Consider the following 44,292-nt stretch of genomic DNA (forward strand, 5'->3'; position numbering starts at 1 on the left):
GAAAAATTAAAAGAATATACACATTTTTATAACAATCAAAGATTGATTTCTTCGTTATTGTATATTACAATCAAAGAAAGAATCAAAAATATTATAGCAAGTAAAAGTACAATATCTATGGCTCCATGACATTATAAAAAAACAAAATTATTATCAAGCAATTAGCATAATTATTCTTTTTTCCCTTCAACTTTATCAATTAAACTAATAATTTCAGCTATAATCAATTAAGCAAGTTACTACTCAGATATATAATTCTTTTTTAATATACTATATAGTAGTATATTAAAAAAATGGAGTTTTGTCAAAGTAATCTGCCTTTCATGTCCAAACATAAATCAAGTATGCTAACAGCGAGTGCCGCCTCCACAACAGCAACAGCCCTCACAGCAATACAAGGGTCATGACGTCCTTTTATAGTTAAAATTTCTTCTTCTTTTGTTTCTATGTTTAATGTTAATTGTTCTTTAGATATTGATGGGGTAGGCTTTATTGCTACATTCACAACTATAGGCATACCGTTAGCAATACCTCCCAATATTCCGCCATTATTATTAGTTTTTGTTTCTATAGTTTTTATATTGCTGCTTTCTTTTATGGTGTATGCATCGTTACATTCGCTTGCCTTATAATTTACAAAATCAAAACCAAGTCCAAACTCCACACCCTTTACTGCAGGAACAGCAAACATGGACGAAGCAATTCTGCTCTCTATAGAAGAGTAAAAAGGGTCTCCAAATCCAGCAGGTACATTAAAAGCAACTGCCGTTATAATGCCTCCCACAGAGTCCATATTAAGTTTAGCTTTCTCTATTGTGCTAATCATTTTCTCCATAGCATCATCATCAAACACACTCAATTCTTTATAATAATTTTTTATAAACTCCTCATAACTTGGAAGCTCATTATTAGGATATTTATCTTTTATGTTGTATATTTGTTTTATATGTCCTGCTATATTAATATCAAACTTTTCTTTAAGAGCTAATTTAGCCAAAGCACCTGCAAATACTAAAGGAGCAGTAAGCCTTCCAGAAAAATGCCCTCCTCCTCTTATATCGTTAAAACCTTCATATCTAAGCATAGCAGTATAATCACTATGTGATGGTCTAGGCAAAACTTTTAAATTAGAATAATCGCTACTTCTTTTATTTTCGTTTTTAATAATAGAAGCTATTGGCATACCAGTGCTTATATTATTCAAAACCCCTGATAATATTTCAACTTTATCGCTCTCTTGTCTTGTTGTAGAGAGTTTATTGTTTTTAGCTCTTCTTCTCTCCATCTCGCTTTCTATAAAATTATTATCTATATTTATTCCATAAGGAAACCCGTCTAATACGCATCCTATAGCCTCTCCGTGAGATTCTCCAAATAGGCTTAATTTCAAATTATTACCAAATACACTTCCCATTATTCTATATTCCTGAAAATTAATTTTTTATTAGTAGTATATATTATTTTTTATAAACTTTCTATATAAAAATATTTAATGGCTATATAATAAATTATTCTTAAATAAAATATCAATTTGTTATTGAATTTTGTTATATTATAATTATAATCGTTAGAGTTTAATTTTTTGAGTATAAAAGGATATTATTATAATGGATAAAGTAAATATTTCGCTTATAGGTGTAGGCAGAATGGGCCAATTTCACCTTAATGTTATAAATCAAATAGAGAGTATTAATTTAACAGGCATATATGATGCCGATGAAAATCATCTTAATGAAGTATCTAATAAATATAATATTAATAAATTTAACAGTTTAGATGAGGCTATAGATAATTCAGATGCAGTAATAATAGCAAGCCCAACAAAGTATCATTTTGAAATAGCCAAAAAAGCATTAGAAAAAGGTAAGCATGTATTGGTAGAAAAGCCAATGACAGAAACTTATGCACAAGCTAAAGAATTACAAGAGATAGTAAACAAAAAAAATCTAATACTTCAGGTAGGGCATGTTGAGAGATTTAATGGAGCAGTTCAAGAACTTCATCATATAATAGAAAAAACTTATTTAATAGAAGCAAGAAGATTAGCCCCGTTTACGCCTCGTATTACAGATGTTGGAGTTGTATTTGATATAATGATTCATGATTTGGATATAGTAACTTCTTTAGTAAAAAAGCCTGTTATAAGATTTTCTGCAAGCGGCAAGAGAGTGAGAACAAACAACGAAGATATTGCAAGTGCTTTATTAGAGTTTGAAGATGAAACCATAGCAACAATAAGTGCAAGCAGAATTACACAAGAGAAAATTAGAACTTTGGCTATAAGTACAGAAGATGCTTATTTTATATTAGATTATGCCACTCAAGATATTACAATACATAGACAAGCAAGCAGCGAAAGTAAAATAAAAACTTCTATAGGAATTAATTATACTCAAGAATCTATCATTGAGAGAGTATTTATTCACAGAGATAATCCATTAAAATTAGAAGATGAGCATTTTGCTAATTGTATATTAGGCAAAGATAAAAGGTTTGTTTCTGTAGAAAATGATGTAAATACTATTAAATTAACAGAAGATATACTCAAAAAAATTAAAGAGACTTGGTAATAATCTATACTTGACAATGAAAACATATTTAACTATAATTTAAATTGAGGTATTTATGTTTAGGCGAATATTAATTTTTGTTATTTTATTATTTATATCATCTTCTTTAATATTTACTCAAAATAAAAAAAGCACTATAGGGGTAGCTTTATATAGATTTGATGATAATTATATACAATATTTAAAAAACTATATAGAGAAAAATATTGGAAATAAAGCTTCTCTAACTATAATAGATTCTCATAACAGTCAAATAACACAAAATGACCAAATAGATATATTTTTAAATAAAAATGTTAATCTTATAGCAATTAATTTAGTAAATGAAAATTATGCTCAAACTATAATAAACAAAGTTAGCGTTAGAAATATACCTATTATTTTTTTTAATAGAGAGCCGTCTTTAGAAGTTCTTAATAGTTATAATAATGTTTGGTATATTGGAGGCAGCAGCGAGAATGCAGGCAGAGCACAGGGCAGAGTTATAGCAGATAGTTGGAAGTCTCATTCTAATTGGGATAAAAATGAAGACGGAAAGATTCAATGCGTAATAATAAGAGGAAGAACTAACAGTTTTGAGAGTGAGAATAGAACCCAATATATGAAAGATTATTTAAAAAATAATAATATTAAACTTGATATATTAGCTGAAGTTTATGCTTTTGATAATAGAAAAACTGCTTCTATAGAAATGGATAAATTAATGACTAAATATTCTCAAAAAATAGAATACATTATTGCTAATGATGATAATATGGCTTTAGGGGCATTAGACTCTATTAAAAAATTAGGATTTAATAGTGACAGCAGAATGCTTAATTATATACCAATAGTAGGAATAGGCGGAACTCCTGAATATTTAGAAGCAATAAAAAACTATTCAGTATTTGCTACGGTAATGCAAAACCCATCTACACAGGCTGAAGTTTTGTCTAAAGTTTCATTAAATATAATAAATAATAAAGCTCCATTAGACGGCACAACTTTGAGTTTTGATAATAATAAATATATTTTTGTGCCTTATATACCTATAACGATGTTTAATTTGGATAGGGCTATTGAAATTTATAAATAATATATTTATTAAAATAGGAGTAATTTTATGAGCAAATTTATTTTTTCATTGCTATTATTTTTATCTATTTTGTCTAGTTGTTCATCAAATAAGGTTAATGAGTCTAATGATAAGTCAATAGATGTTGCTGTGGCTATATATAGATATGATGATAGTTTTATTTCTTTTATGAGAAGGAACATAGAAAGCTTTTTAAAGACTGGTAATGTAAAGTTTACTATGACTGATGCAGATAATGATCAGGTTAAGCAGTATGATCAAATAGATGCTGCCATACAGAGAAATGTTGATGCTATTGCTATTAATTTGGTTGATCCTTTAGCTGCTAATTTAGTTATAGAAAAAGCAAAACCTTCAAACATTCCTGTTATATTTTTTAATAAAGAGCCAAAAAAAGATGATTTATTGAGTTATGATAAGGTTTGGTATGTTGGCACTAGAAGTGTAGAGTCTGGAGATATGCAAGGAAATATAGTATTAAATGCTTGGCTTTCAAATGCTTCTTTGGATAAAAACAAAGATGGCAAATTGCAGTATGTTTTGCTTAAAGGTGAAGAGGGACACCCAGATGCTGAAGGAAGAACTGAGAGAGTTAAGGCTGTATTAGAAGAAAATGGAATTATATTAGAAGAGTTAGAGATGAATAATGCTAATTGGGATATACTTCAGGCACAAACTTTAATGGACGCTTGGATAAAAAAACATGAGAATAATATTGAGTTTATATTCTCTAATAATGATGCTATGGCTTTGGGAGCATTAAAATCCATACAAAAAGAGGGATATAATATAGGCGACAGCAATAAATTTATACCAATAGTAGGAGTTGATGCTATACCAGAAGTAATAGAAGAGATAAAGAAAAATGCTATACTTGGTACAGTATTACAAAGTCCTAAAGATCAGGCTAAGGCTATAGTTGATATGGTTATGAATGTTGTAAACAATAAAGATGTACTTGATGGTACTGGTTATACTTTAGATGAAGTAAAAGCAGTGAGAGTGCCGTATAAGGCAATAACTATAGATAATGTTGATGATGCTATGGATGCTTATAAGTAAATATTAAGTAAATATTGATAAGAATTTTTAAAGAGACTTCTTTTTAAAGAGGTCTCTTTTTTTATATTTTTAGTCTTATTAATCCAACTACTTTGCCTACTATAGAAACTTTTTCTTGTATGATAGGAGGATATTCTTTATTTTCAGCAACCAATTTTATGCAGTCTTTTTCTTTAAAAAATCTTTTAATAGTTATTTCTTCATCACCATTATCATCTATTTTAGCTACTACAATGTCTCCATTTTGAGGCTCTATATTTGAAGGATTAACCAAAACCATATCACCTTCTTTTATATGAGCATCTATCATAGAATTTCCTTTTACTTTCATAAGGAAATTGTTTTCATTTTGAGCTATAGATTCTGGCAATGGGAAAAAGTCTTCATAAGATTCATCAGAAACATCCATCAAAAGACCAGCCTTAACCTCATTTGTAAGCAAAGGTATTCTAATGAGATTATCTTTCTTTGAATCTATAGGCACGCTTCCTCTTGCTCTTTTGCCTGTTTTTTTTACATAACCTTTTTTTTCTAATGCTGTTAGATGTGTTGTTACGGCTGTTGGAGAGGCAAAATTAAAATGAACCATTATTTCTTTTACTGTTGGAGGGTATCCATTTTCATTCATGAACTTTTGCAAAAAATTTAATATATGCTTTTGCTTGTCTGTTAATTCTGTCATATTAGACACCTCATATATATTATTATAATATTTATTATTATACTATACAAAAATATGATGTCAATATTTATAAATTAAAAATATGTTTAGGAGTATGAGATATTGGACATTTTTTAGTATAAAAAAAGCAGTATCCTTGTTATAATATTTTGATATAGAAAATAAATAAAGGATACTACTATGAAAAAAGATTATAGCACAGAATTTAAATTATTTATAGTGGATGAAGCATTAGAAACTAAAAATATTAAAAGATTTTTAAAGATAGAAGAAATACCCAAATCTACTTTTTATGCTTGGCTTAAAAAATATAAAGACACTGGAACTGTCGCCAATTTTAGCACTAGACCAAAAACTTCCCCAAATATCTTTAATAACCAAAAAGCTATTAATTTAATTATTAAACTCTATACTAAAGAATATCGAGGTAAGCATTATATTAAAGCATATTTAAATCGTAAAGGCATTAAGATAGGTGTTACAGCTATAGAGAATGTACTAAAAAGAAATAATCTTTGGAGATATAAAACAAAAAAGAAAAAGAAGCGATATGATAAGCGTAAATTTGTCTCTAAAATACAAAAAGAAGGCAAAATAGTTCAAATAGACACTAAATATATCAAATTAGGCAGAAAAACAGTCTATCAGTTCACTGCTGTAGATTTAGCTACTCGTTATAGTTGGAGAGAAATCTATGAAGATAAAACACCTTCTAGTGCTTTATCTTTCTTAAAATATGTCTTAAAAACTTCACCTTTTAAGATACAGGCTATACAAACGGACAATGGTATAGAATATACTTATCGCTGTATTAATACTCCTAAAATAAATATTTTTGATGAATACTGCTTAAAAAATAAATTAGAGAGGAGATATATTCCTATAGCAACACCAAGATACAATGGCGTAGTAGAAAGAGTACAAGGCATAGACGAAAGAGAATTTTATTCACGATTAAATAAAAATATCACAGTAGAATTATTGAGAGAAAAATTAAAAGAATATACACATTTTTATAACAATCAAAGATTGATTTCTTCGTTAGGTTATATTACAATCAAAGAAAGAATCAAAAATATTATAGCAAGTAAAAGTACAATATCTATGGCTCCATGACATATAAATTAAAAATAACATTTTCTTGATATATTTGTTATAATATTATACAATATTTACATTATAATAGGAGTTATTTTATGTCTATAATAAAAGAAGATATAATTAAATTATTAAATGAACAGTTAAATAAAGAGCTTTATTCTGCTAGTCTTTATTTCAATATGGCGGGCTGGTGCGATAAAGAGGGATTAAAAGGATGCAGCCAATTTTTATATGGTCATTTCAAGGAAGAAACAACTCACTTTGAAAAGTTTAGAGATTTTATTAATAAAGTTGGCGGACAGGCTATTATTACAGAGATGAAAGCTCCTCAAAGTAACTTCAAATCTGTAGAGGATTTATTTAAAGCTATATTAAAACATGAGGAATATGTTACTTCTTGCATTAATGAATTAGTTGGCAAAGCTATGGAAAGTAAAGACCATATTACTGCAAGGTTCTTAGATTGGTTTATACAAGAGCAGTTAGAAGAAGAAGAGCTATTTAATGAAATACTTAGTAAAATAAAAATGCTTGGAAATGGAAAATTAGAAGGAAGGGACCTTTATACATTTGATGGTATTATGGCAGATTTTGATTCTAAAAAGCATTCTGCTTCTTCTGATGAACAATAATAAATAATAATAATTAAAGAGAGGGTATATGTTTCATAAGTTTTTAAATATTTTTAAAAAGAAAGATAAGGATATACCCTCTGCAAATAGAGTTACTGCAGAGAATTTTTTTAATTATGATAAAGAAAATCCTTCAGAGATAAGGGCTGTAAGTTTAACTAAATTTTACGGTAAGAGAAAAATAATAGAAGATATTTCTTACAGTGTAAAGCAGGGTGAGGTAGTTGGACTTTTAGGACCTAATGGGGCAGGGAAGACAACAAGTTTTTATATCACGGTTGGTTTTGTTACGGCTACTAAAGGAAATATTTATTTAAATGATATAGATATTACTAATCTTCATATGTATCAGCGTGCTCAGCTTGGAATAGGTTATTTACCGCAAGAGGCTTCTATTTTTAGAAAACTTTCTGTTGAGGACAATTTACTTTCTATACTTGAATATAATGATGCTTTAACTCAAAAAGACAGAATGGATATTACAGATAGATTATTAGAAGAGTTTAATATCACGCATGTAAGAAAACAAAGAGGCTATACACTTTCAGGTGGTGAGAGGAGAAGATGTGAGATAGCAAGAGCATTAACTGTAAACCCTAAATTTATTTTATTGGATGAACCATTTGCAGGAGTTGACCCTATAGCAGTTATTGATATACAAAATATCATAGCCTCATTAAAAGAAAAAGGGCTTGGAATATTAATAACCGACCACAATGTACGCGAAACTTTGAGAATTACAGATAGAGCATATATAATGGGTAATGGTAAAATATTAGTTCAAGGAAGCCCTGAAGAGATTATAGCAAATCCTTTGGCACGTAAGATTTACTTAGGTGAATCTTTCAGTATGTGATAATTATAAATAGTGGATAAAATATTATCCACTATTTAATTATATTTTTACTATTATTCCATTTGTTTAATATATTTATCCTCAGAACGAGAAACAATTATTGTACCTACTAAATCTCCTAAACAATTCATCATAGTATATCCCATATCTATAAGAGCAAATATTCCAGAAACTATACCAACAACTTCTAATGGTAAATTAAAAGCATCTATTACTATTGCTATAGTTACTATTCCGCCTCCTGGTACACCACCTGCTCCTGTAGTTAATATTAGAGATATTATTATAACTTTTATCAATATTCCTAAAGATAGAGGTGAGTTAATAGCCTGTGCGGCAAAAAGAAAAGTGATTGCCAACATCATTCCATTTCCATCTTTATTTACTTGAGATCCTAATGGAATTGTAAAGCTTGATATAGATCTGCTGCATTTTAATTCATCAGCACAAGACATACTTACAGGTATGCATGCTAAACTTGAACTAGTACCCAAAGCAGTTATTATTAAAACAGATGCTTGCTTAAAAAATGTTATTGGATTAACTTTTGCAAATATCATCAATAAAATTAAATATACTAATAAATGTAATATTATAGCTGAATAACTAGCACCTAAATATTTTGCAATAAAGCCTAACAAATTGCTTCCATAAGTACCTATTGTAGATGCTATTAAAGCACAAATTCCTATAGGAGCATATAACATTATTCCAGCAATTATTTTATTAAAAAGCTTTGCTAAAGAGTTGAATAAAGTTGTTAGAGTTTTTTTATCATCTTTTTCTAAGAATAATATAGCTATTCCAACTATAGCACTAAAAACTACTATTTGGTCAAATCTAGCATTTGTTAATGCTTCAAATATATTTGATGGTAATAATCCTACTATAGTTTCTCCAAAAGAAGGTATTGTCTGTATAGCTGTTTCATATTTTTCTTTAAAAGTAAAACCAATACCAGGTTTAAATATATATCCTGATATTAATCCTATTATAATAGCTATAAATGTAGTGAAAAAATAGTAAATCATTATTTTTAATCCAACTCTTCCAAATATTTTTGGGTCATCTAATGAAGATATACCAGATATAAGATTTACTATAACCAAAGGTAATGCTGCCATTTTTAATATATTTAAAAATATAGTTCCTAATGGTTTTATAATTAATATTTTTTCTTTAAATACAATTCCCAATATTACACCAATAAGCATAGATACAAGTAATTTATTTAATAAAGGTATTTTTTTATAATAAGAAAATATATTCATTGTTTTCTCCAAAATTATTTAATAAATAAAAGATTATTTTGATTTTTGATAATTATTATAGATTAGATATTTCATATATTGCTTTAGCAACTATGTCCATATCCTCTTCTGTATTATAGAAGTTTATTCCTAATCTAATATAGCCTGCTCTTATGGTACAGTATATCTTATATTTGGATAATATATCTTTTACTTCTTTTTCTCTATTATTTGGATAATATATACATACTATACCACCCCAATTTTTTTCATCACTAGCTTGAACTATAGTTAGCGGTACATCTTTTATTGATTCTCTAAGTCTCTTTTCTAATTTTCTTATATGTTTTTCAATTTCATCTATACCTAATTCTAATATTAAATCTATTCCTTGAGATATAGCTAAAATACAATTATAACTTAAATTTCCAGATTCAAATCTTCTAGCATGTGGATACCATTCTATATATTCAAAATTACTAGTTATTGCAGGAGGCACTACATGATTTATAGTACTTTGATATCCAGCATATGGCGGTATTATATCTTTTACTATATTATCATCACAATATACAAATCCTGCCCCTAAAGTTCCTAATAACCCCTTATTAGTTCCACATGCTAAATAATTAATATTCATACTTTGAACATCTATTTTCATTCTGCCTAATGCTTGTATTCCATCCACTGCAAAAATAATTCCTCTCTTTTTACATTCCTCTCCTAAAAAATATAAATCTGAGAAAAAACCTGTAGAAAATTGAATAGATGATACTACTAATATTTTTGTATTTTCATCTATGGATTCAACCATCTTTTTATAATCAACCTCATTATTTTTATTTTTTATTACTTTTAGTACAATTCCTTTCTGTTGATGCATATTTATCCATGGAAATAACGTAGATTGATGTTCCTGATCAGCAATTATAATATTATCACCTTTTTTTAATGGATATCCATTGGCAAGTATTGACATGCCTTCACAAGTGTTCTTTACAAATCCTATTTCATGAGAATGTTTGGCATTAATTAATTTAGATACTTTTTCTCTAGTACTATTGACAATTTCCCATGACTTTGATACAACATCAATACCAAAATTTTTTACGTAATATTCCATAAAATGATTATATGCCTCTTGAACTCTTTTGGGCGGCATCCCAACAGAGGAGACATTAAGGAATATTACGTCTTTTAAAAAAGAAAATTCTTCTTCAATGAGTCTTTTATTTAGCATTTTTTCCTCCTTTATTGATCTATTTTATTAATATAATTATAAACACTATATTTACTAATATCATAATATTTTGCTATGATATTGCTGGCATTTTTTATCCTCATAGCACCTCTCTTATTTAAATATTGAATTCCTTTAATCTTTTCATTTCTAGTCATATTTGCTACTGGAACTCCTATATAATTAATTGATTCTTGTATTAAATTAATCAACAAGTCCTCAGTATTTGTAATTATTGTATCTATTTTTTCATTATTTATTTCTTTAGACATACAAATCTTTTCTAATATTTTACTAGTAGTCAATAATTCAGTTATATCTAAATTTACACATAAACTTCCTATCACCTCACCTTTATCATTTTTTAAATAAATGGTGCTGCTTCTAAGAAAATGACCATCTAATGTTTGTGTTATGTAGTTAAATTTACCATTTGGTTCTTCTGATGTCTGTAATACTTTTAACCCTATATTCGTACCGCCCATTCCTACTTTTCTATTTGTTACTTCTCCATTTACTATAGCGACTATTGTAGAATCAAAATATTCTGAATAATCATGTATAACAAATTCGCACCTCTCTCCAAATTGTTTTCCTAAACCAGTAATTATATCTTCTAATAATGGTAATATATCTTTTATAGTTTTCATAATTTATATCTGTATTATATTATTATTTTTTGTCTCTTAATGCCATAACTTCTATTTCAACTAATATGTTCCTCAAATTTACTCCAATAGTAGTTCTAGTTGGAAATGGCTTTGGAAACAAAGAACTATATATTTCATTCATATCATTAAAATATTTTATATCTGATAGATAAACATTGCTTTTTACAACATTTTCTAAAGAACTGCCCGCTTCTTCTAATATTGACTTTATGTTCTCTATACATTGTTTTGTTTGAAGCTTTATATCATTTGGTATTTCTTTTGTTATTGGGTTTTCTGGCCTCTGACCAGCTACAAATACGAAATCTCCAGCTAGTATACATTGAGAGTATGGACCAGCAGGTTGAGGACTATTGTCTGTATGTATTTCTATTTTCTTTTTTGTCATAGAATTACTCCTTTAATAATTTTTATATATAATAATATAGTTTTTTTTATTTTTATTGTCAATAAATTTCAACAAATTTTTTAATATTTCAACAAAATTTTTAATAAAAAACCTAGCTGCTTACATAATTTAAATATATACAGGCAATTTATTGTATTAGACAATAGAAAATATATGAAACATACCGTTAGAATTTATTAAAATACGATAATAGATTTAGCCATAGTGGAATATAGGCATAGTAAGAAGATATTAGTTTTTGTAAAAAAAAATTATAAATTATATATAAATAATTTAGTTAAATAACATATTATTTATTATATTTTTATTTTATCCTAAAGCAACATCTAAAACCATCATTATAGCAAAGCCGAATATAAAGCCAAATACTCCGAAGTGATTATGTTCTTCTGCAACAGCTTCTGGAATTAATTCTTCTATAACAACATATATCATAGCACCTGCAGAAAATGATAATGCTATAGGTAGTATTAATGTAAGTTTAGTAACGGCAATAGCACCTATCACTGCAGCAATAGGCTCCACTATTCCAGATATTGCTCCAAGTAAAAAAGATTTTGATTTTGAAACACCTGTGCTTTTAAGAGGCAGAGAAACGGCAGCACCTTCTGGGAAGTTTTGAAGACCTATACCAAGTGCTAAAGCCAAAGCCGCATTAAAACTCACCCCGCTATCTCCTATAGAAAAAGCTCCAAATGTTACACCAACTGCTAAACCCTCTGGTATATTGTGTAATGTAATAGCTAAAAATAATAGTATACTTTTTGATAGTTTTACTTTAGCTCCTTCAATTTCTTCATGTCCATTCACTATATGCATATGCGGTAATGATTTATCTAATACCCATATAAAAAATGCACCAAATAAAAAACCGCCAACAGGTATAAGCCAATTTGGTAAATTAGTGTTTTCTGATAGCTCTATAGATGGAGCAAGTAAAGACCAAAAACTAGCAGCTGTCATTACACCACCTGCAAAACCATACATAGTAGCAAGTAGTTTAGGTTTTATTTCAGATACAAAGAAAAATACTAATCCTGCTCCAAGTGCTGTAAAAGCAAATGTAATTCCTCCTCCAAATAATGCTAAAACAACTGGTGATGCATTCTCTATCATTAATTACCGCCTTTTATTTTTTTTGTTTTTATTTTATAATTATATATATTATTAAATTAATTTTCAATACTAATTAGTAATAGTTATTAATAATTATAGGAGTTTTATATTATGAGTAATGATTGCATATTTTGTAAGATTATTAAAGGAGAAATACCTTCAAACTTTATAAAAGAAAATGAATATTGTGTTGTATTTAAAGATTTAAATCCTAAATCTGATGTTCATTTGCTTGTTGTACCAAAGAAGCATTTAAAAGACATAACAGAAATAGATAATGATTTGATGGGTAAGGTATTAGATACTATTAAAGAGGTTGCTAAAGAAAATAATTTAGAATCTTTTAGAATAGTTAATAATTGCGGAGAGAATGCAGGGCAAAGCGTATTTCATTTGCATTTTCATGTTTTGTCTGGAGCTAATTTAAAAGACAATTTTTAAAAATTAATTAGGAGTTATTATGATAGACAGTCATTGCCATCTTACTTATATATCTAAAAAAGCCAAAGATTTGAAAGAGGTTTTGGAGAGAGCAAATAAGGCTGGTGTATATTATTTTGTAGATATAGGAGTTCATCCTAGCGATATAGACGAGCGTTTATATATATTATCTGATGCTGAAGGTGTATTTTTTAGTATGGGTTATTATCCAGACTATGCCAATGAAAATGATGAACATACAATTAAGGCTTTTGAATTAAAAATAAAAACTATAAACAAAAAAACTTTAGAAAACAGAAAAAAATTAATTTATGCTGTTGGAGAGATAGGGTTAGATTATTATCATGATGATTCTAACAAAGAGGAACAAAAGAAATTTTTTAGTGCTTTATGCAATGCTGCAAAAAATGTTGATCTTCCAATACTTATTCACAGCAGAGATGCTTTTAGAGATACTTTTAGTATACTTAAAGAGGCTGATATACCAAAAAGGGGAATATTTCATTGTTTCAGCGGAAATGTGGAAGATGCTAAGAATGCTTTAGATTTGGGATATATACTTTCTTTTTCTGGTTCTTGTACATATTTAAAAAATGATTTTTTAAGAGAAGCAGCTAAATATGTTCCTAAAGATATGTTTACAATAGAGACTGATTCTCCATATTTAACACCTCAGAAGATGAGAGGAAGAGCTAATGAACCTAGCTTTATACCATATACCGCAGAAGTTTTGGCAGAGGCTAGGGGAGAGAGCGTTTCTGATATTATGGAAAATGCTTTAATTAATGCTTCGAGGGTTTTAGAGCTTCCTATTGACACTAATAAATTTACAAATTAACATAACTATTTTTGTTTAAGCAAATTATATATATTACGATAATAACTCTTAAGGAAGACAATTAAAAAAACATGAGAAAATACTTTACTTTTATAACTTTACTTTTTTTATTATCTTTTTTTAATTTACTTCATTCTCAGGATATTTCTTTTGAAGAACTTTATAACAAAATAAAAGATAATTATACAACTATATATCCAAAACGTTTCGAGGCATATATAGAAGGCAAAATAGTAGAAGCTCAAATATCAACTATACCTGCAAAAAATTATTTATCTTCAAAAGACAAAATCAGATTAAAGTTCACTCTCGTACAAAACTCTAAACCAAACATTGTGCTTGAAAATGTTGATAGTTTTTATGCTAAGATGTTTTCTGTGTTTGAAGAGCCTTTGGAGACAGTTGGGTTTTATGCTATTGTATCTGAGAGTTATAGTTCTCTTTCAAAGAAGTTTACTGTTGATTCTGTAAAAGAAGATAATGATAAATATGAAGTTGTATTAAGGGCTGTTGGTGAAAATAAAGACTATAGTATAAACTACACAATAAATAAAAATAGTCTTTTGGTAGAAAGTGCCGATTATTATAATAAAAAATCAAAGATTTATGATGTTGATATATCATACACCAATATTGATAATTATACTGTTCCTGAGATTATTAAATATAAAAGTTCTGATGGCAGAGTAAACTCTCAAATAAAGTTTGTTGATATAAAAGTGTCTTCCAAATAAGTATTATTGGATATTTTATTATGAAAAAATTCTTTATTTTTTGTTTTTTTATTTTTAGCTTTATGAGTTTATATGCTCTTAATGATGATATTAATGCATTATTTAATTTGCAAGGCTCTGGAGATATTGTTTATTATAATAGCGATAGTGTTATAGACAGCAGAGAATATTCTCAGGCTGATAATTTAAAAACAAAATTAGAAAGAGATGGTTATAAAGTATATTCTATAGTGATAGCAGATGTTTTAGAATCATCAAACGGAAATGAGTTTATAGCTTTGATTAGCTCTATTGAGGGAGAGAAAATATCTGTTTATGGAAGCAATTTAGATGAAAAGTTTTCTTATCAGTCTTCTAGGATTGGAAAAAATGCTGCTATAGATTTAGAGAGTTTTTATGATAAGAAAAATGAGGTTGGTATTATAAAATATTATATACTCAATGACAGCGGAGAGGATAGGGATATTTATCTTTATATTTTTAGAATAGAAGATAGTAAGATTAGTTTGGTTGCTGATGTATCTTATTATAGAGAGATTAATTCTATGAAAAGCGGCGTTGTAAATGAGATGAAATTTGCTTTTAGAGATATTGATGATGATGGAATAAGCGAGATGTTGGTAGAGTATAAAGAGAGAGTTGTAGGAAGAGCTGAAAAGATAGAGTATCAAATTTATAAATTAAGCAAGAATAAATATGAATGTGTAGCTTCATCTTGGCTAGATGACGAGTATATAGATTTATCTCCGTATTTTAAAAGAGATTAGTTATATAAATAAGTATATTTTGTAATAGAATTTTTTATTCAACTTTTTCCCGCCGCAAAAAGTTGCAAAAAATGCAAATATTTTGGACTTATATGCAGGATATTATAGATATAAAACAATATATATTTTTTAGATTAAATTTATATTTTATAATATATTTAATACACATTCCAATATATAAAGCTAAAGAACTTGCACTTTTTTGTTCTTTGACGAAGTCCGCACCGTGTAAGGCGGGAAAAAGAACAATAAAAAAATTACAAACCTACAAGATTTTAGTATATAAAAAAAGAGTGCAAGCAACAAATCTTGCACTCTTTTTTATTTTCTAATTAAAATATTTATTTAATTATATTTTCCAATTTGGGAATCTCTTTAATACAGCTGTTATTATATCTGTTTTATAATGTTGTTCCAAGTTAACCAATTTTTGGAATTCACTAAATACTATTTTTACATCTTCTTCATTTTCTGTTTCTATAAACTTAAGTAAATAAGCCTTATCAAATACTAAATCATATACTATTTTTATTAACTTTCTTCCTTGAGGAGATGTTTCTTTATTGTCGAGCATTTTTGATAAATTAGGTATTATACTTAATAAACCTATCATTAGAGAGTGTTTATTAATTTTTATATCTCCCTCTATTTCATCATAATACTCACCGTCAAGTATCTTTTGAGCAAAATAAACAAAAGATTCTGGATATTCTTTGTAATGTAAAAATATATCATCTATAGTTTTAGCAAGCATATCTACTTTGCCGTCAGAGAATAATTTATTTACTATTAAATAATGGTTTTTTACTTGAGGTGAATATAATATTTTTAATATAATATTATAATATTCATCTGGTTTTCCTTCTTGTATAGCTTTTACAAATTTATCTCTATAGTTTGAAGATGGTAATATTTCGTATATATGAGCATAATCATCTATATCTTTTATAAGATCAGAAAGCATAGGTATATCTTTATTAGTATCATTTTGTGTTTTTAGATATATTGTGCTTATTATTCTATTGTCGCTAGGTGCTTTTTTGTCTTTTGCCGTTTTAACAAAATAATTATACATCTCTTTTGCTTCATCAGAGTTTAAGTTTGGAGTATAAGTGAGATATTCCATATATATTTGATATCTTTCAAGGAAATTATCTGTCTTATTAAACTTAGATAAACTTTCAGCATCATAAGTTTCTGCTTCTTCATTATAAAGGAAAGTGTTCTTATCAAATTTTACAGTAGTAGAAGCTCTTACAGATTTCTTAGCATTTTCAAGCCATTTGTTGTAAGAAGAATCTGCTATCACTATATGAGGAGGAGCAGTTAATTCTTGTTTTAAATCTTTAGTGTTAATAGTTTTTTTGTATTTTAATATTATAGTAAGAAGTTCTGTAGGGTTTTCTTCTGCCATTTTTTTAAGCTCATTTAATTTATAGGCTTTATATACATTTATATCATCTTCTGGAAGTGTTGTGAGAGATTGTATTGCCATATCAAATGTCATTTTTCTCTCTTCCTCTTGAGATACAAATTTTATTTTTAATTCATTGATGTCTATATATTTAATTTTACCAACACCAAAATTTCTATGCATAACATATTTGCCTACATCATATTGTATATACTTTTCAAATATCTCTATACAAGCTTTTGGCTGCTTATTAACATTAGTAATAGCTGATATCTCTTCTATCTTTTCAAAAAGAGTATGATTAGGATATAATTTAGCAAAAACATCCACTAATCTATGTCTGAAAAATTTAGCTTTCTTATTATTTTGTGCTACTATAGCCTGTTCATAATTTAATAAATTTTTAATAGTTTTTAAAGCATCACTAAATCTGTTGTTTTCAAAATAATAGAAGAATATTATTTTCCATACATCTATCATAATATTAGCATCAACTAATTCTTTTAAAGCATTTTCATATTTTAATAAATAATTATAATTATCAGGTTCATATTCAAGTATTTTTTTGATATTGCTCTCTGCATTAGTTCTTTTTCTAATTAAATTCCTCTCAAAAGCAATTTTATAATAATATACAGCACTAGTAATATCTCCAGCTACCTCTTTTGTATGGGCTATTTTTTCAGGCAATTCAGGGTTTGATACATCAAATTTTATTAATCTCTCTAAAATCTCTAAAGCTTCTGCTTCTTTATTTGATATTTGATAATAACTAGCTAAATATCTTAGAGCATAATCGCATTCATAATATTCATCTAAAATTTTTTGTGCAATGTATTCTACTATATTCCATTTTTTTGCATTTTTAAATATACCTATAAGTTTATCTAGTGCATTATCAGAATAATTTTGAAGTTTAAGGTTTAAAAAACCGCTTGCATATAATGCAGATATATGATTAGCATTTTTTTGCAATTGCAAATTGGCAGTATCTAAAGCAGATTTAATTTTTTCATTGCTATTAATATTGTTAATAATTGAAGATAAATCAGCAAAATATTTCACAGTATAATTTAATAAAGGTTTTCTTGTAAAAGTTTCTTCTGAAAATATGTTTTCTAATTTTTGTAGAGCTTCTGACATCTGTTTTACCCCTTATTTAATATTTTTATATAAAATTGAAGCAAATCTTTATCTATTTCCGACATTTTTCTGCCCAATATTTTTATTTCATTCATATCTTCTTCTGTATGCCTCATTATTAAATAAGTTGTTAAGAAGGCATATGCAGATAGAAGTTTTGGAGCAGCAGCTTCTCTTAATTTTAACTTTCTATAATCTGCTTCTAGTTTAGATATATTTTTTCTTAATTCAAATTCTTCTTCTTTAGTTAATTCTTTTTTAATATCTAATATATTCATAAGTTCGCCGTAAGCACTCATCCAAGAGATGATTTCTTCCTGACTATTATTATGAATACCTCTTCTTATAATAATATCTCTAATCTCTCTTACCGCATCAATAGTAATTCTTTCAAATTCTATATCTAAAGGAGCATAAAACAAAGCATCTCTAATATACATTTTTGCTTTCTTAGTATCTCCTAATATATGATTAATTTGTGCTATATTTGAAAGCGTATTACCATTATAAGGCTCTATTACATTTAAATATTCATATGCTTTTAATGCTCTAGAATAATCATTAAGTTCTATAAAAGCATTAGCTAGTAAATGTAATTCATCTTTACCTCTAATTTCTTCTATATTTTTTTGCATTATAGTTGTTATAATGCTGTTGTATATAAAGTAATGAATGGCCTTTATTGCTATCAAAGTTTTATTATACGATTTATTCTTTATAAACTCCTCAAATTTTTTATAAGATAAATCCAAAAACTTGCAGTATTCTAAACAATCTCCTTTAACAGTTTCTATTTTGTCGGCTCTATTAATCCAAAACTTCACACAAGAGATATTTTCATAAAGATTTGGATATTCAAAGTTCATAGACATAATTTTATCCAAATCTTCCATAGAGTCTTGGAAGAGCCCTTTTTTTAATTTATCTTCTACAATTAGAAAAATATCTTTTACTGTTTCTTTTCTCGAAAATAGTTCATCCGCCATAAATCAAAAAAAGCCCTCCAGTATAAAGATATATACTATTCTATAAATATAATATAATAGAATAATTTTAAATTGTCAAGTGAACAACAAGGATAAAACTGCATATTAATCATCAAATTTTTGTCCTAAAAGCTGCCCATTAACATCTATATAAAGTTCCATAGAATTATTAAGTTTTATTTCGTATAAGTTCCATTTCTTTTCTATTTTGGTTATAATTGTATTTGGAAAAGTCATAGCTACAGTATTTGCTACAGTTTTTGGCAGTATTTCCGGCGGTACGGCTACATAGTTGCCTTTTACCTCTTTAAACTCTCCATTGATAAAAAACTCTAATTCTACACCATTTTCAAGCACTATTTCATACTTTTTTCTATCTCTTTCAGCTAATATTATTCTATTATTTGGAAAGAATTTATTGATAAAATCTATAGCACTTTTAGGAAGCTCATTAGGATTAATTTTCCACTCATCTGCAAAAAGCACAAAGCTAAATATAACTAATAATATTAATACTTTTTTCATTACTATCCTTTTTAATCTGGAATCTTTTGTCCTACAAGCATTCCCGAAGAATCTATAAATATATTAATATGAGTATCTAATGTTATAATATAAGTATTCCATTTCTTTACTACTTTTAATACACTTGTATTTGGATTAGTTTTATTAACAGTATACATTACATTTTCTGGTATAAAATTAGTGGGTATAGCTTTATCTTTGCCGTCTACTTCATACCAATTTCCTATATCATCAAATATTAGTAGAAAATCATCTTCTAATAATACATGAAAACAATTATTTATTTTGTTTATAGTTTTTATGTTGGTATTATTAAAATTTTTTTCTATAAAAGCTATTGAATTTTCTGGTAATTTGTCTAATGATATAGAGTTATAAGCTAATAATTCAAAATGAAAAATTATTATAAGAAATAGATTACTAACTAATACAAATTTCCTGAACATATTTTTAATATAACAAATTTTTTACAAAATATCAACATTTTATGACATAAACTTTACATTAGAGTTTTAATTTTAAAAATATATTACTATGTAAATATAATAATTAAAAATAGTAGTATTAATGCTTGTTTTTTATGGTTTTTTGTTATATTATAGGTATAATAACTATTATTTTATTTTTAGGACAAAAGTAGAAAATTATGAAAAAGATATTGATATTATTGTTTTTATTTTCATTTCCATTGTTTTCGCAGATAATGACACCTGAGAGAGTTATCAGTATGATGTCAAATAGATTTGCTGCTATGAATAGTTTTTCATCTAGCTTTACAGAAAGAAATGGAAGTAAAATAAAAACTGGTACTCTTATAAGTAAAAACCCAAATATATTTAAGTTAGAATATTCAGGCGGCACTAACAGTGATTCTATATATTGCGATGGTAAAACATTGTGGATGATATTTCCAAGAAAGAAAGTTGTAAGCGAGCAAACATTGCATTATGGAGATTCTGGTGCTATTTATACAAAAGCTGGCATATCTAGACTTATATCTAAATACAATATAGATTTTTATTCTGATAGGGCATTAAGACCTGTGAGCAGTTTTGACGGCAGTGCTTTAAATATATCTGGTTATAATAGTTCCCAATATACTGCTGATGATAATAGACTAGCTTATCATATGCTTCTTACACCTAAACAAGCTAGTGTTGATAGAACTGGATTTCCTACAATACATTTATGGATTGCTGAAGATGGCATGATTATTAGAATACTTGGAATATCTACTACTAATGTTCCTGTAGAATATTTATTTAAGTCTATTAGATATAATGTTCAATATGATAATAAGACATTTGTACCTGTTATACCTGAAGAGATGCAGGTTTTAAAAGATGGTTTAATATCAGGCAATTAAAAAATTTATAAGGATTTTAAATTATATGGAAACCATAGGACAAATATTAAAAAATGCCAGAGAAAAAAAAGGGCTTACTATAGAAGAGTTAGCATCAAGTACATATATTGTTTCTAAATTTATAAAAGCTTTAGAAGATGAACAGTTTGATTTATTGCCTGGTGAGATATATGTTAAAGGATTTATCAAAAATTTAAGCGACAAACTTTCATTAGATTCTGATGCTATGATAGAGCGTTATAATTTGCAAAGAAATGAAAATAAATTTGAAGAAGATTTATCAAAGTCTAGAAAGTTTAAAATATCTCCTAAGAAGAAAGAAGAAAAAGTAAAAAAAACAGAGAATAAAGTAGAAGAGATAAAAGAAACAACTGCTAATAATGAAGATTCTAAAGAAGAAACTAAAAAAGAAGAAATAAAAGAAACAACTGCTAATAATGAAGATTCTAAAGAAGAAACTAAAAAAGAAGATATTTTAAAAACTAACAGTAGTGTTTCAGTAAATAATAAAACATATACTCCAAATAGTGCCGAGGCAGAATTATTGTATATTACAAAAAGAGATTTAAATAAACTTAGAAATAAAAAATCTAGTTCTTTTGTACCTATTATAGTGATATTGACCGTATTGGTTATTTTTGCTGTTATATTTTTTAATATAAATAATATAAAATCTATTTTTTCTTCAAATAAGAATAATAATAAAAGGGAAGTTGAAATAGCAAGAAATATTGTTGATAATAGTGCTAGGCAGAATGTAAAACCTGGAGATATTATATATTTTAAGCCTCTTGGAATATCTGCTACTATTAAATTTAACACCATAGGTAATGTTATTAGAATGAATATTAATGGACAGGATTTATCTTTTTCTAAGAGCAATCCTATAATATTAGATTTGAATGGAAATGGTATTAATGATTTTAAGATAAGTATAATAGAAGTTTATGATAATTTAGCTACTGTAGAGATGGAAAAACTTGAAGAAAATCAAATGATTAATTCTGTTTATAATAATGAAGAATCTACAAATTATTTAAATGAAAATAATATTACTAATAATATAGTTGTATCATCAGATGTAAAATTGCCTGTAATAGACGGAGAAACTTATATAGAGCAGGACACTGATAAATCAAATATTAGAATAGAGATAACAGCTAAACATTTTGTTTATTTAAGATATTTTATTGATTCAGGCGGACCTGCTACTACGAATCTTTTGAGCGGTAAGACATTATATTTAGAGGCAAGAGATGTGATGATGCTTACTATAGGTAATGCGGGAGAGGTTGTTGTTAAGGTTAATGGAAGGATAGTTGATGTGGGAGCTCTTGGAGAAACTGTTAATAAAACTATTAAGTGGACTAATAATTTAAACGATTCTACTAAATACAATTTGATTATGACTGACACTAAATAAATATAATGGACAATAGCTATATGTTTGAGTTTAGAGAGATATTTTAATTATAATGAGTTAGTTATTGAAATTTATATTAATAATACAGATGATGAATATAATGTTTTTATATATTTTAGAAAAAGGAAATGTTATAAAAATTAGTGATAAATTAAATATTTTTTTACAAAATATATTATATAATTATGATGATTTTGATAAAAATTATTCTAACAATTATGATGAATTAAATTTAGTTTTAAAAAATAAAGATGCATTAATTAATAAAAATATAGAAATGAAATTCCAAGAGTAGTAAATATACCTATTATATAAACATGCAGTTTTTTTGCTTCTTTGTAACAACAAAAGAAGCGGGGGTATGGTGGCTAGCCCCCATAAATTAAAAACTATTACTTTTTTAATTAATATGATAATTGACATTTTTATTATTTTGAGTATATTTTTATATAATAATTAGAAGAAGGAAAATTAATTTGCAAAACATATATTTACACAGTTTAGGATGCGAGAAGAATACAGTTGATGGCGAACATATACTTGCCATATTAGATAAAAATGGATACAAGATAGTTGATAATGCTGAAGATGCAGATGTTATAGTTATAAATACTTGTGCTTTTATAGAAGATTCTAAGAAAGAGTCAATAGATGCTATATTTGACCATTCGCTTTATAAGAAATATGGTAAATGTAGGAGGCTTATAGTATCTGGGTGTATGAGCGAGAGATATAAAGAAAATTTTATGGAGATGTTTAAGGAAGTTGACTCTGCTATTGGTATACATGATTTAGAGAAGATTTTAACAGCTGTAGAGAAAGATGGTTTTCATGATGCTGAAGAAAATATTACTTATAAAGAGTATGTTGATAGAATAAATACTTCTACAAATTATAGCGTGTATATAAGAATAAGCGATGGATGTCATGCTAATTGCAGTTTTTGTGCCATACCTTCAATAAGGGGGAAATACAGAAGCAGAAAAATAGAAGATATAGTTAAAGAGGCTAGAGAATATGCAAAAAATGGTGCTAAAGAAATAAATTTAATAGCCCATGAAACTACTTATTATGGTTATGATATTTATAAAAAGTTAGCACTTCCTGATTTATTAAAAGAGCTTTATCTCATTGACGGTATAAAATGGATTAGGGTACTTTATCAAAACCCTGTTATTTTAAATAAAAGCATAATAGATGCTATGTTTAAAACAGAAAAAGTTGTTCCTTATTTTGATATACCTTTGCAGCATATAGATAAAGATATATTAAAAGATATGAACAGAGGAAATAGGGGGTATTCTTTTTACAAAGATATGATAAATTATATTAGAAGCTATGATGATAATGCGGTTATAAGAACTTCTTTAATTGTAGGTTTTCCGGGTGAAACTGCAGAGAGCTTTAAGAAATTGGCAGGCTTTGTAAAAAAGATGAAGCTTGATAGGGTTGGAGTTTTTACATATTCTGAAGAAGAAAATACGGATGCATTGCTTATTAACAAAAAGAAAATTAGTAAAAATAAAATGCTGATGCTTAGGGATAAACTTATGAGAATTGCTCTTGAAGTATCTGAAGAGAGGCTTTCAAGGTTTATAGGAAAAAGTATTGATGTGCTAATAGAGATAAAAGAGGAAGATAAGTTTATAGGAAGAAGCAAATATGATGCTCCGGAAGTTGATGGATTTGTTGAGGTTTATTTTGATAAAAAGAATGTTGATAATATTAATATTGGCGATATAGTAAAGGTGAAAATAGTACATAATACGGAGTATGATTTAATTGGTAATTTAGAATAATGATTTAATTGTATAATTAATAAAAGGAAAATTAATGAATAAAAAAAATAATAAAAAATATAAAAATAGAGAAGAGGCTTTTAGAGATTATTTTGAAAGCGTAAGTAAAATTGTATATACATTAAACTTAATATCTGACAGAAATGATATGACAAGAAGACTTTCTAATAATATAAATAGGGTATTGGGTTATGATGATGAGACAATTATTAATGATGAGAAAGTTGCAAATAATAATAATGATGAGATAGCCATATTAATAGATTCTATAAAAAAAGATTTAAAAAAGATACATACATTTAAACAATATAATTTTAATATAGAGAGATTTATAGATGAGTTTGAATTAAATGATGATGAAAGATTTATTTTATATTGTTTAATTACTTATACAATTTATGGGGACTCTATGTCTGCCATATCTGTAAGAAGGATATTAGAACTCATCACAATGGATGCAGATATTTATATTAACAAGTATCATTATTTTGACAGCAGCAGCAAATTAATGTCAAGCGGCATACTTGTTTTATCTCATGAACCTTATTCAAGTATTGGACTTTTAGAGGTGTCTAATACTTTGATTACATTTGTTAATTCAAAGATAGTTTTTGCTTTTTTAGAGAAAGAAAGCTATGATTTAATATTAGATATTACAAACAAAGAAAATTATATAGATACAAAATCTAAAAAGAAGATTATAAAAGAGCCAAGAATATTAACACCAAAAGAGATAGTTTCTGAACTTAACAAAACAGTAATAGGTCAAGATGATGCTAAGAAAGCATTGTCTGTACATGCTTATTTACATTGTTTAAGAATTAATGGCAATAAAGATATACCATTTAGGTCAAATATTCTTATGATAGGACCTACTGGAGTTGGTAAAACATATTTGGTAAAAACATTAGCAGATATTTTAGGGCTTCCATTTGCACGTGCTGATGTTACTACGCTTACAGAGACGGGTTATGTAGGAGATGATGTTGAGGTTGTATTATATAATCTTTATAAGAAGGCTAATGGTGATTTAGATAAAGCACAAAATGGTATAGTATTTTTAGATGAGGTAGACAAGATAGCAAAAGCCGATGCTCATCAATCTACTACAGGCAACCCATCAGACAAGGCTGTTCAAGAGGCTTTGCTTTCTATGATGAATGGTGAGGATATTAGAGTACCTGAGTTTGGCGATAGAAGAATGATGCATTCAAGTGATGGTATTATAATGAACACTAAAAATATTTTATTTATTTTCGGCGGTGCTTTTGTAGGGCTTGAAGATATTATAAAGATGCGTCTTAAAGGGGAGAGTAGTTTAGGCTTTGGTTCTAATGCGGTTGTAAATAAACTTCAGAAAAATAAAATACTCAGTCAGGTAGATGTGAAAGATGTAGAGAAATATGGTATGATACCAGAGTTTATAGGAAGAATACCGATAATTGTAACTTTAAATGAACTTACTAAAGATAATTTAAAAGATATATTGCTAAAAACTAAAGAATCACCTATAATAAAATATGTAGATTTCTTTAAGAGCATAGGAAAGAAGCTAATATTAACTGACGATGCTATAAATTATATAGTCGATAAGGCTTCTACTATGAATATGGGGGCAAGATCTTTAAAAAGTATAGTTGAAACTGCAATGGTTAATATACTTTTTAATTTAGATGGTATAAAGGGAAATGCTTTAACTCTAACTAAAAATGATATAGAGAAAGCATTTGAAGAGAGGGAGGTAGTGATTTCAAGCGATAAAGATTTTATTAAAAAGAATAATATAAGTCCAAAAGAAGATAAAACTTATATGGCTTGATTTTACTTAAATGTTTAAAATCTGTTTTATATATGTAAACAGTAATGGAGTTGACAAATAATGATGACAAAAGAAAAAGAATTATTAAAAGATTATGAATTAATAGAAGCCCACAAAAATGGGTATAGTGAAGCTTTAGATATTTTACTTACTAGGTATAAAAATTATATCTTTAACATATCCTATCGTTTTATGCATAATTATGAAGATGCTATGGATTTAACTCAAGATGTTTTAATACGCGTTTATAAAGCTATAGGAAGATATGAAGAGAGAAATTATTTTAAAGGCTGGTTATATAGAATTATCAGCAATACTGCTATTAATATGTATTCCAAAGCTTATAGGCGTGAGTCTCCTTATCTTGAAAAACTAGAAGTTGTGGACGATAAGAGATATAATACTGAAAAAGAATATGAGAGAGTGTATTTGCAAGAGAAAATATACTCAGCTTCTAGTAAATTGAAAGGAAAACAAAGAGATGTATTCATCTTGAGATATTATGAAAATTATTCTTATAAGGAGATAGCTGATATTTTGAATATATCCAGTGATTCTGCTAAGAGTAATTATTCTTATGCTCTCAAAAAAATGAAAACTTTGTTAGAAAAAGAAAGGACTCTTTTATGAAACTACATGAAATGATGCAATTCAAAACTAAAATTGAAAGAAAAAGAAATTATTTTAGTTTAAATAATTTGCCAGATGATGAGTGGGCTCGTATGTTAAGTAGGGCTAAAGCAGAGAGTGCTATAGTTAAAAAAGAAAATACTCTTTTTAATTATATTTATTCTATGATGTGTTCTAGGAAGCTTTCATTTGTATTATCTATGGCTATAATTGTAGCATTGATTTTATCTTTTTTATACGCTAATCCTAGTGTTATAAAAAATAATGAGTTGGATAATATTAATACGGCTTCTACTAATAGAAGAAATGTACCTGCTATTAATGTATCTAGGTTGTAATTTTTTCTAAAAGTATTGTAATATATAGTAGAATTGTATATAATAATCTAATATGCAATTCTATTTTTTTATAAGTTTAGTTTTTTTATATCCGATAAATATTGAAAAAAGAAATATAATATATACAAATTTATGATTATAGGAAACAAATATGTCTTATCCATTTCGTCTTACTAATAAAGCCATAAGAATATTAGACCTACATTCTGTGGAAGAAGCTAAGAGATTAAATCATGATATGCTTACTCCAGAACATGTTTTATTAGGAATATTTCATGAAACAGATTCAATAGTTGTCAATGTTTTGAATAAATTAAAAATAGATATAGAAAAGATTAAATTTGATATAGAATCTTCTATGGTAAAATCTACAAGTAATACTAAATTATTTGGTAAAATACCGCCATCACCACGCATTCAGCATTTAATAAGCAGAGCGGCAGAAGAGGCTAAATCATTAGGAGATAATTGCATAAGTACAGAGCATTTACTTCTTGGTATTTTAAAAGAGGAAAATGGCATAGCTTATAATGTACTTACTAGCTATAATTTAGATTTAAAAACATTAAGACATGAGATGATGAGAATTAGGGGTAAATCTGGTTCTTCATCAAATATTTCTGAATCTTCTTCTAGCACTATTCAAGAAGATAATACAGCAAGAACTCCTACTTTAGATAAGTTTGCCCGTGATTTAACTAAAATGGCTAGAGAAAAGGCATTGGATAGAGTAATTGGCAGAGAAAATGAGGTAATGAGAGTTGTACAGATACTTTCAAGGAGAAAGAAAAATAATCCTATACTATTAGGGGAGCCGGGTGTTGGTAAGACTGCTATAGTTGAAGGTTTAGCTGAAAAGATTGTTTCTACTGATGTGCCTGATATATTATTAAAAAAGAGGGTTTTAAGTTTAGATTTATCTTCTGTTGTTGCGGGTACTAAATATAGAGGTGAGTTTGAAGAGAGAATAAAAAATATAGTAATGGAGATAAAAAAAGTTGGTAATATAATAATATTTATAGATGAGCTTCATACTTTAATTGGGGCTGGAGGTGCAGAGGGAGCTTTAGATGCTGCCAATATGCTTAAGCCTGCACTTTCTCGCGGAGAGATTCAATGTATTGGGGCAACTACTATCAATGAATATAAAAAGTATATAGAAAAAGATGGTGCTTTAGTGAGAAGATTTCAGCCTATAAATGTGGAAGAGCCTTCTATTGATGACACTATAGAAATATTAAATGGAATAAAATCTAAATATGAAGAGCATCATAAGGTAAAATATACTGATGGGGCTATTTATGCTTCTGCTGTATTAAGTAAAAGATATATATTTGAAAGACATTTGCCAGATAAGGCTATAGATTTAATTGATGAGGCAGGTTCAAGAGCAAGACTTATGAATATGGTAAGACCTCAGGAATTAAAAGATTTAGAAAACAAAATAAAAGAGCTTAATCAGGAAAAAGAAACAGTTGTAAAAAATCAGATTTTTGAAGAGGCTGTTAAATTAAGAGATACTATAAAATCTTTGCAAGAGGAATTGGATAAAAAAGAAGCTGAGTGGAGAAGCGAGAGAGATAAGACAGAAACGATTATTAATGAAGATGATATAAGACATGTAATATCAGAAATTACAAATATACCAGTAAAAAGATTATTAGATTCTGAGAGTAAAAGACTTATTGGTATGGAAGATGAGCTTCATAGTAAGATAGTTGGACAAAAAGAGGCTATATCATCCATATCAAAAGCTATAAGAAGGGCAAGAGCGGGGCTAAAAAGCACTAAAAAACCGCTTGGAAGTTTTATATTTTTAGGACCTACAGGTGTTGGTAAAACTGCTTTAGCTAAGGTGCTTTCAGAGTTTATGTTTGGAGATAGTGATGCTCTTATAAGAATAGATATGAGTGAGTTTATGGAGAAGTTTGCAGTAAGCAGACTTATAGGAGCTCCTCCGGGATATGTTGGTTATGAAGAGGGAGGCGGACTTACAGAGAAAGTGAGAAGAAAACCTTATTCTTTAATACTTTTTGATGAGATAGAAAAGGCTCATCCTGATATTACAAACATACTTTTACAGGTGCTTGAAGAGGGGCAGCTTACAGACAACTTTGGAAGAAAGGTTGATTTCTCTAATACTATAATTATTATAACAAGCAACTTAGGAGCAAGAGATATTGTTAAAGGAACTTCTTTAGGTTTTAATGCTATTGGAAGTGAAAAAGATATTAATGACATGAAAAACTTTGCTATGGAAGAATTAAAACAGAATTTCAATCCTGAGTTCTTAAACAGAATAGATGATATTATAGTATTCCATACTCTTACAAAAGAAGATTTAAAAGATATTATAGAGATTATGCTTAGAGAGTTGAATGAAGCTATAAAAGATAGAAATATTTTTATAAGTTTAACTGATGAGGCAAAGAATTATATAATAGATAAAGGTTTTGATAAGAAGTATGGGGCTAGAAGTTTAAGAAGAGCTATACAAAAAGAGGTAGAAGATTATATTAGTACAGAGATACTTTTTGGGCACATTGAAGATGGCGATAATGTTAATGTTGATTCTGATGGAGAGTCGCTGCTATTTAATGTTGAAAAGGTAAAGACCTACAGAGAAAATGAGGTAGAAGAGCTATCTAAGAGTTGATTGTTAAGAGCTCCAAATATTAATTTATTTGGGGCTTTTTTATGGGATATTAATTATATTTAGATAAATAATTTTTGTTTATTTTTATATTTTGTATACGTTTAGAAAAAAGTAAAAGTTTTGATTTTATATGTTAAGAATAGGTATAAAATAATGGTTTTATTTTGATATATATAAATTTGAACTTCGTTAAAATGCAGTTCTTTTGCTTCTTTTATATCAATAAAAGAAGTGGGGGTATGTACCCTAAGGGCACGCTTCGCAGGGGGCAAAGCCACCACAAATAAAAAACAAATCTAATATATTTTTTAATTATCAAACTAAAATAATTGTATGAGGTATATATGATTGATAAGAAAATTGATGTGTTTGAGAACTACCCTGTTTATAAGGCATTAATTACATTAGCACTCCCCACAATACTAGGAATGCTTGTAAATGTGTTTTATAATATGGTTGATACTTTTTTTGTAGGAAAAACAAACGACCCTAATCAGGTTGCTGCTGTTTCTTTAACTATGCCTATATATTTGGTTCTTATGTCTTTTGGTTCTATATATGGTATAGGGGGAGCATCATATATATCTAGATGTTTGGGTTCTAAGAATTATGATAAGGCTAAAAAGGTTTCATCTTTTGTATTTTATGCAAGTGTTGTTACTGGTTTGGTGTGTATGATAATATTTTTTATATTTTTAGAAAATATATTAAAATTATCTGGAGCTAGTTCTAACACTTATGTTTTTGCTAAGGATTATTTGCTTATAGTTGCTATTGGAGCTATATTTGTGGTTTGTCAAATGTCTATGGGGCAGGTTGTGCGTTCTGAGGGGGCTTCCAAGGAGGCTATGTTTGGAATGGTACTTGGAACTGTAGTAAATATTATACTTGACCCTATAATGATACTTTATATGAATATGGGGATTGCGGGTGCTGCTTTGGCTACTATAATAGGAAATGCTTGTTCTTTTTTCTATTATACTTTTTACATACTCAAAAAAAGCACTTTTCTCTCTATAAAGATAAAAGATTTTTTAATCAGCAGTGATATATTAAATAATGTATTTTCTATTGGTTTTCCTGTGTTTATGAATAATGTTCTTATAAGTGTTGCGAATATTTTAATTAACAATTTTGCTTCTAAATATAATGACAATGTAGTTGCTGGGCTTGGAGTGTCGCAGAGAATATTTACGCTTGTACTCTTAGTGTTTATAGGTTTAGGGCAGGGTGTGCAGCCTTTTATAGGGTATAATTTCGCTTCAAAAAATTATAAGAGAATGAATGCTTCTATAAAACTTTCTTGTTTAATTAGTTTTATTTCTGGTGTTTTATTTTTAATATTTGCTTTTATATTTTCTAAAGAGTTAATTAGAATATTTATAGATAATGATGAGGTTATAGAATATGGCTCTAAGTTTTTAATAGCGGCTTATTCTGTAGCTCCTGTTATAGGTTTTCAATTTATATTTATGTCTACATTTCAGGCATTAGGTAAGGCTTTACCGTCTTTAATACTTTCTATATGCAGGCAAGGGTTAGCATTTGTTCCTGCTATATACATAGGCACTAAGTTTTTTGGCATAAATGGCATAATATGGTCGCAGCCTATAGCAGATATTGTTTCTATATTATTGTCTGCTATAATGTATATTTATATATATAGAAGAGCTAAAAAAAAGTTGGTAGATATTTCATAATTATTTTTTATATAAATTTTATATATAATCGAAAAAATAAATTTGACAAAGGGCATAATATTTTATATCCTAATATATAGAGGTGTATAAAAAATGGATAATCTTAATCAATTAATAGATCATACTATATTAAGAGCAGATGCCACAATAGATGATATAAGAAAATTATGCATAGAAGCTAAGGAGCATAATTTTTATTCTGTATGTGTTAATTCTGCTTATGTTAACGTTGCGTACAATTTTCTCTTACATTCAAATGTTAAAGTTTGCTCTGTTGTGGGATTTCCTCTAGGAGCCATGATTAAAGAGGCTAAGGCATATGAAACCAAATTTGCTATTGATAGCGGTGCTAATGAAATAGACATGGTGGCAAATATTGGTTTTTTGAAAAGTAAAAAGATAGACTTATTCGAAAGAGATATAAAAAAGGTAAGAGATGCTTGTCATGTAGGGGTTCTTAAAGTTATAATAGAAACTTGCCTTTTAACGGATGAAGAAAAAGTTTTAGCTTGTAAGATAGCTAAAGAGTTTGGGGCAGATTTTGTTAAGACTTCCACTGGTTTTTCTACAGGAGGGGCTACAGAGCATGATGTTGAGCTTATGAGGAAAACAGTTGGCGATAAAGTTGGAGTTAAAGCTTCTGGAGGCATAAAAACTTATGAAGATGCCGTAAAAATGATAAATGCAGGAGCTAATAGAATAGGTACTAGTAATGGTGTCACTATAATGAAGTCTTTAAAGTAATTTTCAATATTTTTAATAAAATATAAATTAAGGATTATTGTAAATGGAATATAGAGAGCCTAAAGCATTCTATGATGAGAAAGCCTTTAGCAAAGGTTTATTGCAGTATCATATAAAATTAAAAAAGTTTGATGTTGCAAGATATGTTTTACTTCCTGGAGATCCTAAAAGAGTTGAGTATATAGCAAGTTTTTTAGATGATGTAGATTTTAAAGCCGACTATAGAGAATATGTTACAGTTACGGGAAAATATAAAAATATTCCTGTCAGTGTAACTTCAACAGGTGTAGGTGGACCTTCTGCTTCTATAGCTATGGAAGAGCTTATAAAGGTAGGAGCTGACACTTTTATACGTGTTGGTACAGGTGGTGGGCTTAGTTTAAAAGTGAAGCCTGGAGATTTAGCTATTGCTCAAGCTGCCATAAAAGACGAGGGTACTTCTTTAGAATATATACCTTTTGAATATCCTGCCATTGCTAATACAGATATAGTTTTTGCTTTGAGAGATGCGGCAAAGTTAAAAAATTATAATTATCATATAGGTGTTGTTCATAGTAAAGATTGTTTTTATGGTGAGTTAGAGCCGGAGAATTCTTTTTTTAGAGATAAATTTGAAAATGATCTTAAATATTATACTTTATGCGGAGCTATAGTTTCAGAGATGGAATGTGCGGCACTTTTTTCTTGTGCGGCTATTAGGAATGTGAGAGCTGGTGGAATTATGCATGTTGTAGAAAATACTATGATAGAGAGAATGGGTACACATTTAAATTATTCTTCAAATATAGATAATATGATTTTAACTGCATTAGAAGCTATAGTATTATTAGAAAAGAGAGGATAATATATTTTATGTCTAATACAAAAAATGCTTTGCCAAAACCTTTTTTTAAAGAAGATGAAAATTTGGTTCATCATTTAAAACTAAAAAAGGGCGATGTTGGAAGGTATGTTATAATGCCGGGGGACCCTAAAAGATGCGTGAAGATAGCAAAAAGATTTGATAATGCTAAATTAGTTGCAGATTTTAGAGAATATGTTACTTATACTGGTTATATAAACGGAGTTAAGGTTTCTACTACTTCGCATGGTATAGGAGGTCCTTCTACAGCTATAGCATTAGAAGAACTTATAAATGTGGGAGCGGACACTTTTATACGTGTTGGTACTTGCGGCGGAATGAATATGAATGTACTTCCGGGAGATGTCGTAATAGTAAATGGTGCTATAAAGGTTGGGGGTACTATGAGAAACTATATACCTGATGAGTTTCCTTGTGTGCCTAATATAGATGTATTAGATGCTATGATTGATGCTTCAAAAAAAGTAAATATAAAAACTCATAGAGGTGTTGTTCATTGTAAGGATGCTTTTTATGCCCAGCATGCTCCAGAGAGTATGGCAGTTGATAAAGAGCTTTTGTATAAATGGGAATCATATATAAAGGCTGGTTGTTTAGCTTCAGAGATGGAGTCTGCAGCACTTTTTGCAGTTGGTGCTTCTAAGGGAGTGAGAACGGGGGCTTCTATGCTTGTGCTTCATAATCAAGAGAGAATAAAAAATGGTATAGATGACCCTAAAGATTACACAGGAGAAGAGGCTATAGATTTAGTTATAGAATCCATTAAAGTTTTGATAGATAATGATAAAAATGCCATTTGAGTTTAATTTAGAATATAAATGTTTTATAAATAACTAAGGAAAAATATATGAAAAAGTTATTATTAATTTTTGCTGTTTTGTTTTTAATATCTTGTGGTGGAGAAAATAGGTCTAATGATTTTGAAATAGCACTTTTAATAGATTTAGGAACTGTAGATGATAAATCTTTTAACCAAGGGTCTTGGGAAGGTGTACAGGAATATGCCCAACAAAATAATATAAAATACAAATATTATAAAGTGGCAGATAAAGATATAGATTCTTATCTTAATACGATAGAGCTTGCTGCTAGAGGCGGGGCAAAATTGATTGTTACTCCCGGATATATGTTTGAGCCTGCTATTTATAAGGCACAGGATATATATACTAATATTAATTTTATATTGATAGACGGTGTTCCTCAAGACGGTACTTATACTGATTATAGAACTGCTGATAACACAGTGTCTATTTTATATGCTGAGGAGGAGGCTGGTTTTTTGGCTGGGTATGCTGCTGTTAAAGACGGATATACAAATTTAGGAGTTATGGGAGGAGTTGCTCATCCTGCTGTTGTGAGATTTGGATATGGTTTTGTACAGGGAGCAGATTATGCGGCTAAGGAGATGAATTTAGCCAAAAATAGTATTAACATAATATATACATATGTTGGCAATTATGATGCTACACCAGAAAATCAAACACTTGCTACTTCTTGGTATAGAAATGGGGTAGAGGTAATATTTGCTCCTGCAGGCGGTGCTGCTTATTCTGTGATGAGTGCTGCTGAGCAGAATAATGGTTTTGTTGTGGGTGTAGATGTTGATCAGAGTTTTGAATCGGGTTCTGTTATTACTTCTTCTATGAAAAATATTAAGGGTTCTGTTTATGATGCTGTAGCTTCATATTATAACAATACTTTTGAAGGCGGAAAGAATTTAACTTTAGATGCTAAGGTTAATGGTGTGGGTCTTCCTATGGAAACTTCCAAGTTCAGGAATTTTACTAAAGAAAATTATGATAAGATATATAATGAGTTGGTAGAAGGTAATATAAAAATATTAAAAGATACTGATGCTAATAGCCCTGATGCATTGCCTTTAACTATAGTAAAGGTAAATTATGTTAAATAATTAGGCTTTAATAAAAATTAAGCAATAAATATTCTACAAAAAAATAGGAGAAAATATGAAAAAACTTTTATGTTTATTATTTATTTCTGTAATGATATTATCTTGCGGAAGCGGTGGTAAGGGGTATGAATTAGCTTTGATTACTGATGTTGGTACTATAGATGATAGGTCTTTCAATCAAGGGTCTTGGGAAGGTTTAAAAAAATATGCAGAAGAGAAAAAAATTGCTCATAAATATTATCAGCCTGTAGAAAAATCTACAGATGCATATATTAATGCTATAGATTTAGCTGTTGCTGGTAAGGCTCAAGTTATAGTTACACCGGGATTTTTATTTGAGCCTGCTGTATATAAAGCACAAGATACTCATCCTGATGTAAAGTTCATACTTTTAGATGGTGCTCCTCAAGATGGTACATATACTGATTTTAGAATAGAAAAGAATGTTTATTCTGTATTTTATGCAGAAGAGCAAGCTGGTTTTTTAGCTGGTTATGCTATAATAAAAGAGGGATATACTAATTTAGGTGTTATGGCTGGTATGGCTGTACCTGCTGTTATAAGATTTGGTTATGGTTTTGTACAGGGTGCTGAATATGCGGCTCAGGAATTAGGATTAGCTAGCGGAAGTATTAAAATAAATTATACTTATGTTGGTAACTTTAATTCTACTCCAGAAAATCAAACACTTGCTACTTCTTGGTATCAAAGCGGAGTGCAGGTAATATTTGCTCCTGCAGGCGGTGCTGGAAACTCTGCTATGGCTGCTGCTGAACAGAATAATGGTCTTGTTATAGGGGTTGATATTGATCAAAGTGCTGAGTCTAAAACTGTTATTACTTCTGCTGTAAAGATGCTAGGAGGCTCTGTTTATGATGCTATAGATGCTTATTATAATAACAATTTCCATGGCGGACAATCTGTTGTACTTGATGCTAAAGTTAATGGTATTGGTCTTCCTATGGAAACTTCTAGATTTAAACACTTTACTAAAGATGAATATGATGCTATATATCAACAATTAGTTGCTGGAAACATCAAACTTCTTAAAGATACTGATGCAGATTCTGTTAATAAGCTTCCTTTAAATATTGTTAAAGTTAATTTTATACAGTAAAAAATTTGTTTTTATATAAAAGGGATACCTTTTGATGAGGTATCCCTATATTTTAGGAGGAATATATTGTGGAATATGTAGTTGAGATGTTAGGAATCACTAAAAGGTTTAAGGGAATAGTAGCTAATGATAATATCACTATACAATTAAAAAAAGGTGAGATACATGCCTTGCTTGGAGAAAATGGAGCAGGCAAATCTACACTTATGAGCGTACTTTTTGGGCTTTATAAACAAGAAGAAGGAATTATTAAAGTTAATGGAAAAGAAGTTAATATTGATAACCCTAATACGGCAAATGCTTTAGGTATTGGTATGGTGCATCAGCATTTTAAGCTTGTTCATAATTTTACTGCTTTAGAAAATATTATGCTTGGGGTGGAAACTGTAAAAAACGGTGTGCTTCAGGTAGATGATGCTAGAAAGAAGGTTATGGAACTAAGTAAAACTTATGGGCTTGAAATTTATCCTGATGCTATTATTAGTGATTTAACAGTTGGAATGCAGCAGAGAGTTGAAATATTGAAAATGCTTTATAGAGATAATGAAATACTTATCTTTGATGAGCCTACCGCAGTACTTACTCCTCATGAAATCGAAGAACTTATGAAGATAATGAAATCTTTAACAAAAGAAGGTAAATCTATACTTTTTATTACTCATAAATTAAACGAAATTAAAGAAGTAGCTGATAGATGTTCGGTGCTTCGTAAGGGAAAATATATTGGCACTATTGATGTTAAGACTACTACAAAAGAAGAGATGTCTGAGATGATGGTTGGAAGGAAGGTATCTTTAGTAGTAGAAAAAACTTTAGCTAAACCAAAGGATATAATATTATCGGTTAAGGATTTGAATGTTAAATCGCCTCATAGTGAGAAAAATATAGTAAAGAATGTTTCTTTTGATGTACGTGCGGGAGAGATAGTATGTATTGCTGGTATTGATGGAAATGGACAGACTGAACTTATACATGCTTTAACAGGACTTATGGATATGTCTAGCGGAAGTGTTAGTTTGAATGGAAAAGATATTACTAATTTATCTATAAGAAAAAAGACATTAAGCGGTATAGGTCATATTCCTGAAGACAGGCATAAGCATGGACTTGTACTTGATTATACGCTTGCTGAAAACACTATACTTCAAACATACTTTACTGACAAATTTCAAAAAAATGGATTTTTAAAATTTAAAGAAATAGAAGAGTATGCTAATGGACTTATAAAAAGATTTGATATAAGAAGTGCTGAAGGATCTAAAACTTTTGCAAGGAGCATGTCTGGGGGAAATCAGCAAAAGGTAATAGTGGCAAGAGAGATAGATAGAAACCCTGATTTACTTATAGCAGTTCAGCCTACTAGGGGATTGGATGTTGGTGCTATTGAATATATACATAAAGAATTGGTGGCACAGAGAGACAGCGGAAAGGCAATTCTTCTCGTATCGTTAGAGCTTGATGAGGTTATGAATTTGAGTGACAGAATACTTGTTATATACGAAGGAGAAATTGTAGCTAATATGATAAATAAAGATATTACTATTAATGAGTTAGGCTTATATATGGCTGGTTCTAAAAGGAGTGCTTAATGAGCAGTAATTTAAAAGATAAATTGGCAAATATTTTAGAGAAAGAAGGATTTATAAATGTATTTTCTTCTTTTCTTGCTATTGTTATAGGTTTGCTTTTAGGACTTATAATTCTTCTTGTAAGTAATATAGGTGATGCTTTTCCTGCTTTTATGACTATACTTTCTGGCGGTTTTTCTGGGGGAATGAGAGGAATAGGGCAGGTTATATATACGGCTACTCCTTTAATATTAACAGGGCTTTCTGTTGGTTTTGCTTTTAAAAATGGTCTTTTTAATATAGGAGCTTCCGGTCAATTTATTATAGGGGCTTATGCTGCAGTGTTAGTTGCAATTAAATGCACATTCTTGCCTCCTGCTATTCATTGGGTTATTGCTTTGCTTGCTTCATTTATAGCTGGCGGTTTGTGGGCTTATTTACCCGGACTTCTTAAAGCAAGATTTAATGTTAATGAAGTTATTTCAAGTATTATGATGAATTATATTGGTATGTATCTTGCTAATTATTTAGTTACTTTAACTGTTTATGATATGCTTAAAAATCAATCGCAGAATATTCCTCCTTCAGCTACATTGCCTGGTATGGGGTTAGATGTATTATTTAGAGGTTCTAGTGCTAATGGCGGTTTTTTTGTGGCTGTAATAGTTGTTATTATAGTTTATATAATACTTTCTAAAACTACATTTGGTTTTGAGCTTAAGGCTTGCGGATTAAACAAAGATGCGAGCAGATATGCTGGAATTAATGAAAAAAGAAATATTGTGCTTTCTATGGTAATAGCTGGTGCTTTAGCTGGACTTGGGGGCGGGCTTCTTTATTTATCTGGTATTGGTAAGCATATTGAGGTTGTTGATGTGCTTGCTGAAGAGGGCTTTATGGGTATACCTATTGCATTACTTGGGCTTTCTCATCCTATAGGTATTTTAATTGCTGGGCTTTTTATTGCTCATATTACAGTAGGCGGATTTTATATGCAGGTTTATGATTTTACCCCTGAGATAATAGAGATGATTATTGCTTCTATCATTTATTTTAGTGCTTTTGCTTTGCTTTTTAAATCTATTGTTGGATTTATATCTAAAAAGATAAACAAAAACCAAGAAACAAATGCTAATGAGTAAAAGATATATAAATAAAAAAAAGGAGTTTTCAATGGATACAATTTATTTTTTAGTACAGCAGACTATGTTTTTTTCTATTCCTCTTTTACTTGTTGCTTTGGGGGGAATGTTTTCTGAGAGGAGCGGAGTTGTTAATATTGCTCTTGAAGGCATTATGATAATAGGGGCTTTTGCGGGTATATTTTTTATAAGCAGGCTTGGAGCTAATTTTCCTCCTACCGTTACATTATTTTTAGCTATGATTATATCTGCTTTAGCGGGAATTATATTTTCTCTTTTTCATGCATACGCTGCTATTAATATGAGTGCCGATCAAGTTATTAGCGGTACGGCTTTAAATATATTTGCTCCTGCTTTTGCTATATATGTTACAAGGGCTATACAAACTGTTCAGCAAATATCTTTTGTTAATAATTTTAGAATAGAGTCTGTACCTATACTTGGAAGTATTCCTATTATTGGTAATTTACTATTTGAGAATACTTATATAACAACTTATATAGGTTTTATAATACTAGCTTTATCTTGGTTTATGCTCTACAAAACAAGATTTGGTCTTAGACTTAGAAGCTGCGGAGAACATCCTCAGGCTGCAGATTCTGTGGGTATTAATGTTTATAAGATAAGATATATTGGTGTTGCTATATCTGGTGCTTTAGGCGGGCTTGGAGGATTGGTATTTGTTATACCTACTTCTACAAACTTTAATGCTACTGTTGCTGGATATGGATTTTTAGCTTTGGCTGTGCTAATATTCGGTCAATGGAAGCCTATTAAAATACTTTATGCTGCTTTTTTCTTTGGGCTTATGAAAACACTTGCTTCGGCATATTCTGGTATACCTTTGCTTGCTAATTTGCCTATATCAAACAGCATTTATAAAATGATACCTTATATTGCTACTTTAATTGTGCTTTCATTTACATCTAAAACTTCTCAAGCTCCTAAGGCTTCTGGTATACCTTATGATAAGAGTGTAAGATAAAAATATAATTATATATAAAATAAAAAAAAATTGTTTAATTATTATAAAATATTATAAAATTATTTGACAAAATTATAAAAATATAATATTGTACTCTGTATGAATATAAAAAATAACTTAATAATGTTGAACAACGCAACGCAACGCAACAAATTTAAACTTTTTATTTAAAATATTTTTTCATAGCTGTTATCATCGTATAAACCGTTCCATATCATTATTGCATAATTTTTTAATGCTTTCAAAACTCATTAGTTTCAATACTGTTCAAAAAATCGTAGATAAAACAAATTTTATCATAAATAATTATTTTATAAGGAGTTCTATCATGAACAAGAAAAACATAATAGCTTTTATTGCTGTATTATCTATTTTTTTAATTTTTACGGGATGTAAAACTGTTTCAACTGCTTCTGTAATCCCGCAATCATTGCAGCTTAGCGGAAGCGACATCACTGTAGGAGAGGTATTAATAGCAGAAATGCCGTATTCAAAAGATGAAAATCTAAAAGAACAATTAATAGCAAAAGCTTTAAAAGATTCTAAATACGATTTTTTAATAATGCCAAGATATGAAATAGTGCAGGTTGGTTTGTCTAAGAAAATGAGAGTTATAGGAAGAGGTGCAAAAGTTAAATAAATAGCATATAGCATATTAATAAAATTTTTAATAAAATTTATTTAATAGTATTACTTTTCTAAAATATAAGCAACGTCTAAACGGCATTACAAGAGGTGAGATAATATCAAGCCTCTTTTATTTTTTATTTAGCAAAATATTATTTACTTGGTTTAGCAAAGAAATTAAACATTTAATAGTAATATTTATTTTTGTATTCATTCACTAATAAAAAGATGCTTGAATTAGATTGTTTTTATGGTATTATATAAAGCATGCATGATATAAAATTAATAGCCACAGATTTAGACGGCACACTTCTCAATAATAATAGTGAGATAAGCGATTACAATAGAGATGTATTAAAGCATTGCATTAATAATGGTATAGAGCTTGTATTTGCTAGCGGAAGACCTTTTGACGGTCTTAAAAGATACAGTAAATATTTAGATAATAATAATTATTCTATAGTTTGTAATGGTTCTGTTATTACTGATAGTGAAGGCAATATTGTATATAATGAAGTTATTAAAGAAAAAGATGTGTTTTATTTAATGGATATTGCTAAAAGTTATGATGTTTATTTGCATGTTTACAATGGCAATCAATATATAGTTTCTGAAGAGGATATATATTTTAAAAACTATGCTGAAAAAGAAAATATTACTGATGTTGTTATAGGGTTTGATTCTATTGATAATTATAATTTTAGTAAGATGTTATTTATTGGGGAGAACGATGTGCTTTCTAATCTTGAGACTCATATAAGAGAAAAACTCGATGTTCACACTTCATTTTCGCACCCAAATTTTTTAGAGATTTTAGCTTATGGCATAAACAAGGGCAGTGCTTTGAAGTGGTTATGCGACAAAAAAGGTATTGATAGAAAAAATGTAATAGCTTTTGGAGATAATTATAACGACATAGAGATGATTGAGTTTGCAGGTATTGGTGTTGCGATGGAGAATGGTGAGGATATTTTAAAACAAAGAGCTGATTATATTGCTTTAACTAATGAAGATGATGGTGTAGGAAAGTTTTTGAAAGGATTATTTAATTCATGAATAACAATATAAAATTAATAGCCACTGATTTAGATGGTACTCTTCTCAATGATGATACTAAAATAAGTGATTATAATAAAACTGTTTTAAATAAACTTATAGATAAAGGGATTGAGATTGTAATTGCTACAGGAAGACCTATTTCTGCTATGGATTTTTATTATAAAGAATTGCAAAATAATAAAGAATCTATAGTATTTAATGGAGCTATGGTTGTTGATAATGATTTTAATTGTATTTTTAGTAGTCCTTTAGAAAATAATACAGTATATAATATTATGAATCTATATAAAGAAAAATATATAAATCATACTTCATTAAACATTTATTCTATAAAAGAATATATAGTAGCTAAAGATAATTTTAAATTTCAAACTCATACAGAAAAAATTGATAAAAAGAATAAAATAATTGGTTTAGAAAATTTTAATAATGATATTGAAGTTCAAAAGATGATTATACTTGGAGAAAATGATATATTAATTGATATAAAAAAAGATATTGATAATTTGTTTACAGTTCATACTTTTTTTTCTGATCCTCATTATTTAGAAATACTTGCAGCAAATACTAATAAGGCGAATGCTTTAAAATGGTTATGTAATAAAAAAAATATTGATAGAGAGAATGTTATTGCTTTTGGAGATAACTATAATGATATAGAGATGATTGAGTTTGCAGGTGTTGGGGTTGCTATGGAAAATGCTGAAAGCTATGTTAAAAAAAATGCTAAATATATAGCAGATACCAATAATAATAATGGAGTAGGTACTTTTTTAAAAGATTTTTTTAATTTGTAGGAATATTAAATTTTATTTGATAAGTTTCAGATAAATAATTAACAAATAAATCCAAAATGATAGGGTCTAATTTTATTTCTTCTGCCATTAATTTACTTTTTATATATATAATTACATCTTCAACCTTTTCTTTTTTCTTTGAGTTCATAAAAACTAATACATCGAATATATCTACTATTTCTAATATTTTTGAAGGCACATAAGCATATACTTCGCCTCTTATAAAATCTTCTGCTTCAAATGATAATATATTATCCGGATATTTATTATTTGAAAATTGTTTTATTAAATTGTTTTTTGAATAGCTATAATAATCATGATGAAGCCCTACTAATAATGACACATCATTTTGAAAGTTTAAAGTTTTCTTTATAAAATTATATCCTTTTAATGCATGTAAGTCTTGATTATTATCTGTGTCTTTTAAAAAATTATTCATAGGTACAAAATCAAATATTTTCAATAAGCCTACATCATGATATAATGCTCCTATAGAAAAATTAATGATTTCACCATTATTAAATTTCCTTATTCCAAATTTAAATACTCTTTCCAAATTATCTATTGATATATCACTTTCAAAATGCGATATTATTTTTTGATATTTATCTATATACTTGCTTTTGTATTCTAATCTTAATTTATTTCCTAATCTATTTTTAAACTCTCTGTTATAATAATGCATAAATTCTATCATCATTAAAGCAGTTCTATTGCTATGCGATATCATATTAATGTCTTGAAAATCAGGATTATCAAAAATATAATTAAAAACATTATTATGTTCTAAATAAGAAACAAGGCTGCTTATTATATGATATATATACATATCTTTTTTATCTACTTTGCTTCCTATCATTATAGATTTTTTTATTGCTTGTATGTATTTAATAAAATCAGTTCTTATTAATATTCCTATGTCGCTTAATATTCTATCTATCAAATATAATGTATCTATGTTTATATTTTTTTCGGATTTTAATATAGATTTTAATTTATCAACATTCGGCTCTAAAAACAAAAAACGTTCTTCAGATTTTTCTTTACATATTTTCTTTAAAGTTTCATTATTTTCATCTTTTAGCTTATTAGAATATGGTATGCAATTTAAATAAATACGATAAAAATATTCAGCTGTATTAAATTTTTCTTTATTAGGTATTTCTTTTTCGTCTAATAATACATTAGTGTAAAATTTTGAGTTTTTTAATAAAGCATTATTATTTTTTATTTCATCTATAAATATGTCAATAGCCTTGCCTTCAAAATAAGTAACTATTCCATTCATATTTTGGCATTTTATAGTAATATCATCATTATATATTTTTGTCTTTGATCCTATTATGGTTTCAAATTCTATTTCATAGTATTTATCCATAATTTATTCCATCATATTTAATATTTCTTCTATATGCTTTAATTGCCTATCTGCTGTTTTATTATAATCTATTTCTCCAAGTGCTATTTTGTATGCTTTGTCTATTAAGTTATCCATTTCTAATTTTGATTTATTTTTCATTACTTTTTGAGCCAAATCTTTAGTGATTACCCATCTTTCTTTGGCTAAATTATAAAAATAAACAGCATATTCAAAGCTCTTTTTTATATCTTCATCAAATTGAGAATTATAAAAATAATAATTTTCTTTATCATAAAGACCTGCTAAATATATGTAATTTTGAGTGATAAGATAATTAAATTGCATATGCATAAGGTCTTTATATTTAGTATATGCTTCTTCTGTTTCTATTATTGTCAATGCTCTATTTACAAAATCAAAAGGGGCGTTTAATGCTCTTTCTAAATAATCCACATTTCTAAGCAAGTCGTATTCCGCATAATATGAAGGAAGTGAGTAGAGCCTATAATAGTCTTCAGCATAAACTATATAGCCATAATCTTTTTTTTCTATTATGGTAGAGCGTTTCATATCTATTTTAGGGTATAGATTACTAATAGATAAAATTATAAATAATATAATTAATTTTTTCATATATCTTATTATATGATATCGGTATAAAAAAACAATTCTTTATTACAATTAAATTTTTGCTTTATTTTATTATTATTATATTTTTTTGTTATATATAAGTACAGTTAATAATTTTTGGGGCTGTCCTAGATAACTTAAATTTGTTAAAATTAAAGTATGAAACGCAGTAAATTAAGTCAAGATAAACAATTAAAATTAATAGAACATTTTGTAGCAGGAACCACAGCAAGAACTACATCAGTT

At 28.1% G+C, this 44,292-nt stretch carries 43 protein-coding genes and 1 pseudogene; 31 read left to right on the forward strand and 13 right to left on the reverse strand.

All coding sequences use genetic code 11. From position 1 onward, the window contains the following. Positions 1 to 304: 304 nt before the first annotated feature. Positions 305 to 1,414 carry a chorismate synthase gene (gene aroC / locus EPJ72_RS00995; RefSeq protein ID WP_147730411.1) on the reverse strand — a complete coding sequence of 370 codons (1,110 nt, stop codon included), beginning with the start codon at positions 1,412 to 1,414 and terminating at the stop codon, positions 305 to 307. 193 nt (positions 1,415 to 1,607) lie between these two features. Between aroC and EPJ72_RS01000 the strand changes: the two genes are divergently transcribed. From EPJ72_RS01000 to EPJ72_RS01010, 3 genes are read left to right on the forward strand one after another with little or no spacing between them, the layout of a single operon-like run. After that, positions 1,608 to 2,570: a Gfo/Idh/MocA family protein gene (locus EPJ72_RS01000; protein ID WP_147730412.1), complete on the forward strand. Its 963-nt coding sequence runs from the start codon at positions 1,608 to 1,610 to the stop codon at positions 2,568 to 2,570. A 55-nt stretch (positions 2,571 to 2,625) separates the two neighbouring features. After that, on the forward strand, positions 2,626 to 3,645 hold the full coding sequence (locus EPJ72_RS01005) for a galactose ABC transporter substrate-binding protein (RefSeq protein ID WP_147730413.1): 1,020 nt from the start codon (positions 2,626 to 2,628) through the stop codon (positions 3,643 to 3,645). A gap of 27 nt (positions 3,646 to 3,672) precedes the next feature. Then, positions 3,673 to 4,707: a galactose ABC transporter substrate-binding protein gene (locus EPJ72_RS01010; protein ID WP_147730414.1), complete on the forward strand. Its 1,035-nt coding sequence runs from the start codon at positions 3,673 to 3,675 to the stop codon at positions 4,705 to 4,707. Between the two features lie 61 nt (positions 4,708 to 4,768). On the opposite strand, the gene lexA is transcribed toward EPJ72_RS01010, so the two are convergent. Continuing rightward, the gene (gene lexA / locus EPJ72_RS01015) at positions 4,769 to 5,389 is read right to left on the reverse strand and encodes a transcriptional repressor LexA (protein ID WP_147730415.1); all 621 of its coding nucleotides are present in this window, start codon (positions 5,387 to 5,389) and stop codon (positions 4,769 to 4,771) included. Between the two features lie 180 nt (positions 5,390 to 5,569). On the opposite strand from lexA, the gene EPJ72_RS01020 reads away from it, so the two are divergent. The 3 genes from EPJ72_RS01020 to lptB all read left to right on the forward strand — a co-directional run bounded on the left by EPJ72_RS01020 (position 5,570) and on the right by lptB (position 7,978). Beyond that, positions 5,570 to 6,505, forward strand: coding sequence for a DDE-type integrase/transposase/recombinase (locus EPJ72_RS01020; protein ID WP_158636869.1), 936 nt, complete (start codon positions 5,570 to 5,572; stop codon positions 6,503 to 6,505). Between the two features lie 80 nt (positions 6,506 to 6,585). Then, positions 6,586 to 7,122 carry a ferritin gene (locus tag EPJ72_RS01025; RefSeq protein WP_147730416.1) on the forward strand — a complete coding sequence of 179 codons (537 nt, stop codon included), beginning with the start codon at positions 6,586 to 6,588 and terminating at the stop codon, positions 7,120 to 7,122. A gap of 28 nt (positions 7,123 to 7,150) precedes the next feature. Next, on the forward strand, positions 7,151 to 7,978 hold the full coding sequence (gene lptB / locus EPJ72_RS01030; protein ID WP_147730417.1) for an LPS export ABC transporter ATP-binding protein: 828 nt from the start codon (positions 7,151 to 7,153) through the stop codon (positions 7,976 to 7,978). Between the two features lie 53 nt (positions 7,979 to 8,031). Here the strand turns inward: lptB and EPJ72_RS01035 are convergent, their stop codons facing one another. From EPJ72_RS01035 to EPJ72_RS01055, 5 genes are all read right to left on the reverse strand, one after another. Beyond that, positions 8,032 to 9,249 carry a dicarboxylate/amino acid:cation symporter gene (locus EPJ72_RS01035; protein ID WP_147730418.1) on the reverse strand — a complete coding sequence of 406 codons (1,218 nt, stop codon included), beginning with the start codon at positions 9,247 to 9,249 and terminating at the stop codon, positions 8,032 to 8,034. Between the two features lie 55 nt (positions 9,250 to 9,304). Beyond that, on the reverse strand, positions 9,305 to 10,468 hold the full coding sequence (locus EPJ72_RS01040) for an aminotransferase class V-fold PLP-dependent enzyme (protein ID WP_147730419.1): 1,164 nt from the start codon (positions 10,466 to 10,468) through the stop codon (positions 9,305 to 9,307). 11 nt (positions 10,469 to 10,479) lie between these two features. Then, complete coding sequence (locus tag EPJ72_RS01045; RefSeq protein WP_147730420.1) at positions 10,480 to 11,118, reverse strand: helix-turn-helix transcriptional regulator; 639 nt, start codon at positions 11,116 to 11,118, stop codon at positions 10,480 to 10,482. Positions 11,119 to 11,140: 22 nt separating this feature from the next. Then, positions 11,141 to 11,527: a RidA family protein gene (locus EPJ72_RS01050; protein ID WP_147730421.1), complete on the reverse strand. Its 387-nt coding sequence runs from the start codon at positions 11,525 to 11,527 to the stop codon at positions 11,141 to 11,143. 330 nt (positions 11,528 to 11,857) lie between these two features. Continuing rightward, the gene (locus EPJ72_RS01055) at positions 11,858 to 12,664 is read right to left on the reverse strand and encodes a ZIP family metal transporter (protein WP_147730422.1); all 807 of its coding nucleotides are present in this window, start codon (positions 12,662 to 12,664) and stop codon (positions 11,858 to 11,860) included. A 111-nt stretch (positions 12,665 to 12,775) separates the two neighbouring features. On the opposite strand from EPJ72_RS01055, the gene EPJ72_RS01060 reads away from it, so the two are divergent. The 4 genes from EPJ72_RS01060 (at position 12,776) to EPJ72_RS01075 (ending at position 15,444) form a co-directional block, all read left to right on the forward strand. Further along, positions 12,776 to 13,105, forward strand: coding sequence for a histidine triad nucleotide-binding protein (locus tag EPJ72_RS01060; protein WP_147730423.1), 330 nt, complete (start codon positions 12,776 to 12,778; stop codon positions 13,103 to 13,105). Positions 13,106 to 13,124: 19 nt separating this feature from the next. Then, positions 13,125 to 13,943: a TatD family hydrolase gene (locus EPJ72_RS01065; protein WP_147730424.1), complete on the forward strand. Its 819-nt coding sequence runs from the start codon at positions 13,125 to 13,127 to the stop codon at positions 13,941 to 13,943. Between the two features lie 71 nt (positions 13,944 to 14,014). Next, positions 14,015 to 14,677, forward strand: a complete 663-nt coding sequence (locus tag EPJ72_RS01070) for a hypothetical protein (protein ID WP_147730425.1) — start codon at positions 14,015 to 14,017, stop codon at positions 14,675 to 14,677. Between the two features lie 20 nt (positions 14,678 to 14,697). Then, the gene (locus EPJ72_RS01075; protein WP_147730426.1) at positions 14,698 to 15,444 is read left to right on the forward strand and encodes a hypothetical protein; all 747 of its coding nucleotides are present in this window, start codon (positions 14,698 to 14,700) and stop codon (positions 15,442 to 15,444) included. 349 nt (positions 15,445 to 15,793) lie between these two features. On the opposite strand, the gene EPJ72_RS01080 is transcribed toward EPJ72_RS01075, so the two are convergent. From EPJ72_RS01080 to EPJ72_RS01095, 4 genes are all read right to left on the reverse strand, one after another. Continuing rightward, the gene (locus EPJ72_RS01080) at positions 15,794 to 18,001 is read right to left on the reverse strand and encodes a transcript cleavage factor (RefSeq protein WP_147730427.1); all 2,208 of its coding nucleotides are present in this window, start codon (positions 17,999 to 18,001) and stop codon (positions 15,794 to 15,796) included. A gap of 5 nt (positions 18,002 to 18,006) precedes the next feature. Beyond that, positions 18,007 to 18,987, reverse strand: a complete 981-nt coding sequence (locus tag EPJ72_RS01085) for a hypothetical protein (RefSeq protein ID WP_147730428.1) — start codon at positions 18,985 to 18,987, stop codon at positions 18,007 to 18,009. 105 nt (positions 18,988 to 19,092) lie between these two features. Then, complete coding sequence (locus EPJ72_RS01090; RefSeq protein ID WP_147730429.1) at positions 19,093 to 19,512, reverse strand: PepSY-like domain-containing protein; 420 nt, start codon at positions 19,510 to 19,512, stop codon at positions 19,093 to 19,095. Between the two features lie 11 nt (positions 19,513 to 19,523). Then, a complete protein-coding gene (locus EPJ72_RS01095) occupies positions 19,524 to 19,958 on the reverse strand; it encodes a PepSY-like domain-containing protein (protein ID WP_199749258.1) in 435 nt (144 codons plus the stop codon). 200 nt (positions 19,959 to 20,158) lie between these two features. Between EPJ72_RS01095 and EPJ72_RS01100 the strand changes: the two genes are divergently transcribed. The 20 genes from EPJ72_RS01100 (at position 20,159) to EPJ72_RS01195 (ending at position 42,056) form a co-directional block, all read left to right on the forward strand. Next, positions 20,159 to 20,878 (forward strand): LolA family protein, encoded by a 720-nt coding sequence (locus tag EPJ72_RS01100; RefSeq protein WP_147730430.1) that lies wholly within the window; start codon positions 20,159 to 20,161, stop codon positions 20,876 to 20,878. A gap of 25 nt (positions 20,879 to 20,903) precedes the next feature. Continuing rightward, complete coding sequence (locus EPJ72_RS01105) at positions 20,904 to 22,301, forward strand: helix-turn-helix domain-containing protein (RefSeq protein ID WP_147730431.1); 1,398 nt, start codon at positions 20,904 to 20,906, stop codon at positions 22,299 to 22,301. Positions 22,302 to 22,365: 64 nt separating this feature from the next. Continuing rightward, positions 22,366 to 22,596: a hypothetical protein gene (locus EPJ72_RS01110; RefSeq protein WP_147730432.1), complete on the forward strand. Its 231-nt coding sequence runs from the start codon at positions 22,366 to 22,368 to the stop codon at positions 22,594 to 22,596. Between the two features lie 181 nt (positions 22,597 to 22,777). After that, positions 22,778 to 24,100, forward strand: a complete 1,323-nt coding sequence (gene rimO / locus EPJ72_RS01115) for a 30S ribosomal protein S12 methylthiotransferase RimO (RefSeq protein ID WP_147730433.1) — start codon at positions 22,778 to 22,780, stop codon at positions 24,098 to 24,100. A 34-nt stretch (positions 24,101 to 24,134) separates the two neighbouring features. Then, complete coding sequence (clpX, locus tag EPJ72_RS01120; RefSeq protein WP_147730434.1) at positions 24,135 to 25,919, forward strand: ATP-dependent Clp protease ATP-binding subunit ClpX; 1,785 nt, start codon at positions 24,135 to 24,137, stop codon at positions 25,917 to 25,919. Between the two features lie 60 nt (positions 25,920 to 25,979). Continuing rightward, positions 25,980 to 26,549, forward strand: coding sequence for an RNA polymerase sigma factor (locus tag EPJ72_RS01125; RefSeq protein ID WP_147730435.1), 570 nt, complete (start codon positions 25,980 to 25,982; stop codon positions 26,547 to 26,549). After that, positions 26,546 to 26,887 (forward strand): hypothetical protein, encoded by a 342-nt coding sequence (locus EPJ72_RS01130; protein ID WP_147730436.1) that lies wholly within the window; start codon positions 26,546 to 26,548, stop codon positions 26,885 to 26,887. The genes EPJ72_RS01125 and EPJ72_RS01130 overlap by 4 nt, the downstream gene beginning before the upstream one ends. A 151-nt stretch (positions 26,888 to 27,038) precedes the next feature. Next, positions 27,039 to 29,543, forward strand: a complete 2,505-nt coding sequence (locus EPJ72_RS01135; RefSeq protein WP_147730437.1) for an ATP-dependent Clp protease ATP-binding subunit — start codon at positions 27,039 to 27,041, stop codon at positions 29,541 to 29,543. Positions 29,544 to 29,887: 344 nt separating this feature from the next. Beyond that, positions 29,888 to 31,243 carry an MATE family efflux transporter gene (locus EPJ72_RS01140; protein WP_147730438.1) on the forward strand — a complete coding sequence of 452 codons (1,356 nt, stop codon included), beginning with the start codon at positions 29,888 to 29,890 and terminating at the stop codon, positions 31,241 to 31,243. Between the two features lie 93 nt (positions 31,244 to 31,336). Next, on the forward strand, positions 31,337 to 31,987 hold the full coding sequence (deoC, locus tag EPJ72_RS01145) for a deoxyribose-phosphate aldolase (RefSeq protein ID WP_147730439.1): 651 nt from the start codon (positions 31,337 to 31,339) through the stop codon (positions 31,985 to 31,987). Between the two features lie 43 nt (positions 31,988 to 32,030). Next, a complete protein-coding gene (locus tag EPJ72_RS01150; protein ID WP_147730440.1) occupies positions 32,031 to 32,831 on the forward strand; it encodes a nucleoside phosphorylase in 801 nt (266 codons plus the stop codon). A gap of 8 nt (positions 32,832 to 32,839) precedes the next feature. Next, positions 32,840 to 33,649 carry a nucleoside phosphorylase gene (locus EPJ72_RS01155; protein ID WP_147730441.1) on the forward strand — a complete coding sequence of 270 codons (810 nt, stop codon included), beginning with the start codon at positions 32,840 to 32,842 and terminating at the stop codon, positions 33,647 to 33,649. A gap of 47 nt (positions 33,650 to 33,696) precedes the next feature. Beyond that, complete coding sequence (locus EPJ72_RS01160; protein WP_147730442.1) at positions 33,697 to 34,761, forward strand: BMP family lipoprotein; 1,065 nt, start codon at positions 33,697 to 33,699, stop codon at positions 34,759 to 34,761. A gap of 55 nt (positions 34,762 to 34,816) precedes the next feature. Further along, positions 34,817 to 35,878 carry a BMP family lipoprotein gene (locus tag EPJ72_RS01165; protein WP_147730443.1) on the forward strand — a complete coding sequence of 354 codons (1,062 nt, stop codon included), beginning with the start codon at positions 34,817 to 34,819 and terminating at the stop codon, positions 35,876 to 35,878. A gap of 86 nt (positions 35,879 to 35,964) precedes the next feature. Then, positions 35,965 to 37,467: an ABC transporter ATP-binding protein gene (locus EPJ72_RS01170; RefSeq protein ID WP_277871895.1), complete on the forward strand. Its 1,503-nt coding sequence runs from the start codon at positions 35,965 to 35,967 to the stop codon at positions 37,465 to 37,467. Next, on the forward strand, positions 37,467 to 38,588 hold the full coding sequence (locus EPJ72_RS01175) for an ABC transporter permease (protein ID WP_147730445.1): 1,122 nt from the start codon (positions 37,467 to 37,469) through the stop codon (positions 38,586 to 38,588). The genes EPJ72_RS01170 and EPJ72_RS01175 overlap by 1 nt, the downstream gene beginning before the upstream one ends. Before the next feature lie 31 nt (positions 38,589 to 38,619). Beyond that, positions 38,620 to 39,573, forward strand: coding sequence for an ABC transporter permease (locus tag EPJ72_RS01180; RefSeq protein WP_147730446.1), 954 nt, complete (start codon positions 38,620 to 38,622; stop codon positions 39,571 to 39,573). 328 nt (positions 39,574 to 39,901) lie between these two features. Then, positions 39,902 to 40,213 carry a hypothetical protein gene (locus tag EPJ72_RS01185; protein ID WP_147730447.1) on the forward strand — a complete coding sequence of 104 codons (312 nt, stop codon included), beginning with the start codon at positions 39,902 to 39,904 and terminating at the stop codon, positions 40,211 to 40,213. A 254-nt stretch (positions 40,214 to 40,467) separates the two neighbouring features. Further along, a complete protein-coding gene (locus EPJ72_RS01190; protein ID WP_147730448.1) occupies positions 40,468 to 41,256 on the forward strand; it encodes a Cof-type HAD-IIB family hydrolase in 789 nt (262 codons plus the stop codon). After that, positions 41,253 to 42,056: a Cof-type HAD-IIB family hydrolase gene (locus EPJ72_RS01195; protein ID WP_147730449.1), complete on the forward strand. Its 804-nt coding sequence runs from the start codon at positions 41,253 to 41,255 to the stop codon at positions 42,054 to 42,056. Before EPJ72_RS01190 ends, EPJ72_RS01195 begins: the two co-directional genes overlap by 4 nt. On the opposite strand, the gene EPJ72_RS01200 is transcribed toward EPJ72_RS01195, so the two are convergent. Both EPJ72_RS01200 and EPJ72_RS01205 read right to left on the reverse strand, forming a co-directional pair. Then, positions 42,046 to 43,434 (reverse strand): phosphohydrolase, encoded by a 1,389-nt coding sequence (locus EPJ72_RS01200; RefSeq protein ID WP_147730450.1) that lies wholly within the window; start codon positions 43,432 to 43,434, stop codon positions 42,046 to 42,048. The two genes, EPJ72_RS01195 and EPJ72_RS01200, sit on opposite strands and share 11 nt — an antisense overlap. Positions 43,435 to 43,437: 3 nt before the next feature. Next, a complete protein-coding gene (locus EPJ72_RS01205) occupies positions 43,438 to 44,049 on the reverse strand; it encodes a hypothetical protein (protein ID WP_147730451.1) in 612 nt (203 codons plus the stop codon). Between the two features lie 156 nt (positions 44,050 to 44,205). Between EPJ72_RS01205 and EPJ72_RS01210 the strand changes: the two are divergent. After that, positions 44,206 to 44,292, forward strand: a pseudogene (locus tag EPJ72_RS01210) (IS1595 family transposase); the annotation flags it as partial.

The sequence above is a fragment of the Brachyspira pilosicoli genome (genome assembly GCF_008016535.1).
In the GTDB taxonomy this organism is placed as follows: domain Bacteria; phylum Spirochaetota; class Brachyspiria; order Brachyspirales; family Brachyspiraceae; genus Brachyspira; species Brachyspira pilosicoli_A.

Coding starts and splice junctions, on each gene's coding strand:
- aroC (WP_147730411.1), bottom strand. CDS start 1,414: ATGGGAAGTGTATTTGGTAATAATTTGAAATTAAGCCTATTTGGAGAA.
- EPJ72_RS01000 (WP_147730412.1), top strand. CDS start 1,608: ATGGATAAAGTAAATATTTCGCTTATAGGTGTAGGCAGAATGGGCCAA.
- EPJ72_RS01005 (WP_147730413.1), top strand. CDS start 2,626: ATGTTTAGGCGAATATTAATTTTTGTTATTTTATTATTTATATCATCT.
- EPJ72_RS01010 (WP_147730414.1), top strand. CDS start 3,673: ATGAGCAAATTTATTTTTTCATTGCTATTATTTTTATCTATTTTGTCT.
- lexA (WP_147730415.1), bottom strand. CDS start 5,389: ATGACAGAATTAACAGACAAGCAAAAGCATATATTAAATTTTTTGCAA.
- EPJ72_RS01020 (WP_158636869.1), top strand. CDS start 5,570: ATGAAAAAAGATTATAGCACAGAATTTAAATTATTTATAGTGGATGAA.
- EPJ72_RS01025 (WP_147730416.1), top strand. CDS start 6,586: ATGTCTATAATAAAAGAAGATATAATTAAATTATTAAATGAACAGTTA.
- lptB (WP_147730417.1), top strand. CDS start 7,151: ATGTTTCATAAGTTTTTAAATATTTTTAAAAAGAAAGATAAGGATATA.
- EPJ72_RS01035 (WP_147730418.1), bottom strand. CDS start 9,249: ATGAATATATTTTCTTATTATAAAAAAATACCTTTATTAAATAAATTA.
- EPJ72_RS01040 (WP_147730419.1), bottom strand. CDS start 10,468: ATGCTAAATAAAAGACTCATTGAAGAAGAATTTTCTTTTTTAAAAGAC.
- EPJ72_RS01045 (WP_147730420.1), bottom strand. CDS start 11,118: ATGAAAACTATAAAAGATATATTACCATTATTAGAAGATATAATTACT.
- EPJ72_RS01050 (WP_147730421.1), bottom strand. CDS start 11,527: ATGACAAAAAAGAAAATAGAAATACATACAGACAATAGTCCTCAACCT.
- EPJ72_RS01055 (WP_147730422.1), bottom strand. CDS start 12,664: ATGATAGAGAATGCATCACCAGTTGTTTTAGCATTATTTGGAGGAGGA.
- EPJ72_RS01060 (WP_147730423.1), top strand. CDS start 12,776: ATGAGTAATGATTGCATATTTTGTAAGATTATTAAAGGAGAAATACCT.
- EPJ72_RS01065 (WP_147730424.1), top strand. CDS start 13,125: ATGATAGACAGTCATTGCCATCTTACTTATATATCTAAAAAAGCCAAA.
- EPJ72_RS01070 (WP_147730425.1), top strand. CDS start 14,015: ATGAGAAAATACTTTACTTTTATAACTTTACTTTTTTTATTATCTTTT.
- EPJ72_RS01075 (WP_147730426.1), top strand. CDS start 14,698: ATGAAAAAATTCTTTATTTTTTGTTTTTTTATTTTTAGCTTTATGAGT.
- EPJ72_RS01080 (WP_147730427.1), bottom strand. CDS start 18,001: ATGTCAGAAGCTCTACAAAAATTAGAAAACATATTTTCAGAAGAAACT.
- EPJ72_RS01085 (WP_147730428.1), bottom strand. CDS start 18,987: ATGGCGGATGAACTATTTTCGAGAAAAGAAACAGTAAAAGATATTTTT.
- EPJ72_RS01090 (WP_147730429.1), bottom strand. CDS start 19,512: ATGAAAAAAGTATTAATATTATTAGTTATATTTAGCTTTGTGCTTTTT.
- EPJ72_RS01095 (WP_199749258.1), bottom strand. CDS start 19,958: ATGTTCAGGAAATTTGTATTAGTTAGTAATCTATTTCTTATAATAATT.
- EPJ72_RS01100 (WP_147730430.1), top strand. CDS start 20,159: ATGAAAAAGATATTGATATTATTGTTTTTATTTTCATTTCCATTGTTT.
- EPJ72_RS01105 (WP_147730431.1), top strand. CDS start 20,904: ATGGAAACCATAGGACAAATATTAAAAAATGCCAGAGAAAAAAAAGGG.
- clpX (WP_147730434.1), top strand. CDS start 24,135: ATGAATAAAAAAAATAATAAAAAATATAAAAATAGAGAAGAGGCTTTT.
- EPJ72_RS01125 (WP_147730435.1), top strand. CDS start 25,980: ATGATGACAAAAGAAAAAGAATTATTAAAAGATTATGAATTAATAGAA.
- EPJ72_RS01130 (WP_147730436.1), top strand. CDS start 26,546: ATGAAACTACATGAAATGATGCAATTCAAAACTAAAATTGAAAGAAAA.
- EPJ72_RS01135 (WP_147730437.1), top strand. CDS start 27,039: ATGTCTTATCCATTTCGTCTTACTAATAAAGCCATAAGAATATTAGAC.
- EPJ72_RS01140 (WP_147730438.1), top strand. CDS start 29,888: ATGATTGATAAGAAAATTGATGTGTTTGAGAACTACCCTGTTTATAAG.
- deoC (WP_147730439.1), top strand. CDS start 31,337: ATGGATAATCTTAATCAATTAATAGATCATACTATATTAAGAGCAGAT.
- EPJ72_RS01150 (WP_147730440.1), top strand. CDS start 32,031: ATGGAATATAGAGAGCCTAAAGCATTCTATGATGAGAAAGCCTTTAGC.
- EPJ72_RS01155 (WP_147730441.1), top strand. CDS start 32,840: ATGTCTAATACAAAAAATGCTTTGCCAAAACCTTTTTTTAAAGAAGAT.
- EPJ72_RS01160 (WP_147730442.1), top strand. CDS start 33,697: ATGAAAAAGTTATTATTAATTTTTGCTGTTTTGTTTTTAATATCTTGT.
- EPJ72_RS01165 (WP_147730443.1), top strand. CDS start 34,817: ATGAAAAAACTTTTATGTTTATTATTTATTTCTGTAATGATATTATCT.
- EPJ72_RS01170 (WP_277871895.1), top strand. CDS start 35,965: ATGTTAGGAATCACTAAAAGGTTTAAGGGAATAGTAGCTAATGATAAT.
- EPJ72_RS01175 (WP_147730445.1), top strand. CDS start 37,467: ATGAGCAGTAATTTAAAAGATAAATTGGCAAATATTTTAGAGAAAGAA.
- EPJ72_RS01180 (WP_147730446.1), top strand. CDS start 38,620: ATGGATACAATTTATTTTTTAGTACAGCAGACTATGTTTTTTTCTATT.
- EPJ72_RS01185 (WP_147730447.1), top strand. CDS start 39,902: ATGAACAAGAAAAACATAATAGCTTTTATTGCTGTATTATCTATTTTT.
- EPJ72_RS01190 (WP_147730448.1), top strand. CDS start 40,468: ATGCATGATATAAAATTAATAGCCACAGATTTAGACGGCACACTTCTC.
- EPJ72_RS01195 (WP_147730449.1), top strand. CDS start 41,253: ATGAATAACAATATAAAATTAATAGCCACTGATTTAGATGGTACTCTT.
- EPJ72_RS01200 (WP_147730450.1), bottom strand. CDS start 43,434: ATGGATAAATACTATGAAATAGAATTTGAAACCATAATAGGATCAAAG.
- EPJ72_RS01205 (WP_147730451.1), bottom strand. CDS start 44,049: ATGAAAAAATTAATTATATTATTTATAATTTTATCTATTAGTAATCTA.